Here is a 54579-nt window from a genome sequence, read left to right on the forward strand (position 1 = left end):
CTCCTGCGGTCAAGGAACGAGAAAAAGCGCCAGCACGCACCGACCGCCGCAAGAAATAACCGGACCGGCCTGCGTCAATCGCCTTGCGGCATTGGCGCAGGCCGGTTGTTTATCTGTACCGCAATGACCATTCGCTATAACCTCGCGCTGTCCCTTCCCTTTCGATGACCACTCCATGAGAACGTTTCTGGCGCTGTTTGCGGTCCTGGCCCTGGCGGGTTGTGCCTCGACGGAAAATACCTATCTGGCCAACGGTGAGCAGGGCCTGACCATCGACTGCTCAGGCGAAGCCAATTCCTGGGCCGCCTGCTATGAAAAGGCAGATACCTCCTGTGCCGGCACCGGCTACCGCATCGTCGGCACCGATGGCACGCCCCAGGCCAATGAAAGCGACAAGACCCTGGGCGTGGATGTCGGCAACTTCACCAGCCGCAGTGTCGTGGTGGTGTGCAAGTAAGGTCCAGGCGAACCTGACCCCCTTTCTCAGCCGGAAATGCAGGCGTTGGCCGCATCCTGCACATCACCCGGGCGCACCGGTACGTTGGACATGCTTTCATGCAGCTTGATGCTGCTGCCACCGGAGCGTTCGTCAATGTCGAATACCGCTGCCGGCAGGCTCGAGAGTTTGCCGGGAACGATCAGCCGGACGCCGTTCTTGTGGGGCTCCATCTGCAACGAGCCACGGCTGTCGGCCAGCTTGTCGGCGACGCACTTGGCATATTCGTGAGGTTTCTTGCCGGAGATAACACTCATGGTGGGCGGCGTCTGGTTGATGTCCGATACCGATGCACATCCACTCACTGCCAATGCCAACACCCACGCACTACGCTTCATATGATTCCTCCGACAAAGACCCTCCGACAGCGTAGAAGCTGTTTTGCTCCAGAGCCCTGCATTTTTTTATCCGGTACTGCTGCGCCAAACCAGCAAAGCCGGGTCGAGGGCTAATGCCAGTCAATTAAGCCACAAACCTGTGGGAGCAAGCTTTGCTCCCACAGGTTTTGCGCCGTATCAGGATCGAGGGCCGGATATTTCACCCTCGGTGCTGATAAACTGCGTCCCATTATTGCAGCCCCCTACCGTATCGAGCGTGTAGAAAAAGCCCTTCTGGAGGCGCCCATGAAATTCATCCACCAACGCGAGCACCTCAACGAAGACGATATAGTCGTCATCGAATGTTCCCAAACGTGCAACATCCGCCTGATGAACGACGCGAACTTCCGCAGCTTCAAGAATGGCGGCCGGCACACTTACCATGGCGGCGCGTTCGATACGTTCCCGGCGCGGATCACCGCACCGAGCACCGGTTTCTGGAACATCACCATCGACACCGTCAGCCGTCGGGCCATCAGCGTCACGCGTAAGCCGTCCCTGACCCACAAGATCAAAATCATCCGGCGCTCCAGCTCGAAACTGAGCTGAGCCCCCTGCTCACATAGGCAAAACCGTGGCCCAGACAACCAAATACGTCATCAAGTACAAACTCAACGACGAACGCCGCTTCGAGTTCGCGCAGCTGGAAACCGGCACAGAGGAAGAAGCCCGGGCGGCGCTGGAAGCGATGCATGGAAAATCCGACGATGTGATCAGCGAGGTCAAGGTCAGTAAGGCGTTGTAAACCCGCTGTTTGTGGCGAGGAAGTTTGCTCCCTCGCCACAAGGTGCTGTTGCATAGCAAGATTCGGGGTGTCGGACAGCCCAACACTCGCCAGACTGACCAATCCTATTCCCCAGGATTGCCGCCATGCCCCCTACCCCGCCTTCGCTGATCCAATCCATCGATGCAATCGACCGGCCAGCCCTGGAACAGAGCCTTGAGCAGGATGGCAGCGGCGTGCTTCGCCACCTGTTGTCGGCGACTCAATGCCGACAGCTCAGCAGCCTGTACGCGCAATCCGGGCTGTTCCGTTCCCGGGTGATCATGGCTCGCCACGGCTTCGGACGCGGCGAATATCAGTATTTCCGCTACCCGTTGCCCGCTATCGCTCAGCAACTGCGAGAAGCGTTGTATCCGCTGTTGGTGCCCCTGGCCAATCGCTGGAACGAACGCATGGGCCTTGAGGTGAGATACCCCGACGCGCACGACGATTTCATCCGACACTGCCATGGCGCCGGACAGCAGCGTCCGACGCCTTTGCTGCTGCAATACGGCCCCCAGGATTACAACTGCCTGCACCAGGATCTGTACGGCGAGCAGGTGTTTCCATTGCAGGTGGCGATCCTGCTGTCGGAACCGGGCCAGGACTTTACCGGCGGCGAGTTCGTCCTCACCGAACAACGCCCGCGCATGCAGTCGCGCCCACAGGTCATCGGTCTGAAACAGGGCGACGCCGTGGTGTTTGCCGTGCATCAACGGCCGGTCAGAGGCGTTCGCGGTTATTATCGGGTGAACATGCGCCATGGCGTCAGCCGCGTGCACAGCGGCCAACGGCACACCCTCGGAATCATTTTTCATGATGCGCAATAACGACAGCCCGATCACCCTGGACCTGTTCGCCGACGAACCACCGGCGACGCCCGGCCAGATCGAACGGATCGGCCAGCAGGCTTTCGTGCTGCGCGGGTTCGCCCTGCCCTGGCTGGAGCGATTGCTGCCGGCCCTGGAAACGGTCTTGCAGGTCGCGCCGTTCCGGCAGATGGTCACGCCCGGCGGCTTTACCATGTCGGTCGCCTTGAGCAGTTGCGGCGCGTTGGGCTGGACCACCGACCGCAGCGGCTATCGCTACACTGCCCATGACCCGCAGACCGGCCGCCCCTGGCCGGACATGCCGGCGCTGTTCCGCGAACTGGCCCAGGCCGCCGCCCGAGCAGCGCACTTCGAGCATTTCGAGCCCGACGCCTGCCTGATCAACCGCTACGTGCCGGGAGCACGGATGTCGTTGCATCAGGACAAGAACGAACGCAGTCTCACCGCCCCCATCGTCTCGATGTCCCTGGGCCTGCCGGCGGTGTTCCAGTTCGGCGGGTTCGAGCGCAGCGACAAGTCCTTGCGCGTTCCGCTCTTCCATGGCGACATCGTGGTCTGGGGTGGTGTCGACCGGCTGCGTTACCACGGCGTGTTGCCCCTCAAGGAAGGCCGGCATCCACAGCTCGGCGCGCAGCGGATCAACATGACGTTCCGCACCGCCGGATAACCGTGCAGAATTCAACCGCAAGACCCGGAGTGTCGACCTCCCGCAGGCTGGTTACTGTAGCCAAAACGGGCCAATGGACAGAACGACCATGAACACCACTTCGAACAGCCTCGCCCCTGAACTCGACCCTCGCTGGGCCGCCGTGCTCGCCCGGGACCCACGCGCCGACGGGCAATTCGTCTACGGCGTGAAAACCACAGGTATCTACTGTCATCCCAGCAGCCTGTCGCGCCTGCCCAATCCGCGTAACGTCGAATTCTTCGACACACCGGAACAGGCCCAGGCAGCCGGTTATCGGCCCAGCAAACGGGCCGCCAGGGACCAGAGTCAGGTGGCCGCCCAACAAGCCGCCCGGGTTGCGGCGGCCTGCCGGCAGATCGAGGCAGCCGAGGAACTGCCGGGGCTCAACGAACTGGCGCAAAGCGCAGGGTTGAGTCCCTTCCACTTTCATCGGGTCTTCAAGACCGTCACCGGCCTGACCCCCAAGGGCTATGCCGCTGCCCACCGCTCGCGCAAGATGCGCGAACGCCTGGCCGACGCGGAGACCGTCACCGAAGCGTTGTACGACGCCGGCTTCAACTCCAACAGTCGCTTTTACGAAGCGGCCGATAAGGTACTGGGCATGAAACCCGCCGACTACCGCGCCGCCGGGAAGAACACCGACATCCGCTTCGCCGTCGGACAATGCTCCCTGGGAGCGATCCTGGTAGCGCAGAGCGAACGAGGCGTGTGTGCCATCCTGCTGGGGGACGACCCTGACGCGCTGGTCCGCGACCTGCAGGACAAATTCCGCCGCGCCAACCTCATCGGCGCCGACCGGGCATTCGAGCAACTGGTCGCCCAGGTGGTCGGCTTCATCGAAGCGCCCGCCCTGGGCCTGGACCTGCCCCTGGATCTGCAGGGCACGGCGTTTCAGGAGCGGGTCTGGCAGGCCCTGCGGGAGATTCCACCGGGCAGTACCGCCAGCTACGCCGAGGTCGCCCAGCGCATCGGCCTGCCCAAGGCCGTGCGTGCGGTGGCTCAGGCCTGTGGCGCCAACAGCCTGGCCGTGGCCATCCCCTGTCACCGGGTGGTGCGCAGCGACGGCAATCTCTCGGGTTATCGCTGGGGCGTGGAGCGCAAGCGTCAGTTGCTGGCGCTGGAACGCTCGTCCGGGGACTGAACGCCGATGTAGATCGCCACCGAATCGGGGCCGCTGTAGACCTCGAAGTCGGTGGCGAAGCGACGCTGGGTCTGCGGGTTGTCGGCGAAATACGCCCAGATCAGGCCCCAGGTCCGGATCACGCAGTCGGGCATCGCTCCCTTGGCCGAGAACACCAGGTAATCCCCGCCCTCGATGTCCACGGCGGGGTAGCCTGGGCTTGTTGCGTCGACCTCTACGCCGGCCGTTACATCGAAGTGCCCGGTCGCATCGGACTCATAGTTGGAATAAACCCCATAGACGAACGACTCCGAGCGTCTGGCCGGAATCCGGTCGAACAGGCCCTCGGTGAAGAACTGCTCCCACATCGGGCCGATCCTTGCCGTGTCGGGTTGCTGCTCATCGGTGTTGCGGGTGCGGACCTGCAAACCCGCCACGCTGAAGGGTTCGACTGCCTTGAGTTTTACATCCATGGCTAAGGCTCCTGGGTAAGTGAAGCACGCATGGTAATCCTCTTACCCGAGGGATCAAGCGCGGGCCTTCGATTGAAAAACTCGACTGGCCCTGGCTGGGCCACTCCTGCTACAAATGGGGTTTATTGCGCTGCCGGAGCACCCTGCACATGAGCCAATGGCCAGACACCCGCATCCTCGACCTGCTCGGTATCGAGCTGCCCATCATCCAGGCGCCGATGGCCGGGGTGACCGGGCCTGCCATGGTGGTCGCTGCCTGCAACGCCGGCGGGCTTGGCTCGATGCCGGCGGCGATGCTGGACGTCGAGCAACTGCGCCAGACGCTGACGACGATCAGCGAGCAGACCGACAAGCCGTTCAACGTGAACTTTTTCTCCCATCAGCCACCGGCCTTCGACGAGCAACGGGCCGAGACCTGGAAACAGCGGCTCAAGCCCTACTATGACGAGCTTGGCGCCGATTTCGATGCGCCGACGCCAGTGTCCAACCGCACGCCGTTCGACGATGCAGCCTGCCGGGTGCTGGAGCAGATGCGGCCGAAAGTGGTCAGCTTCCATTTCGGCCTGCCGGAGAAGTCCCTGCTGGATCGGGTAAAGGCCACCGGGGCGAAGATCCTTTCTTCGGCGACCACCGTCGAGGAAGCCATCTGGCTGGAGCAGCACGGTTGCGACGCGATCATCGCCATGGGCTACGAAGCCGGCGGCCATCGCGGGATGTTCCTCAGCGACGACCTCAACACCCAGGTGGGACTGTTCGCCTTGCTGCCCCAAGTGGTGGATGCGGTAAAAGTACCGGTGATTGCCACCGGCGGCATCGGCGATGCGCGGGGGATCGTTGCAGCGTTCGCCCTTGGCGCATCGGCGGTGCAGTTGGGCAGCGCGTATCTGTTCACTCCCGAGGCCAAGATCAGCGCGTCCCATCACCGGGCGCTGCGCATCGCCAGGGAAAGCCAGACCGCCGTGACCAACCTGTTCACCGGACGGGCGGCCCGGGGCATCGTCAACCGAGTGATGCGTGAAGTCGGCCCGATGAGCCCGCTGGCACCGGCATTTCCTCTGGCAGGTGGTGCCTTGATGCCGCTACGGGCCAAGGATGAAGCCGACTTCAGCAACCTCTGGGCGGGCCAGGCGTTTCCCATGGGCCGGGAGTCGCCGACCGGCGAACTGACCCGGCGCCTGGCCGATGAAACACTGGCGCGGTTTGGCAAGGGTTCAAGTTCCTGAGAGCCTCAGCGCCGGCCAGGACGCCATCGTGAGCAGGCTCGCCCACAGGGATCTGGGGTAAACACGAGCCTCTGTTCATACCGCTCCCACATGGGCCGAGGGTAAGCACAAGCCTTGCTGTCACAACGGAACCCTTGTGGGAGCGAGCCTGCTCGCGATGAGGCCGGCACATTCACCCCACTGCCGACAGCAACAGCACAAAACTCACATTCCGTTTATCGGGTTTTCGCTATATATTTCCGTATATAGCGAAACCACCCCCCTACGGAGTCTTCAATGCGCCCCACCCGCTTCGCGCCATTGCTGCTGACCACCGCCCTGATCGTTGGCGCCGCCCAGGCCGATGAAGTACAGGTGGCCGTGGCCGCCAACTTCACCGCACCGATCCAGGCCATCGCCGCCGACTTTGAAAAAGACACCGGTCACAAACTGGTGGCGGCTTACGGCGCAACGGGGCAGTTCTATACCCAGATCAAGAATGGCGCCCCCTTCGAGGTGTTTCTCGCCGCCGACGACACCACCCCGGCCAGACTGGAAAGTGAAGGTGACACCGTCAAGGGTTCGCGCTTCACCTATGCCATCGGCACGCTGGCGCTGTGGTCGGCCAAAGACGGCTATGTCGATGAGCAGGGCCAGGTACTCAAGAACAACGGCTTCCAACACCTGTCCATTGCCAATCCCAAGGCCGCGCCCTACGGCCTCGCCGCGACCCAGGTGCTGGACAAGTTGGGGTTGGCCGGGCAAGTCAGGGGCAAAATCGTCGAAGGCCAGAACATCACCCAGGCCTATCAATTCGTCTCCACCGGCAACGCCGAACTTGGTTTCGTGGCGCTGTCCCAGGTGTACAAGGACGGCAAGCTCACCGGCGGTTCGGCATGGATCGTCCCGGCCGAACTGCACGACCCGATCAAACAGGACGCGGTGATCCTCGATAAAGGCCGCGCCAACCCGGCCGCCAAGGCCCTGATGGCCTACCTCCAGGGCCCGAAAGCTGCCGCCATCATCCAAGCCTATGGTTATCAACGTTAAATGCCGCTGACCAGTGCCGATTATTCAGCGATCTGGCTGACCCTGAAGCTCGCCTCGCTGACCACGGTGATCCTGCTGCTCATCGGCACGCCCATCGCCCTTTGGCTGTCGCGCACCCGATCCTGGTTGCGCGGACCAGTGGGTGCAGTGGTAGCCCTGCCGCTGGTGCTGCCGCCCACGGTGATCGGTTTCTATCTGCTCCTGGCGTTGGGCCCCAATGGCTGGATCGGCCAGCTTACCCAGGCCCTCGGGCTGGGTACCCTCACGTTCAGTTTCACCGGACTGGTGATCGGCTCGGTGATTTACTCCATGCCGTTTGTGGTGCAGCCGCTGCAAAACGCCTTCTCGGCTATCGGCAACCGTCCCCTGGAGGTCGCCGCCACCCTGCGCGCCGGTCCATGGGACACCTTCTTCAGCGTCATCCTGCCCCTGGCTCGCCCCGGCTTCATCACCGCCGCCATCCTCGGCTTCGCCCACACCGTCGGCGAGTTCGGCGTGGTGCTGATGATCGGCGGCAATATCCCGGAAAGGACTCGGGTGGTGTCGGTGCAGATCTACGACCATGTCGAAGCCCTGGAGTACGCCCAGGCCCACTGGCTGGCGGCGGCGATGCTGGGGTTTTCTTTCGTTGTGCTGCTGGCGCTGTACACCAGCCGCAGAACCCGGGCCGGTTGGAGCTGATCGATGATTCAGGCGCGCTTGCAACTCGACCATGGCCGTTTCTCCCTGGACCTGGATGTGCAACTGCCGGGCCGGGGCGTGACGGCGTTGTACGGCCAGTCCGGCTCCGGCAAGACCACTTGCCTGCGCTGCATCGCAGGCCTGGAACGAGCACCGCGGGGCTTCGTGCGTATCAATGGCGACGTATGGCAGGACAGCGAGCGCGGCGTGTTCGTACCGCCTCATCAACGGGCGGTGGGGTATGTGTTTCAGGAGGCGAGCCTGTTCAGTCATCTGTCGGTGCGAGCCAATCTGGCATTCGGTCTCAAGCGCATCGCCCCAGGGCTACGGCGCGTGGACATGGGTCAGGCCACTGAACTGCTGGGCATCGGCCACTTGCTCGAGCGCCAGCCCCACAACCTGTCCGGCGGTGAGCGCCAGCGGGTGGGCATCGCCCGCGCCCTGCTGACCAGCCCGCGGCTGTTGTTGATGGATGAGCCGCTGGCCGCGCTCGATACCCGGCGCAAGAACGAGATCCTGCCCTACCTGCAACGGCTCCACGATGAGCTGGACATCCCGGTGCTGTATGTCAGTCATTCCCAGGACGAAGTGGCGCGCCTGGCCGACCATATTGTATTGCTCGACGGTGGCCGTGCCTTGGCCAGTGGACCGATTGGCGAAACCCTGGCGCGGCTCGACCTGCCGCTGGCCCTTGGGGATGATGCAGGCGTAGTGATCCAGGGCACGGTCAACGATTACGATCCCGCCTATCAGTTGCTCACCCTGACACTGCCCGGCAGCCTGTTGAACGTGCGGGTAGCCCATACACCGCTAGCCATCGGACAACCGCTGCGCTTCAAGGTCCAGGCCCGGGACGTCAGCCTCAGCCTGACGAACGATGCCCAGACCAGCATCCTCAATCGCTTGCCGGTCACGGTGACCGGCGAACTGGCTGCCGACAACGCCGCCCACGTGCTGATCCGACTGGAAGCCGCTGGCACGCCGCTGCTGGCACGCATCACCCGCTATTCCCGCGATCAGTTGGCACTGCATCCGGGGCAGGTGCTGTGGGCGCAGATCAAGGCGGTGGCGGTGTTGGCCTGAGCTGTAGACGCGGCCTGATAGCCGACCGGTCTTTTGAAGCGTTCGCTATTCCCTGTGGGAGCGAGCCTGCTCGCGATAGCGGTGGTTCAGTTGCATTGATGCTGAACGTACCGCCGTCATCGCGAGCAGGCTCGCTCCCACAGGGGGCTGGGTGTTCTCAGAATTTCGGCACGACCGCAACGGGCCGCGGTCAATGAATCCATAGGCCACCGGATTCGCTGCCAAGGACTTTTTCATGCCCGACACCTCGCCGCCTGAAGCATTGCCGGCCGATCTGCATTATGTCGATGACACCAGCCCCGGCATCACCCGCAAGAAGCTGCGGGGCAAGTTCTGTTATTTCGACCCTCAGGGCCAACGCATCACCGACGCGGCGCAGATCCAGCGCATCAATGCCTTGGCGGTGCCGCCGGCCTATACCGATGTGTGGATATGCACCGACCCGCTGGGACATCTCCAGGCCACCGGCCGGGATGCCCGTGGACGCAAGCAATACCGTTACCACGCGCGCTGGCGCGAGGTGCGCGATGCCGACAAGTATTCGCGAATGCTCGAATTCGGTCGCACCCTGCCCCGCTTGCGCAAACGCCTGGAGACGATCCTCGCGACACCCGGTTTCAGTCGCGACAAAGTCATGGCCACCGTCATCACCCTGCTGGACGTGACCCTGATCCGCGTCGGCAACAGCCAATATGCCCGGGAGAATCGCTCTTACGGCTTGACCACCCTGCGCAGCAAGCATGTCGAGATCAACGGCAGCGCCATCGCCTTCCAGTTCCGTGGCAAGAGCGGCGTCGAGCACCAGATCACCGTGAAGGACCGGCGCCTGGCGCGGATCATCAAGCGCTGCCAGGAAATGCCGGGGCAGAATCTGTTCCAGTACCTGGACGAAAACGGTGAACGCCACGCCATCAGTTCCTCGGACATCAATGCCTACCTCAAGACCCTGACCGGCGCCGAGTTCACCGCCAAGGATTACCGCACCTGGGCCGGCAGCGCGGCGGCCCTGGCAGGTCTGCGGACGCTGCGCTGGGAAACCGAGACGGAGGCGAAAAAACACGTCGCCGAGATGGTCAGGCAGGTCGCCCGGCAGTTGGGCAACACGCCAACCGTCTGTCGCAAGTGCTACATTCATCCGGCGGTGCTGGAAGGCTTCCTGCTCGGAACGCTGAAACAGCTACCCAAGCCCAGGGCCCGCAAAGGCCTCAGCGAAGAGGAAGTCGGGCTGGCGATGTTCTTGCAGCGGGTGACACAAGCCACGCAAGCGTGCGAGTCAAAGTCAGGCGCCTGATACGACCACAACAACGACTCATCCATCAGGAACATCCAGCCAGCGGTGAACTCCCAACTGTACGATCCCGCAACACGTCACGCGTGAAATCGACAGGAGTCCTCGATGTCCGAACACATTGTCCATTTTCATTGCCAGATCGATCAGGGAACCACCGAACGCTTCCGCGACAACTGCCTGGAGGCGATCGAGAACGGCGCGGATTCGCTGATGCTCAATCTCTCCACGGTCGGCGGCAGCACCAACTTCGGCTTCACCCTCTACACCTTTATCAAGTCCCTCCCGGTGCCGGTGCGTGCAGTGAATGCCGGCAATATCGAGTCCATGGGCATCGTCATGTACCTGGCCGCCAGCGACCGCACCACGACCCCCCATTCGCGCTTCCTGATCCATCCCATGAACTGGTATTTCGGCCAGAAATCGGTGGATCACTCGCGTCTGCGCGAGTACCTGTCCAGCCTGGACAACGACGTCGCGCGATATGTGGAGATCTACGTCAAGGAAACCGCCGGGGCCGCCACGCAGTTGGATATCTTCAAATGCCTGTGCAATGAGGAACGGGTCATCCCGGCGGAGAACTCCCTGGCCTTCGGCATCGCCCACCGGGTTGAACAGGTGGTTTTCCCCTCCGACGCCAAGCATTGGAAAGTCAGCGGTGGCGAAGATTAGGCGTTCAGGTAGCCCAACGCCCGTCAGTCGAGCCTTACCCGACGGAAGTCACCCTCCTTTGTTTGCGATTAATAAAACCGGATACTTGCTGTTTCACTCATAAACTCATGCAACCCTTACAACAACGAAACGAAGCGGCGATATATTCTTTTATTTATGGGAAATGACCACTCGTCGACAGCGCAACGCTTTTATTAAACTTCCCTCGCCGCTGACCTTTCACATTTAATGCGAGGCACGTTGCTCGCTTAAACCACATGAGGATTCTCGAAATGGCTAACAGCGGAAACAAAAACCCAGACAACTTCGCAAATGATCGTGAAAAAGCATCTGAAGCCGGTAAGAAAGGCGGACAGGCGTCGGGCGGCAACAATACCAACGACCGGCAAAAAGGCTCTGGTGCCGGCAGCAAAGGCAGCGAACGCGGCCAAAGCGGCGGTGGCCGGAAGTCATAACCCCTGAGACCCGCTGGGGCGCAGCCCTGCTGCGCCCTGGTGCCGGATGAGTCGAGGTGAAGCATGAGCAACCAGGAGCGGTTCATCGTCAGCTTTATCGCCGACGGTCAACCTGACAGCCGCGTGATGGAGGCCGACAGCGAGACATTGAGTGTCAGCGAAGCCGAAGCGCTGTTGAGAGTTTCTTTCAGCGAACTCAAAAGCGCTCGTTTGAGTGATGTGCAAGTTCAGAAAAGAACACGACCCACTGAACAGGAACATGGTGTGCCGGGACACTTTAAACAGCCATAGTCGACAATGTTTAACTGTTTATAACCTTATCTGAGGCTATGACAGTCTCTTGGTCGTTCAACGTTGGGTATCAGTACTTTTCAGCGCATCGATCCACGCCGGATCCAGGTACGACTGCCCGATATCCAGGCCCTGCTCCTGCATTCTCTCCACATGTTCATCGGCTTCTCGCGCCAACGTCCCTTGGTCACTGGAGTTGGCGTCCAACTGATGCATCTGGTCCAGGCCCAAATGATAGAACCGCAGCAGCCTCATGGCGACCGGGTCCCGGGCCTGCACACCCGCCTTGACCTGATGCATGACGTTGGTGACGCGCATCAGGCTGCGCTTGAGCTGCCAGCCGTACACCGCTGCGGCCATCCAGGGTTGCGTCCAGAGATACAGGCGCATCAGCGCGACCATCACCAGCACCGCTACAATCACCCCGCCCAGGTTAAAGCGAAAGTTATCGGCTCCGGGCGTGCCGAACAGCATCACAGCCAGGCTGGACAGCAACATGGCCAAGGCCAGGAACACCACGGCGATGATCAGCGTGCTGCGGCGGGTCTGCTGTCGATAGAGGTCGGCGTCCCAGGGTTTTAACTCGAACATCGCGGTGCAATTTCCTTGTACGGCACGAAAAGAGACGAGCATTATCGCCTGCCCGGCCGATTTAGCTATGCTGGGGCTCATTTTGTATGGCAACCGACCCGAAGGATCCGGATCAAAGTCCATGGCGATACCGCAAGGATCGTGCGATCTTTCTGTGTGGACGTATTTTTCAAGATGCCGTCGTTGTGTGTACGGCGTCGTTTTCAAGGAAAGCTGAATGACTCAAAGACATGTAATAAACGCTTCGGTGAGCCCGAAAGGCAGCCTGGAAACCCTGTCCCAGCGCGAAGTCCAGCAACTGAGCGAAGCCGGTTCCGGCAGCATCTATACCCTTTTCCGCCAGTGCGCCCTGGCTATCCTCAATACCGGCGCCCATGTCGATAACGCCAAGACCATCCTGGAAGCCTACAAGGATTTCGAGATCCGCATTCATCAACAGGACCGCGGCGTGCGCCTGGAACTGTTGAACGCGCCGGCCGACGCCTTCGTCGACGGCGAGATGATCGCCAGCACCCGGGAGATGCTGTTCAGCGCCCTGCGCGACATCGTCTACACCGAGAACGAACTGGACAGCCAGCGCATCGACCTGAGCTCGTCCCAGGGCATCAGCGACTACGTGTTCCACCTGCTGCGCAACGCCCGCACCTTGCGCCCCGGCGTGGAGCCGAAGATCGTCGTGTGCTGGGGCGGTCACTCGATCAATACCGAAGAATACAAGTACACCAAGAAAGTCGGCCACGAACTGGGCCTGCGCAGCCTGGACATCTGCACCGGCTGTGGTCCGGGCGTGATGAAAGGCCCGATGAAGGGCGCCACCATTGCCCACGCCAAGCAACGCATCCATGGCGGCCGTTACCTGGGCCTGACCGAGCCGGGCATCATCGCCGCCGAAGCGCCGAACCCGATCGTCAATGAGCTGGTGATCCTGCCGGATATCGAGAAACGCCTGGAAGCCTTCGTGCGTGTCGGTCACGGCATCATCATCTTCCCGGGCGGTGCCGGTACCGCCGAGGAGTTCCTGTACCTGCTGGGCATCTTGATGCACCCGGCCAACCAGGACCTGCCCTTCCCGGTCGTCCTCACCGGGCCGAAAAGCGCCGCGCCATACTTCGATCAGTTGCATGCCTTTGTCGGTGCGACCCTCGGCGAAGCGGCCCAGAAGCATTACCAGATCATCATCGACGATCCGGCCGAAGTGGCGCGGCAGATGACCCAGGGGCTCAAGGAAGTGAAGCAGTTCCGCCGCGAGCGCAACGACGCCTTCCACTTCAACTGGCTGCTGAAAATCGACGAAGGCTTCCAGCGTCCGTTCGATCCGACCCACGCCAACATGGCCAGCCTGGGCTTGAGCCTCGACCTGCCATCCCATGAACTGGCCGCCAACCTGCGCCGTGCGTTCTCAGGAATCGTGGCCGGTAACGTCAAGGACAAGGGTATCCGCCTGATCGAAGAACACGGCCCTTACGAAATCCACGGCGATCCCGCCATCATGGAACCCCTCGACCGCCTGCTCCAGGCCTTCGTCGCCCAGCACCGCATGAAACTGCCGGGCGGCGCGGCTTATGTGCCGTGCTATCGCGTGGTGACCTGACCCTCCGGAACACCTTGCCCTTGTGGGAGCGAGCCTGCTCGCGATAGCGGTGGTTCAGTTGCATTGATGCTGAATGTACCGCCGTCATCGCGAGCAGGCTCGCTCCCACACAGGGGTCTGCTGCGGCTACAGAATTGTGTTCAGCTGCATCAATCCTGATGCATCCAATCCAACGCCAAGCCCAAGGTAATCCTTGATCGACGGATGGACAGTGTCCACCGGATGCACGTGCGTCGCCGTCACCACCATCACATCCGCTCCCGCCGCCTCGCCAGCCCGAATACCGGCGTCAGCATCCTCAAACACCAGACAATCCTCCGATGCCACTCGCAACCGCTCGGCAACCAGGCGATAGCAGGCTGGGTTGGGTTTGCCGTCGCTGACATCTTCGGCGGTGACCATCACGGCGGGACGTGGAATGCCGGCGGCCTCCATCCGACGCAAAGCCAGTGCCATAGGGGCCGAGGTGACGATCGCCCAGCGCTCGGATGGCAGGTCATTCAAGAACGCCACGGCACCAGGCACGGGCACCACGCCTTCGACATCTTCGATTTCCTCCTGGGTAATCTGCTCGGCCTCGGCCTGGGCATCCACACCCGGCAGACGCTGGCGAGCGATGGTGTCGATGGCTCGTACACCATGGATGGTGGGCAGGAATGTCGCCACGTCCACGCCGTGGCGTAGCGCCCAACGGGTCCAGATCCGCTCGGCGGCGGCGATGGAGTTCAACAGGGTGCCATCCATGTCGAAGAGGAAGGCGTGGTAGGCCTTGGATGAGTGTTTTACGGACATCGGATTCTCACAGTCAAAACATTGGTCCCTTGTGGGAGCGAGCCTGCTCGCGAAGGCGTCGGCACCGTCGATTGGAGGTCGCCTGACACACCGCTATCGCGAGCAAGCTCGCACACAGGGGGCTATGGTGTCTGGGGTATTTATATCAACCGCTCGATCGACTGATGTTGCCAGACCCGTTTGTAATACAGCACCTGCAGCAACAGCATGCTCAGGTACGCCACGGGAAACGCCATCCATACCCCTTCCAGGCCGAAGTGGGCGTCGAGCAGGTAAGCCGCCGGCACCTGCACGCCAATGATGCAGAAAATCGAAATCGCCACCGTCGGCAGCACCGTGCCGCTGGCGCGCATGATGCCGCTGACGATGGCCTGGAAACCGAACACCAGCAGGCTCCAGAGCATGATGTGCAGCAGGTGTTCAGCCTGGACCCGTGCCGCCGGGTCGGTGATGAACAACCCCAGCAGCCAATGGGACAACAGGTACCCCAGCAGCACCAGTCCCCCCGTCAGGTAGACGTTGATCTGCAGCCCCGTGCGCAGGATCGGCCCCAGGCGCTCCAGACGTCCGGCACCAATGGCCTGGGCGCCGAGGATCGAGGCGCTGATGGCAATCGACAACGCCGGAAACTGCACGTAGTTGACGATCTGCGTCACCGCGCCGTAGGCCGCCGTGGCCTGGGAGCCGTGGCGATTGACCAGCGCCAGGATCACCAGCTCCGACAGCGAGATCACCACCATCTGCAACCCCGTCGGCAGGCCGATGCGCAGCACCTTCACGAGGATCTCCCGGTCCAGGCGCATCGCCGCGAACAACGCCCGGTCCGGTGCCAAGGCATGCACGAGACGGTTCAATCGCCAAGCCAGCAACATCATCGCCGCCGCCGTGCCCACCAGCCCCGCCAGTGCCGCGCTCTGGATGCCCATCTGCGGCAGTCCCAGCCAGCCACGAATCAGCGCCGGCGTGAGCAGCATCCCGACCCCGGTGGACACCAGCAATGCCAACATAGGCGTCAGCGTATCGCTGACCCCGCGCAACAGTTGAGTGAACAGGACGAACACCAGCAATATCGGCAGAATCCACATCATGACCCGGGCATAGGCAACGGCGTCTTCCAGCACATCGGCAGGCGTGCCCAGGCCTTGCAGGGCCTGACGCGTAAAGACACTGCCAAGCACCGCCGCCACCAGTCCGATGATCACCCCCAGCAGCAGCGTCGAACCGGCAATCGCCTTCACCGTGCCGGATTCCCGCGCACCGTAGGCCTGCCCGATCAACACCCCCGCTCCTGCGCCCAAGCCGATTACCAGCGCGATGAAGAAGAACAGGATCGGAAACATGCCCGATACCGCCGCCAGCGCCTGGGTGCCGAGCATCTGGCCGATGTAGATGCTGTTGAGGGTACCGGACATGGACTGCAGGAAATTGGACAGGACCATGGGGATGAGGAACAGGAGATAGGTTTTCCAGAGCGGCGGGGTCGGCATGGGGGCTCTTGATGGCAGGTTCGACAATTCAGGTGTCGGTAATTTAGCGCAATCCTGAGCAAACTGTGGGAGCAAAGCTTGCCCTAATGCCAGTCAGTCAAGGATCAAACGGCGCAAAAACTGTGGGAGCTAAGCTTGCTCGCGATAGCGGCAGACCAGCCAAAATGGTTGCTGGCAGACTTACGGCAATCGCGAGCAAGCTTTGCTCCCACAGGTTCGTGGCTTGACTGGGATCAGGGCAAGCCTTGCTCCCACAGGTTTCATCCTGTCAGCCCGATTCGACATTTCAAAGACTGTGGCTAATCTGAAGTAGCACAGTGCCACGCCCTGAGTAGGTCTTTGCCTACAGAAGTCGGAAATCGGACGACTGGTCTTCAAGTCAAATCCGAGCTCGCAGATAACCAGTTATTCGCCAATAACCAGTTAGCAACACTGTTCAAGGACCGAACCATGACGTCGTACCCACACGGTCACTCCTTCTCTGCAACACAGCCTCGCCTACTCTGGAGCCCCGTGCTCGTGGCCGTTGCCGCCGCTGTCGGCGTGCTGGTCCTCAACGAGACGAATGCCCAGAACATCGGTTTTAGCGCGGCGCTTGTGGTCCTTGGCCTTGGTGCAGGCTCATGGGGCGCGCGGGCGCGCCGTCGGCAGTTCGACGAAGCGCTCGCCGCCGGCGCCCGGCACGACCTGCAAGCCGCCGAGCACGCCACCCACAAAGCCAGTGAGCAACTCAACGAAGTCATCCTCGGTGCCATGCCGATCTGGGCCAAGCAGGTGGAAAGCTCCCGGCAGCAGACCGAAACTGCGATCGTCTCGCTGACGAGCCGCTTCACCGGCATTTCGTCCCGCCTGGAAGAAACCGTGCAAGCCTCGCAACTGGCCGCTGGTGAGCTGGCCGGGAAAAGCAGTGGCGGCGCCGTGCAGGTGCTGGCCCAGAGCGAGAATGAACTGGTGCGGGTGATCGACTCCCTCAAAGCCACCCAAGCCAGCCGCGACGAAACCCTGGCCCAGGTGCGTAACCTCACGGCTTACACTGGCGAGCTGCGGACCATGGCCGCCGACGTCGCTGCGATTGCCGCGCAAACCAACCTGCTGGCCCTCAACGCCGCCATCGAAGCCGCCCGGGCCGGTGAAGCCGGGCGCGGTTTTGCAGTGGTAGCCGACGCCGTGCGCAGCCTGTCGAGCAAATCCAGCGAGACCGGCCAGCAAATGTCAGCCAAGGTCGACATCATCAATACCGCCATCACTCAACTGGTCCAGGCTGCCTCCAGCGGCGCGGATCAGGACAGCCACTCGGTGTCCAGCTCCGAGGACAGTATCCAGCGTGTACTGGAGCGTTTCAAAAGTGTAACCGGGCAACTCGCCGAGTCGGCGGACCTGCTGCAACAAGAAAGCTTCGGCATCCGCGACGAACTCACCGAGGTGCTGGTCAGCCTGCAATTCCAGGATCGGGTCAGCCAGATCCTCAGCCACGTGCGCGACAACATCGAGGACCTGCATGTGCACATGCAGCAGGCTCACCAGTCGCCCGATCAGGCCGTGTCCATCGATGCCCGCCAATGGCTGGCCCGCATGGAAACCACCTATGCCACCGACGAGCAACGCCGCAACCACCACGGCGACTCGGGCGTGCAACAAGCTTCACAGGAAATAACCTTCTTCTAGGAGAGCCGTTCATGGCTAAAAGTGTATTGGTTGTCGACGACTCTGCGAGCGTTCGGCAAGTCGTCGGCATTGCGTTGAAAAGTGCCGGCTACGACGTGATCGAGGCCAGCGATGGCAAGGATGCGCTGGGCAAGCTCAATGGGCAGAAAGTGCACCTGATCATCAGTGACGTGAACATGCCGAACATGGACGGCATCACCTTCGTCAAGGAGGTCAAGAAGCTGGCCAGCTACAAGTTCACGCCGATCATCATGCTCACCACCGAATCCCAGGAATCGAAAAAACAGGAAGGCCAGGCGGCAGGCGCCAAGGCCTGGGTGGTCAAGCCGTTCCAGCCGGCGCAGATGCTGGCGGCGGTGTCCAAATTGATTCTGCCTTAGCTGGCCGGAGGCCGTGATGCCGCTGCTGTACGAAACACAAGGTGACACCGCGCATGCGCAGATCGACGGCGAGCTGACGATCTACACCGCCGCCGACCTCGCTGCGCAACTGCTGCCATGTCTGGGCAATACGCGGCGCATGGAGCTGGACCTGTCACAGGTAACCGAAATGGACGGTGCCGGGCTGCAATTGCTGCTGATAGCCCTGCGCGAAGCGCCGAAGGCCGGTACCCAGCTGGCCTTGACCGCGCGCAGCAAGACCGTCAGCGAAACACTCGAGCTGTGCAACTTGCTGGCCTGAGCGCAGCCGTCACCGCCCGACACGACAAAGGATATGAGCGTGAGCATCAATCTCGACCAGGCACAACAAACGTTCATCGTCGAGGCACGGGAGCAGTTGCAGGCGATGGAAGAATCCCTGCTGCAACTGGAAAACGACCCGGGCGACGATGACGCCATCGGCGCGATCTTCCGCGCGGCCCACACCATCAAGGGCTCGGCCGGGCTGTTCGGCCTGGAGCCGATCGTCAGCTTCACCCACATCGTCGAAGATGTGCTCGATCGCCTGCGCAATGGCAGCGTCGAGGTAGACACCGGCCTGATCGCGGTGCTGCTCAAGTCCAGCGACCACATGCTGGAACTGATCAACGTGGTTGCCAACCAGGGTGGGACGTTGACGCCGCCGGCCCTGAAGCGGGAAATGGAACTGTGCCAGGTGCTGCAGGAGTACCAGGCCCCGCCGCCTGGCGACGCCCCGGCACCGGCGACTGAAACCACAGCACAAGAGCCGTCCGGAACGCGCCTCTGGCACATTTCCCTGCGTTTCGGCCAAGACGTATTTCGCAACGGCATGGACCCACTGTCATTCCTGCGCTATCTGCAGACCCTGGGTGAAATCGTCCACCTCGACACGCTGACAGAGGCGTTGCCCGGCGTCGAAGCCTTTGATGCCGAATCCTGCTACCTGGGGTTCGATATCGATTTCAGCTCGGCCGCCAGCCACGGGGCAATCAACGAAGTCTTCGATTTCGTCCGGGAAGATTGCCTGATCGAGATCGTGGCCGTGGATGGGCGTGTGAACACCGGGCTGGTTGCCACCGCTCAGGAACCGAACGACGAAAGCACAGCGTTGGTCACCACCGGCGACCTGCTGCCGGACCAGCGCAAGGCTGCGCGAACGTCTGGCCAACTCCCGGCCGACAGACCATCGGCCAGCAGTGAAAACAAGGCCAAGGACGGCGCTTATGTGCGGGTCAACGCCGACAAACTCGATGAGCTGATCAACCTGGTGGGTGAACTGGTCATCGCCAGTGCCGGCACCAGCCTGCTGGCCCGCAACTGCCACGACGACTCGTTGCAGGAGGCCACCTCGACGGTGTCCGGGCTGGTGGAAGAGATCCTCGACGGCGCCCTGCGCCTGCGCATGATCCCCATCGGTGAAACCTTCAACCGGTTCCGCCGGGTGGTGCGCGATGTCAGCCAGGAACTGGGCAAGGACATCGACCTGATCATCAGCGGCGCGGAAACCGAGCTGGACAAGACCGTGGTGGAGAAAATCGGCGACCCGCTCATGCACCTGCTGCGCAACGCCATGGACCACGGCATCGAGACCGCTCAAGCGCGACTGGCCGCCGGCAAGCCGGCCAAAGGGCATCTGCACCTCAATGCTTACCACGACTCGGGCAGCATCGTGCTGGAAATCGCTGACGACGGCGCCGGCCTGAACCGTGACCGGATCCTGGAAAAGGCCCAGGAACGCGGCCTGGTCGCCCCTGGTGCCAGCCCGACTGACCAGGAGATCTACAACCTGATTTTCGAACCCGGTTTTTCCACCGCCCAGGCCGTCACCAGCCTGTCGGGCCGGGGCGTAGGCATGGATGTGGTCAAGCGCAACATCACCCTGCTGCGCGGCACCGTGGACCTGGACAGCCAACCGGGCCGGGGCACCGTGGTGCGCATCCGTTTGCCGCTGACCCTGGCGATCATCAATGGCTTCCTGGTGGGCATCGACCAGTCTACCTATGTCATTCCGCTGGACATGGTCCAGGAATGCATCGAGCTGAGCGAAGACGATGGCACCGCCAGCCGCGAACTGGGTTACCTGGACCTGCGCGGCGAAGTGCTGCCCCTGGTGTACCTGCGCGATCACTTCAATCACGAAGGCCGGGCTTCGCGCCGGCAGAACGTGGTGGTGGTGCGCTATGCCGAACTCAAGGCCGGACTGGTGGTGGATGACCTGCTGGGTGAATTCCAGACCGTCATCAAGCCCTTGGGCAAGTTGTTCGGTGCACTGCGCGGCATCAGCGGTTCGACCATCCTGGGCAGCGGCGCCGTGGCCTTGATTCTCGACGTGCCGGCACTGCTCACCCAGATCGCCCAGATAGAAAACCGCTACACACCCACCCAATTCTCACAAGCCAACGCTCGCTGACGCTTTAGCAACTCCATGGAGAGGTATTTCCCAATGAAATGGTTCTACGATCTTAGAATCGCCACCAAACTGATCACCTCATTTCTTGTGGTGCTGGCCCTGACCGCCGTCATGGGGGGGTTCTCGATCATCCAACTGGGCGAAGTGAACGGCACCACCACCGAGATTCGTGAAAACTGGATGCCGTCCATGCGCGCGGCCTCCGGCATGCGTTTCTACGGCGCGAACTATCGCCTCAAGGAAAACCGTCACATCACCGCTGATTCCGAGCAGGAGCGCACCACGGTCGAACAGGAAGCGGAAGAATCCAGGAATGGTTTCGAGTCCCGTCTGGCGACCTATGAAAAACTGCTTTCCACCGCCGAGGACCGCCAGCTGTTCGAGACAACCCGCAATGACTGGACCGCCTATCTCGCGGTCAGTAAAGACCTGTTGGCACTGTCCCGGCAGAACCTGACCGACCAGGCCCACGCGTTGCTCAAGGGCGAGTCCAGGCGCCGATTCGAACTGGTAACCGCCGACCTGCAGAAACTGGTGGAGCTCAATGACGCCGGTGCCAACGCGGCCAGTGAACGCGGCACGGCGCTGTTTGAAAAATCGCGCCTGTCGATCATTGCCGTGCTGGTTGCCGCGCTGCTGATCGGCCTGGGCCTGGCGCTGTTCATCTCCCGGGTCATTTCCCGCCCCTTGAAACAAGCCGCATCGGTGGCCGAACAGCTCGCCGAAGGCAATCTGAATGCGAAAATCGAGGGCGGCTCCAAGGACGAAACCGGCATGGTCCTCAACGCCATGCAGAACATGGTGGGCAAGCTGTCCCATATCATCGGTGAAGTGCGCAACGCGGCGGACAACCTGGCCAGCGCCTCCGAGCAAGTCAGCGCCACCGCACAGTCCATGAGCCAGGCCACCAGCGAACAGGCGGCCAGCGTCGAGGAAACCAGCGCCTCCATCGAACAGATGAGCGCCAGCATCAACCAGAATACCGAGAACGCCAAGGTCACCGACGGCATGGCCAGCAAGGCCGCCAAGGAAGCCACCGACGGTGGCGACTCGGTGCAGCAGACCGTGGTGGCGATGAAGAAAATCGCCCAGCGTATCAGCATCATCGACGACATCGCCTACCAGACCAACCTGCTGGCGCTCAACGCCGCCATCGAAGCCGCCCGCGCCGGCGAGCATGGCAAAGGCTTCGCCGTCGTCGCCGCCGAAGTGCGCAAACTGGCCGAACGCAGCCAGGTTGCCGCCCAGGAAATCGGCGAACTGTCCTCCAGCAGCGTCGACATGGCCGAGAAAGCCGGCAACCTGCTCGATGAGATGGTGCCATCGATCAACAAGACCTCGGACCTGGTGCAGGAAATCAGCGCTGCCTCCGAAGAGCAGGCCGCCGGCGTGGCACAGATCAACACCGCCATGACCCAGCTCAACCAGGTGACCCAGCAGAACGCCTCCAGCAGCGAAGAGCTCGCCGCCACCGCCGAGGAAATGAGCAGCCAGGCCGAACAACTGCAACAGGCCATGAGTTTCTTCACCCTCGACACGCCGCCCAAGTCGGTCAGCCTGCCGGTGAAGGTCGACCACACACCCGGGCCATCCAGCCGCAAGCCGGCCCGGGCCTCGGTGACCGCGTTACCCAAGGCGTTTGCCTACAACATGGCCAGCGCGCCGGACGAATCCGAATTTACCCGATTCTGACGGTCCGCTTCCACAGGCTCGCTTAAAGGAGAAAAGCCATGGGCGCCATCGCTACCACCCGTCAAACCGCCATCGCGGTCGAGGAAGAAGCGCAATACCTGACATTCATGCTGGGTACAGAGATGTTTGCCATCGGCATCCTCTGCATCAAGGAAATCATCGAATACGGCAACCTGACCGTGGTGCCGATGATGCCGGCCTTCGTTCGTGGGGTCATCAACCTGCGCGGTGCAGTGGTGCCGGTGGTGGACCTGTCGGCCCGTTTCGGTCGGCAGAACTCCTCGATCACCCGGCGTTCCTGCGTGGTGATCATCGAGGCCAACACCGAAGACGGCCACGCCCAGGACATCGGCCTGCTGGTGGACACGGTATCGGCGGTACTGGAAATCCCGGCCTCGCAGATCGAACCGCCTCCGAGTTTCGGGGCGAAGATCCGTGCCGACTTCATCAGCGGCATGGCCAAGGTCGACGGCAAGTTCGTGATTGTGCTGGAGGTGGGCCGTGTACTGTCTATCGACGAAATGTCCCAACTGGCCGAAGCCAGCCCGACTGCGCTGGAGTTTGAAAGCCAGTGAACACCGACACCTGCAAGGAACGCACTGTGAACTCACTGACCCTCAGTGATCGTGAGTTCAGCCAGTTTCAATCCTGGCTGTACAAGGCGGCCGGGATCAACTTGTCCGACGCCAAGAAAGCCCTGGTGGCCGGGCGTTTGTCCAAGCGCCTCAAGCACTATGAGCTGGGCAGCTATGGCGATTACTTCAAACTGATCATGAACGGCCAGCGCAGCGATGAGTTGCAGGTGGCGCTGGACCTGCTCACCACCAACGAAACCTACTTCTTCCGCGAACCCAAGCACTTCGATTTCCTGCGCCAGCACGTGCTGCCCCAGGCTGTACCGGGCAAGACCTTTCGCCTCTGGAGCGCAGCCAGCTCATCTGGAGAGGAACCCTACAGCCTGGCGATGACCCTGGCCGAAGGGCTGGGTACCACACCTTGGGAAGTCATCGGTTCGGACATCAGCACCCAGGTGCTGGCCAAGGCGCGCGCCGGGCATTACCCGATGGAGCGTGCCCGCACCCTGCCCCAGCCACTGCTGGTGAAGTACTGCCTCAAGGGCACCGGCAGCCAGCAAGGCACGTTCCTGATCGACCGAGCGTTGCGCAACCGCGTCAACTTCGTCCAGGTCAACCTCAACGACACCCTGCCGGAGCTGGGAGAGTTCGATGTGATTTTCCTGCGCAACGTCATGATCTATTTCGACCAACCCACCAAAAGCAAAGTGGTTGCCCGATTGATCCCCCGGCTCAAGTCCGGCGGGTATTTCATCGTGAGCCATTCGGAAAGCCTCAACGGGGTTTCCGATGCATTGAAAATGGTGATGCCATCGATTTACCGCAAGCCATGAGCGCCGTCATGCAACCCGCAACGAGGAACGTCGCCGAGGTCTACCTGGCACCGGGTGAATTTCGCTTTGCCACGTGCCCGACTCGGCTGCGCACCATCCTCGGCTCCTGCGTGGCGATTACCTTGTGGCATCCCGAACACAGGATCGGCGGCATGTGCCACTTCATGCTGCCCAGCCGCATACGCTGCTCCACGGCCCTCAACGGCATGTACGCCGACGAAGCGATCGAACTGTTCATCCGCGAGGCGCGGGCCCATCACACCGAACCCGAGGAATACCAGCTCAAGCTGTTCGGCGGCGGCGAGATGTTCCCCGAGCTGCAACGGCAAGTCCCCTTCGGTGACGTCGCGCGGCTGAACGTCAATGCGGCGCTGGAAATGGCCGCCCTCTATCGCCTGGACCTGATTGCCCAGGACATGGGCAGCACCGGCTATCGCAACATCATTTTCGACCTGTGCAGCGGCGACGTGTGGGTCAGGCACCAACCGATAAGGACCCGGCATTAACCATGTCAAAAAAGATCAATGTATTGCTGGTGGATGACTCTGCCGTGGTTCGCCAGGTACTGCTGGCGATTCTCAGTGACACCCCGGACATTCACGTCATGGGCGCGGCCTCCGATCCGATCTTTGCCATGGACAAGCTGGCCCGGGAGTGGCCGGACGTGATCGTGCTGGACGTGGAAATGCCACGCATGGACGGCATCACCTTCCTGAAGAAAATCATGAGCGAGCGCCCGACGCCGGTGGTGATCTGCTCATCACTGACCCCCAGGGGCGCGGAAACCACCTTGCAGGCGATGGCCGCCGGGGCGGTGGAAATCATCACCAAGCCCACCAGCGGCTTGAAGAACTTCCTGCTGGAGTCGGCGCCGGAACTGGTGGCGGCGATCCGGGGGGCCGCCCAGGTCAACGTCCGCAACCTGGGCAAGCGTCCCGCGCCACTGGTACCGGCCGTCAAACTCAACGCCGATGCCATGCTGCCCGCCGCGAACGGCCACGCCATGGCGCAGACCACTGAACGCATCGTCGCCCTCGGTACCTCCACCGGCGGCACGCAAGCCCTGGAGGCGGTGTTGACTGCCCTGCCGCGGGTGTGTCCGGGGATCGTCATCGTCCAGCATATGCCGGAAAAATTTACCGCCTCGTTCGCCGCCCGGCTCAACAGCCTGTGTCAGATCGAAGTCCGCGAAGCCCGCAACAACGACCGCATCCACCCGGGCCTGGCCCTCATCGCCCCCGGCGGCAAACACATGATGGTGACTCGCAGCGGCGCGTTCTACCACGTGCAGGTGGTGGACGGACCGCTGGTCAATCGCCATCGCCCGTCGGTGGACGTACTGTTTCGCTCAGTGGCCAAGTTTGCCGGCCGCAACGCCACCGGCGTGATCATGACCGGCATGGGCGACGACGGTGCCCGCGGCCTGAAGGAAATGCTCGACGCCGGCAGCGCCACCGTGGCCCAGGACGAAGCCAGCTGCGTGGTCTTCGGCATGCCCAAGGAAGCCATCAAGCTCAACGCCGCCCAGCGGGTGATGGGGTTGCAGGAGATTGCACAGGTGATTTTGCATCGATAGCAATAGGAGCCTCTGTGGCGAGGGGATAAATCCCCTTGCCACAGTCGGTCTACACCGGCGAGATGGTCGCAAGCACACCAATCAGCAGGGTCAGCGCCAGGAAGCCACCCAGAAAAATCGCCATCTTCGTCATAAGCACTCCTGAAAGAAAATCGCAGCAAGCAGCCACCTCGCCCCCACAGGGTTCTGAGGTGAACCGGTTTCGATGAACACGGCCGTATTCTGGCCCGGGCATCAGGTAGCATTACAGCCGCACCTGCCAGCAAAAAAACCGGATCAGATCGAACCGCCTCACCATGATCATCGATATACCAACGTACATTTTCACGCCCTTAATCTCATTGGTCATCGCCTGGGGCATAACTCAATCTCGCCGCGCTCAAGCACCGGCGATACAAAGAGCTGCTCTATGCTGGACGCGATCAGCCTGGGCCTGAGCCGGAACAGGGAAGGTGCAAGGCGGCCTCGGTGATGGATGATGTAAACCAACACCATGACAGCCTCACCGCCATCGAGAGCTCGCTCCCACAGGGGGCTGGTGTCGGACGCAGAATGTGTGTCCACACGGGATCTGGGCAAACAGGGCCTGCAGCCATAGCCCAAACTCGTGTCACAGCACCCGTTCGACAGCCATACCGGAATCCAATTATCTTCATCTCTCCGCGCTCAAGGATCGACCGCCATGTCCTCCCTCCCGACCTTCCAAACCCAACGCCTGATCCTCACGCCATTGCAACTGTCAGATGCCCCCGCCATCCAGGCGCTGTTCCCCCATTGGGAAGTGGTTCGCTATCTCGATAGCCGAGTGCCCTGGCCCTACCCCGCCGACGGCGCACTGGGCTACGTGCGCGACCACGCCCTGCCCGCCATCGAGCGCGGCGAAGAGTGGCATTGGATGATTCGGCTGGCATCAAACCCGGCCCAGATCATCGGCAGCATTTCCCTCTTCGACCAACCAGACAACCACCGCGGCTTCTGGCTGTCACCGCAGTGGCAAGGCCACGGCTACATGCGCGAGGCCTGTGAAGTCATCAACGAGTACTGGTTCGTCACACTTGATCGCCCGATGATGGTGGTGCCCAAGGCCGTTGGAAACCAGGCCTCTCGGCGCATTTCGGAACGTGAGCGAATGCGATTGCTCAGGACAGAACGGGGGCGATTTGTCAGCGGCGAATTGGACAAGGAAGTATGGGCGTTGGACCGTGAGCAGTGGCTGGGGCGTACTGCGCAGATACGGTAATTGACTACTGCATCGGCCATATCGAACCAAAGACAAAATCGGCAGGCTCGAAGCGCTCGCTCGTGTCCATCCGGATACTCCGTAAGTGCGCAGTCTCCAGGTGCGACGCATAAAGTTGCTCCGAAAAATAGCCCATCAGGATCGAGCGACGACGTGCCCCACTCGCGTTCAGACCAGCCCCGTGGACCAGCTCGGCATCGAACACCAGGATATCGCCGGCACATCCCGAAAGCTGCACGGAGCGGGACTCGTCAGTGAAGTCGAAGGGTGGCGTTTCCCGCGCCGGGCGATGGCTGCCAGGCACGATCCGCGTCGCGCCGTTCTCGGGACCGTAGTCGTCAAAAAAAGCCAGGGCGACTGCCGTGTCGCCTGGCCGTTGGGCCGACAGGTCACGGTGCAACTGCTGGTGACCACCGCCCTTCAGGGGCTCGCGTCCTTCCACCTGCGCGAGAAAAAACCGCTCGCCGATCAACTCGCCCACTGCCGCCAGCAACGGCGGCAGACGACACACCGCCTGGATCTTCGGATCGCAGTCCAGTCGCGAATGACGCCAATCCCAGCCACGGGGGGTTGGCCATTGATCCGACGGTATTACGCCCGCATCGAATAGGCTACGGAGCTCTGCGAGCCACTCGGTTGGGATCGCTCGATGCAGGAGGAAGTAGCCATCCAGGTGGAGTTGACTGCGGTTAGTCATGGCGCTGGCAATGTCCTTGTGTCCATGCGTCGAGTAATAGTAGCAATCAGAGGCGATGTGGGTCCGTTCAGCCAGTGGACGACGAAGTTCGAGGTATCTGGCGGCATCAATTCTGAATACCGCTCGCGGTGTCCAAACACGTTGCGGTCATGAGCGACAGAAAACGAACCACAACTGCCGTTGGTGGAAGGGAACTGTCGGTGATTCCCATGCACGGGTAAAGCTGATGAATTAAAAAGAGCCACGTATCGCGTGACTCTTTTCTGTTAGCAGGCTAGCAACTTAGAGCGATTGTAAAGAAATGCTGGCGTTCGTTGAGTCTTGTTGGCTGTCCGCATCCATCCAGACCCACTGCGTACCGTCTCCTTGCAAGTTATTACTAACGTTTTGAATCTGAGTCGCAACAATGGTCACTGCTCCTTTTTCCGACGCGGTAGGTCCAATATTAGTGACTTGTCCAGCCAGCAGACCATTGGACGTTTCATTGACGACAAATACAGTTGCAGCCGCTTCGCGGAACTGGCACGAAATGAACTGAGTGATCTTGCTGACAATTGTCAGATTCATCCATTTCGAAGCAGGTACCGCATAATAGCGACTATATTTATTGAACGGGTACTGTTCTCCGTTGGCCTGCAACGAGTTGTTGCTTAGTCCGCTCGTGTTTATCGGCATGCTGGTACTGCCCAACCACACCTCGATCTGTGCGTTGCCACTGTTGCTGGGTAGCGAAACTGAAATGGTTTGAGTGTCACTACCGGAAACAAAGCCCAGCGAGGCCAAGCCGGCATTCGCGGTGGTGCCAGGGACAGTAATGGTTGCAGGGGGCTGGCTATTGCTCCATACAACATTCACGGCGGCATTGTTATCATTGCCAGCAGAATTATATATGAAGATCCCGTAAATCTGACCGGGGCGCAAAGTCGTGCAGGTGGCGGTATCACCGGCACTTAAAGTAATTCGTTGGCCACCGTTCCAGTTAATTTGCGATGCCGCAATAGCAAAACTTTCCATGGGATAATCCTTTAATAGATTCATCGTAGTGGGTTCATGCGCAAAATATCCTTACATCCGTTGCGCAGATACGAGAATAGATGCACTTAAAGAAAGCGCTATCAAACCTTTAGAGTGATTGGCGATTAAGGAGTGATAGCTAAAAGCCATTTCTCTTTTTTCGACTTGTTTTCCGCAAAAAACTCCCAGAATGTATTTCCAGTCGGTAAACAATGCCCCTATTGGCCGGTAGCCGCTCAAGGAGATGCAGAACAATTAACCCTTTCGCACCGGACTCCATTTCCAGGCCGCTTTTTTCAACCCTTCGACCTGATTTGCGTTTATGGAACCGATTTCTGCCCTCACATTGCTGATTTATGGGCCAGCATCCGATTTTTTGCCCCAAACAGACCGAATAACTTGACCGAGGGCTGCACGGTGATCGGTGATCAGGGTGGCGTCGACAATGGTGTCTTCCTTGAACAGCAGCAGACCCTGGCTGGCCAGATGCTGGTTAATCGTTTCAAAACAGCAATCGCGTCAGCCGCCGGGTTCCGAGCAAGCGGTGAAATCGAGATAGGCTTATGCATAGATGACCTGCTGCACAATAAACCACGAGCCGTGTCGCCTGGCCGGGGCTGGCCATTGATCCGAGGGCACTACGCCCGCATCGAACAGGCTACGGAGCCCTGCTAGCCATTCGGTTGGGATAGCTCGGTGCAGCAGGACGTGGCCATCTTGTTGGAAGTAGCGCGATCAGTCATGGCGCTTTCAATTTCCGTATGTCACTCGTCTCGAAGCCGGGTTGCACAGCGCATCGATGGACAGCGTCAAAATGCAAGTATTGCAGGTCCGCGGCGCTTGCAAGTCATCCGAGCAGCAGGCTAATCTCGCATGCGCTCTGAAAAATCAGAGGCCGGGCGTTTCAAGCCCCTATGTCTGGCCTTCGGGCCTCCCGGGCAGGACTCTCATCCAGTTGAGATTCTGCGTCTGGAAGACACCTGGCTATTCAATAGAAAGCTGGGAATCGCAGTGACCTCGGCACTTTGATGCCCACGAGTCGCTTATCAGCCTGTACGTTTCCAGGGACTGGAACGCGTGCAAGCATGCTCAGAGCTCATGAGGCTCGCTGCATCGTCGCCCAGAGGGGGGCTTGCAGAGCAAAAACATCGCCCCGTCGCTCATGATCGCGAGGGCACCTGGCAGATCCAGGCCAGGTTTTTCTGGAATGAGCTCTACCTCGAGAGAGCCTCGTTACCAGCGCCTGTTACGTCTCACGGCGGACAGCCAATACGGTGCTTGCAAGACGCTTTCAACGTCGGGCAGGTGGCAGCCCCAATATCCGCACCGATAATCAAGGTGCCCAATCCGCTCAGAACGCACATAGGATTTGTGCGACTGATGCCGCTTCATGAAGCTCGACCTGAAAGCACTGGAGCTTGGGTCTCAGCGAAGCACATGACGGCAGACAGGTGCCTGGCTCATCCCATGAGTCACGCTACCGATAATGCCAAATCACATAGGCAGAAAACGCCCGCAAACATGCACTCAACTACAGAGGACCTGTAATGAGCGGATTGCGGAAGCCACCTGATTGGCTGAAAAAGATTGTCCTCGTCCTTCTCTGGAAAGCTTTGCGTGAGGTCTTTCGCAGGCTTGCCGAATGGGCCTGGGACAAAGTTCGCGAGATGGATATTTAACCTTTGGAAACGGCGGCCCACCAGATGGGCCGCCTCTGCCGAACCGGCACCCTCAGGGAAAGGAACCCATCCGCCCCCGAAACGCCATGCGCAGGCAACCCCAGGCGATGGCTCCAATGATCAACACCTCGGCCACACCCATCAGCAAGTTGAAGGAAAAGGTCAGCGGTTGCTCGGCCCAGTAGAAAATCGTCGAGCCGGTTCGAAAACCACTGGCGTGCAGCCGTCCGGTAAACACAGACGGCACCAATGCGACCAGGTTAATCAGCTCCCGCACCGCGAGGAAGGTACCCAACAGCATGAGCAAGGCACGTGCAGGCATACCGAGCTCCGCGCTCGATTCGGACGCAGTCGCGCGCCCTCCCCCTCTGCGCCGCCTGGCTCCCCTCACCGCCTTGCCGCTGGTAGTCGCTGGAGCCGGCCTGTAGGCGGCCTTCGCAGCCACCGCCGAAGCACCGACCACCTCGGTAGGCACCGCCACGTTCAGGTAGTCGGCCAGCTCACGCAGCCACATGTCGGTGCGTTGACTGCCCGGCACTATCGGAACGTTATCGGTGGTCAAGCGATGCTCGGTGCCGTCGCGCATCACCAGCCACAGCTGGGCTCCGGCTTGCTCAGCCTGCGGAAGACGACGAAGCGCAAGGTACTTGACGGCATCGATTCTGAATACCGACTGCACACGCTCGCGACGTCCAAAAAAGTTCCGGGTCAGGCGCTTGCCTTTACCGTCCACGCGCGACAACACCAAGCTCTCGCGGATACCGGTGTAAACCATCAGCATCAGGCCAAGTGCCGGAATCAGCAGCAGCCCGAGAACGATGAGCAATGAAGACAGCGGATCCAGGCCAGCCGACGGCGATACTCTGCACCCGATTGTGCGAGTGGATGCGCAGGTCATCCTGGGCGGTGCGCTCGAAGCGGTGGCCGATCAACATGCAGAACTCCCTCCCACTGTTCTACGAAATCCTGAAACGTTGGTCCGTTTCCGCGCAGAACTCTCACGATTCCTACGATGCTCTCGGAATCTCTCACCTTGTCCGGTTTGAGCGCGCAAATCTATAGTCTTTCCCGTCGCCCAAGAGGGCGATCAGGTTTGGCGACCTGCGTATCGGATAGCCCTTTAAAAATTGGAGCAATCCCATGCAGAGATACATCCCCATCACCGGCATCGACTGTACCCCCGCCTCTCTACTCATCGATACCCAAGCACCGCTTGACGTTCTGCACGCAACCGCTGATTACCGCATTCGAGTGGTGACTCAGGTATTGGAGAACATAGCGTTCCGATCCGAGATTGCCAGCGATACGGTGGTGCTTTCGGATTTTGCGCAATTATTGGTCATTCCGTTGCGCGATGGGTGTGATTTGTTGGAGGTGATTGGTCGAGGACTTCAGGCGCAGCTTGAAAGTTGATAGAACGACGGGCGCTTGAGAGTGCCCGTTTTTTCCTCCCGGAGGATTGCACAGACAGGCTCACCCGTTCGCATCCTCAAGCCTTACTACGGCATCGGTTTTATCAAACATGTCAGTGATCAGGCGTGACCGAAGACTGCCATCAACAGTCACAACCCGGAAGGCTGCTTTCGGCCGATTCTGTTGAAAAAGTCGCTTTGCCGAAACGGTCTCATCGCTGATCAGTGAAAACGCCTTTTTTGCACGAACCTACGTGAAATCGGAGTCCGGATGCCTCCGCTCAAAGTAAAGATTTCAATCTCACGCGCGTACTTTTCTACCGAGGAAACCATGGCCGACTTTTTCAACAGAATCGGCCAGAAGCAGACATTCGGTCGTATCTACGAATCAGGGTCGACTCACTATCAAGGCATGCAAAAACCTGAAGGCTTGGTACTAGCTTTAAATAGATCGACAGAAATCTGATTTGATGGCCAGGCTTCAAAATGAAAACGATGTTTGGAATGAGATTTACTGGTTCTCGAAGGTGCTGCCAGCGCCTTAAGGAGATCACCGACAATGCCCACGGGAGCACTGTCGGCGTCCGGATTTTCAGGTGTGTCCGCCGCTATATAATTAGCGGTCAGATCTACCTTCATGCTTTGAGGGGAATATTTCGCATAGTCACCAGAGCGGTGGCGCAAAGGGTTTCCTTGCCTTGTTTCACGGCAAACAAATCGGCAGCGGCAACCGTAGTGTTGTTCGATGCATTGATGACACGTCCCCTGGCTAGTAGCTTTTCACCCTCTGCCGGGGCAATTAGTTTGACAGTGAAATCTGTAGTCATATTTATCCAGCCAGGTGGCAGCAAGGTTCCGGCGGCCGAACCTCCGGCAAAATCAGCCAACGCTCCGATGATACCACCTTGAAAGTAGCCGTTATGCTGAGTGAGTTCTTTGCGCGTTGGCTGTTCTATTTCACGATGACCTGGCTTCAGGTAATTGTAATGAAATCCCAGTAATTTTGCCGCTGGCATACTGAGTACCGCTCCTTGGACGTGCTTATCAAAGTCGGGATTGCTTGCAGCGAAATCTTCCATGGCATTCATCCTTATAGTCTGCATGTGTGAACGACACTAACCAAGCCATCGCTCGAGTTTTTTATCAATGTATTGAGTGCGTATTGCATTGCGCATAACCTTACCTGCGTGCTTTTCGGGTTAGCGGATCAACAATTTCTATACGTGTTCCCGGCAACGCTTTACCCGACCCCACCAATGTTTGGCAGGGTGCGGTATCCGTTGGCAGAATCTTTCCATCACGCAGCGCCTGCCTGTCAACTTTCAGTGTAATCGGGCCTTTTCCCTTGACGCCTCCTGACGCTTGTAACGTGCATTCGGCCAAGCCATAACAGGGATAAACAGCCTCTCTGCTGAAACCGAATCGCTGGAAAGCAGCCTGAAACTCACTCATGGTATCGTTACGAATTGGCTCGGCACCATTGTATGCGACTTGCCAAGTGCTCAGATCCAGTTCTATATCAGGTTCTCGCTCAAGTGCCTTAGGCTCTGTACGAAAAGAGATGTCGCAAACACCGCATGGAGCATGCGAGTGAGACCATGGCGGCATAACTTTTTGCGAGTTTGTCGAAGCGTGTCACGATCCGACGGTTCTCTTTCAGCCAGCCAAACATGCGCTCGATGATGTTGCGCTGTCGGTACTTGGGCCGATCAAACAGTCTGGGTAAACCAGGCTTGGGCTTGCGCTTCATTGAGCGCAGCGGGATGACGGGCTGCATTCGCCCCCGGCCATGAGTTTCGATGAAGAGATCGGAGACCACATCCCAGGCCTCAAACGCTTTGCCATCACAGAATTCCTTTCCGCTGATGGCGGGTGACTCTACAAAATCTCAGCGTGCAAGGAGCGCCAATTGGGTTTCTCGGGATTTCGTACAGAGCCTAGTTATCCAAACAGCAAAACCGCCAAACTCGACATTTAAAAATAGGGGCCGCAACCTAATTCAGGGCTGCGGCCCTTTTGCTTACTAATTTTATTTTTTTGCTCGCACCCGGCTCCATCCACAACCTATTCCACTACGCCACTGACTGCCCTAGTCCTCAGAGAAGACTGAACCGATTTGGCGCCCGTGATGCGCCTGGCGTAACTCAAAAGGAACTCCCTCCGATGTCAGCCCTGTCAGCCCTGCTCAATACTCGCCATGGCGTAGGTTCAATGTCCTCGCTGATCGGTTCGAACGCTTAGTGCAAACTTATCTCGATAACCCTGCAAAAAGCTCAGACAGGTTGTCATTCTTTAAGACCTTTTGCTGAGTTTGAGCGCCTGAGTAAATCAGGCAGCGCTCTGGCTTAGGCTTTCCGTGCGGGCGACCTGACTTGGCTGGCCGAAAAAACGCATCAACAGCAGTATGCTGCAGATGGTTATAACGTAAGCCAGCACCTGAATCCCGGCGGGTTGAGCGGTGTAGCCCACCAAGGTGTGGAGCATCTTGCCGAGGATACTGTTGTCAGTCAGCAACCAGGAGCTGTCCCATACGGTATCGCCAAACGTGGGCAACCAGTCCGCCGCCACCAGAAAGCCCACACCCTGGCTGGCCATACCTGCAGCAAGCAGAATAATTAAACTATTGGTCACCTTGAACAAGTGACGCATCGCGATTCGCAACAGGCCAAAGTAGATGGTCGCCCCTGCAATGACACCGCCAGCAATCCCGATTAAGCCACCTGCGAGCATCTGCCCTGTTTGCCCTGGGTCACCCGCTGCAATGCCGTAGAGAAACAACACTGTTTCCGAACCTTCTCGCAAGACAGCTACACCGACCACGATGGCGAGGCCGGTCAGTGGTTTCTGACCGCGTGCTACGGCTTGTCCAAGGTCATTCAATTGCAGTGATAATTCACGCCCATGCCTGCCCATCCAGATGCTGTGCCAGGCCAGCATAAGGACGGCAATCAGCATTACCGAAGCATTGAATAGCTCTTGGCCCATACCTGACGCCCACTCGCTGATCTCATCGGCAAATACCGCGATCAGGCAAGCGCCGAGCACACCCGCGAAAAGCCCAGCGGAAATCCAGAACCCCCGGCGAGGTACACCTTTGGTCGCCGCCATAACAATGGAAACCACCAGTGCTGCTTCAAGGATTTCGCGAAAAACGATCAGTGCCGTCGATAACATGGGGGCTCCGTCTTGGCTACTTGACGATCAACTGGGTTTTCGAAGCCGCTTCATGGTACTCGTCGTGAAACTCGTAAGTACCTGACTTCAACGGGCCGATGAAGAAGCTGGCAGTCTTCCCGCCAGCTACCAATTTGCCGCCTTTGAAGTCATCGCTGATGAATTCAGCAGTGGTGCTGTCCAGGTTGTGCAGGGTGATCTTGACCTTGGTGTCTGCCGGGATCGTGAGCGGCGCCGGAGTGAATTTGTGCTCTCGGACTGACAGTTCAATAGCCGTGTCGTTTGCCGATTGAGCCATCGCGACAGTGGAGACGAGCATCAGCACAGCCACCGATGGGGTAATGAGAAAATTCATACGAGTAATTCCTATTTGCTTGCGATGAGTGAAATATGAACGCTTAGGTGTAAAAATTTTGTTGTGATCGCTGAGTTTCTTATCAGGCACTGGTGCCGCTACTGAGAAATTTCGCGCGCCTCAGTTCCAGCTAAGTTTCACCGCATAACCTCCACTCTGCGCCCATCGAAGCGCTGTTCTGGAGGAACAATCAACATGCAAGCGCTATCAAAAGCCAACTGGCTAAACAAAGTCCCCGAGGTCACGCTGGCCTTCTGGGTGATCAAAATCATGTCCACCACCGTGGGCGAAACCGGTGCCGATTTTCTTGCCGTCGATGTAGGTTTCGGCATCGGCTGGACCAGTGCCTGCATGGCACTCCTGCTGGGGATAGCCCTGCTCTGGCAAATGCGAGGCAAAGCCTACACCCCTTGGATTTACTGGCTGACCGTAGTGCTGGTGAGCATCGTCGGGACCCTGATCACGGACATTCTCACCGACGTACTGGACGTCAGCCTCTACACCAGTACGGCGGTGTTTTCAGTGTTTCTCGCGATCAACTTCTTTGTCTGGTATCGGGTCGAGCGAAACCTGTCCATCCGTGAAGTCGACACTCCCCGGCGAGAGTTGTTCTATTGGACAACTGTGCTCTGCACCTTTGCTCTCGGCACGGCTGCCGGTGACCTGGCCACTGAAGCACTGGGCTTAGGCTTTGCCTGGGGCACGGTTATTTTCGGCGCACTGATCGCCATCACCTTCGCAGCCTGGCGGGTGAGCGGCAATGTGGTGCTGACCTTCTGGATCGCCTACATCCTGACCCGCCCCTTCGGCGCCTCGCTCGGCGACTTGCTGACCCAGGCCAAAACCTATGGTGGCCTTGGCATGGGTGCCACGTGGACCAGCGCCATTTTCCTCTGCGTCATCGTCATGCTCGTCGCCGTCGCGCAACTCAGTGTCGGTAATCAGAAGCCAGTAACTAACTAACACGCTCAATAACCTTTCAAGGAGTCGTCATGCGTTATTTGCACAACATCATTCGGCACACGACCATCATCGCGTCGATTTTTCTACTCAGCCTCGCGGCAGGCTGCTCTAACCCCGGCGACGATCGTGTCCCGGGAGAGGCCTCAAAACTGGGTGACTTGACGGAGTTTCACAGTATCGCGGTAGACGTCGCCGGACTCGTCGAGAAAAACGATCTACCCACTGCCAAAGCCCGAATCAAGGATCTTGAATCGGCATGGGACTCCGCCGAAGCCGGCATCAAACCTCGCGCCGCCAGTGACTGGCATGTCCTGGACAAGGATATCGATCACGCGCTCTCCGCCTTGCGCGCCAAGAGCCCTGACCAAGCCAAATGCAAGACCACCATGGATGATCTGTTGAAAGCCTTTGATTCAATGAAAGCCAAGACTTGAACCGAGGACGCAAAGCCGCACTGATGCTGAACAGGGATAAATGGCTTCGCGAACATTGGAACAAGTGATTCACTGCAGGCGCGACGCTCATTGCCGATAAGACTCTCGGCAAGGTGCCGCGCCTCATGCATTCTGGTAGCGGAGAATGATGCCGGAGCAGGAAATGCGGATATTGCTGGTCGAAGACGACCCGATGATTGGCGATGCGATTCAAGGCGTACTGCAGGATGCGAGCTACGCCGTTGACTGGGTACAGAACGGCCTAACGGCTTTGGCCGCACTGGACACCCAACACTATGACCTAGTACTGCTCGACCTTGGTCTGCCCGGCAAGGACGGCCTGACAGTGCTGAGCGGCGTCCGTGGCAAGAATAATCCTGTGCCCTTGCTCATTATTACCGCACGCGACAGTCTCGACGATCGGTTGCGCGGCCTCGATGGCGGTGCAGACGACTACCTGCTCAAACCCTTCGAAATGGCCGAATTGTTGGCCCGCATGCGCGCCGTGCTGCGCCGCAAGGGTGGCAGTGCGCTATCCATACTCGGCAACGGCGTGGTCTCGCTGGATCTGCTCACAAAAGAAGCCAGCACCGAGGAAAATTCGGGAATTTTGCTCTCCAGCCGCGAATTCGCGTTGCTGCAGGCGTTGTTGATCCGACCTGGAGCGATTCTTTCGCGCGGCGATCTCGAAGACCGCATCTATGGCTGGGGCAATGAAGTGGAAAGCAACGCCGTGGAGTTTCTGATTCATGCGTTGCGGCGCAAGCTGGGTAGCCATGTCATTAAGAACGTTAGAGGTGTGGGATGGATGGTTTCAAAAAGCGCCTGAGTGAGTCGATACAACTCAGGCTGTCCATATCCCTGTCGCTAGCCATTCTGCTTGTTGCCGTCGTGGCAGGCATTTTCGCCTTCGTTTCGGCATTCGCCGAAGCCCACAAAATGCAGGACGATACCCTGCGTCAGGTGGCCGTTCTGCTTGATCGGCAACAGATGGAATTCAAGTATCCCGAACAGCTAAGTGCCGATGAGCGCGATGAGGACTCCCGAGTCATCGTTCAGTACTTGGCCGATGGTAGCAAGGCGCAGGGTACTGATGATGCCGTGACACCGCTGCCGTTTCCGACCACGCTTGCCGACGGCCTGTCGACTGTAACTATTCACGGCGAGGTGTTTCGCGTGCTGGTCCGGACAACCACGCGGGGCGAGCGCATCGTCGTCGCCCAAGAAAATGACATTCGCGATAAGGATGCCCGCGCGAGTGCCTTGCGCAGTGTGTTGCCGTTCTTGATTCTGCTTCCCGTCCTGCTCCTGGTGGTTAGCGATCTGGTACACAAGCTGTTCCGCCCGATCGCTGAGATCAGCGGTGAAATTGATGAGCGCGCCGAGCAGGCGCTGCACCCGATTGACGAGCGCCATCTGCCGACCGAGGTCCGGCCTTTTGTCGTAGCGATCAATCGACTGCTCAAGCGCGTGGCGCTGGCCATGGAAACACAGCGCCGCTTCATCGCCGATGCAGCCCACGAACTTCGATCCCCCATGACAGCGCTTTCCTTGCAAGCCGAACGACTGGTCACCACCGAGATGCCAGATATAGCGCGAGAACGTCTGCTGCCATTACGTCAGGGCATCGAGCGCGGCAGAAAGCTGATCGATCAACTGCTCACCCTGGCCTCAGCGCAATCTCTCACAAGTTTGCCGACGTCAACGGTGTCAGTGCATGAAGTCTACCGGCGGGTGCTTGAGGATTTGCTGCCGTTGGCTGAACTCAAACACATCGACATCGGCGTTGAAGGTGCACAGGACGTACAGGTGCTCATCAATGAAATGGACCTGATCACCCTAGTCAAGAATCTGGTGGAGAACTCGATTCGTTACACACCACCAGGAGGGCGAATAGACCTGTCGGTGACCACTGAAGAGGGCGCAACACTATTGCAAGTCAAGGACTCTGGACCTGGCATTTCGGTCGAGGAGCAAGAGCGGGTGTTTGATCCGTTCTATCGCTGCCTGGGGAGCCGGGAAGTCGGCTCTGGATTGGGACTTTCCATCGTCAAGGCGATTGCGGAGCGTATTGGGGCGAGGGTTCACCTCGGGTTCACGGATAAGCTGCAGGGCCGAGGATTATGCGTCTCGGTGTGGTTGTGTGTGGAGCAGCCGTCATGGACGCAAGAGCCCAGCTAAATTTTTCAACGGATAGTTCGCAATGAATGGCCCCAGACTGGTCATCAGGCTGAGGCCTTCGTATGTCCGACCGACGTGACATTCAGTATCGGGCACCTGTAAGAAACTATGCATTGCACCTACTCCACCTGCGGAGATTCATAACCTCTGCAGGTGGCGAATTTTTTAACGCTTACTCGATGGGCATCAGCCTCTACCAGGACGCATGCCATACCAAAAACTCAACCGACTCAGAACGCATGAAACACGCCAGTCAGTGAGCACTGGTAACCCCGGAGACGAGGCTGCCAGGCAACAGCATTGACTAGGCATCCGTCAGAGCTCCCCCCTAACACGTGTACCGACAGCACTGGCGCGTCCAGTACGAAAGGCGCGGGCTCGCTCAGGTTTGATACGCAGTGGCTGACTGCCCTTGACCAGGTAGTGCGCCACGGCGGTGATGGCAATCAATCCGCCAAACAGCCAGGCCGCGTTGGTGGAGCCGATCTCCATGTTTCCTGCCACCCAGTCACCGGCGGCGGTGCCAAGGGCGAAAGTAAACAGAATCACCACCCAGTAATAGCGTTCGCGCCTCGGCGTGTTCAGGCATGGCGTTGATGGGGCGCGCCTGTGACAGAGCCACAGGCTGCAGCACAAAAGGGATGGCGGCTTAACCGTAGACTTCTTCGACGCGGCGGGCCTTGGCAGCGAAGGCCACCAGTACGACCAGCACCGCAGCCAGCACCAGCGAGGAACCGATGGTGCCAAAGTCCAGGCCACCTTTTTCATGCGACTTGGTCAGGAAATCGCCGAGGGTCGCACCGAACGGCCGGGTCAGGACAAACGCCACCCAGAACAGCAGTACGCCGGAAATCCGGGTGTAGAACTTGGCCAGCACCACGGCGGCAATCGCCGAACCGATCAGCAGCGCGCCACCGGCAAAGCCCAGGCCGGAGTCATCCGCCAGATAGTCGCCCAGCGCCGTGCCGAGGGTGTTGGATATCAGGATGGCAGTCCAGTAGAACAGCTCGCCCTTGGTGGTGTGGATGCTGTCCACCGACAGGCTTTTTTCGCTCAGGCGCCAGACGGCAAAAATCGCAATCAGCAAGCTGATCAGAATCAGCGAGCCCGAGGCATAGCCCAGGCCCAGGGTGCGATCCATAAAGTCCGACATGGTGGTGCCGGCGGTACTGGTGGAGAGAATCACGATCCAGTACAGCACCGGGTTATGGCTCTTGGAAAACAGCTGCAGACCAAGCGTGACCAGGAAGGCGCTGATCAGGATCAGCGAGCTCATGGCGTAGCCCACATTCAGGGTCATCGACAGCAGATCGCCGGCCGTTTCGCCGAGGGTGGTGGCACAGATTTTCATGACCCAGAAGGCGAGAGTGATTTCCGGCAGTTTGTTCAGACTGATATTGCTGCTCATGGGGGTGGAGATTCCTAAAGGCACAAGGAGTGTGGGCACGGCGTCTAGCCAGCCTGTCGTCAACTTTCAATCCGTACTGCCGCGCTGATTCAGGTAACGGCCGGGAGGGCAACGGGCAAGCTGTAACGCGATGTGAGTGGCGGGCGCAGGATGCGCTGGCAAAGGTCAAAAAACCGTCAAAGCCGAATAGAAATCATATTCATTTATCGGCTGCTGCGGCTGAAGAAACGTCGTCAAGGGCTTGCTGTTAATCCAGCAAGTTCTAGAGCTGTGTGGATTTCAGGATTATTTACGTATTCAAACGTGCAGCCAGCACGAGCGTAATTGGGCGGACTTGAGTACCCGGCTGCACAATTACTGACCAATTGTTTGCATTCGACTTGACCGGCGAACGCTTTAGTCTGACCGGCAGAAAATGGGCGGTTAGCGACGGTCTGACTTCGACCGTCGCTATACATGGTCAAACCTCGGTCTGTTCCGCCATTTCCAGGGCATCATCGACGTCAATCCCCAGACATCGAACGGTGCTCTCCAACTTCGTATGGCCGAGCAGCAGTTGAACCGCCCGCAGGTTCTTCGTCCTACGATAGATCAGTGATGCCTTCGTACGTCTCATTGTGTGCGTGCCATACATGGCTGGATCAAAGCCAATGGCTTTCACCCAGCCTTTGACGATACGAGCGTATTGACGAGTCGATAGAAGAGCTAGCCAGAGCAGTGGTCGCTAACCGACCAAGAGCGGACGTTTAGAGCAGAGAAATAAATCTGTTCTCTTTTCCCAATGGACATCACCGCGGCGTACGCAGGGCTATCGCGTGGTGCGCGCAAGCGCTCTCTACAAAGGCACCTGAGCACTTGGCGCCGCGCAATGAGGCGAAGCATGGACTTCGCGTACGCTAACGATATGCCTGAACCAATGCATGAGCGAACCACTCGTAGATTGCTTGTGGGTGGTATTGGGGAAAATACGCAATTAGCACGGTTGTAGTTACAAGCGCCAGCACCACCAACAGCGCGGTAAGTAGCTTTACCAACGTCGAGAGAGGTGGATTGGGCGGGCCGTATTTATTAATCGCTTTACGCCCCGGAAGCATGATGAGCGGAAGCGTTATCACAAAGCCGATAACAGGGAACACGTGGAGAATTGCCCATACCGGACTCCAGCCTAGATCTCGTGCCCTGCGTACCAGTAGAGACACGTCGAGCAGGATGGCAGGAACGACAACGGTGACACCGACTATCAGCAAAACCTCCAGTTGATGGCGCAACCCCACCATAAAGAACGCCAGCAAAATGCACGGAAGAACCAGCACCAAGGGCACACGAATCAGCCAGAAGCGCGCCAGAGAAATACGCCCGGAAAAATCAAGAATCCTGGGTTTTGAAAACGTGACAACGTCGTCGTCAATCAGTTGGGCGTCGCCCGGTTGGTATGGGTTTTCGATTTCGCTGCTGATGCCGCCGAAAACGGGTTCTATCCTTGCCATTTAGTGCTATTCCCTTGTGTTTGATTGTGCTATTCACGTCACAACGTTTACGCCTCGTATCTAATCGAAGGCCGGCATCAAACTCAAGAGAAAACGCTATCGTGTAAGGGGGGCTGTGCACCACAGCATGTGTGGGTCTGTCGCATGGTGCGCGCAGCACACCTTATGAAGTGTTTTGCCGCTAGTAACAAGGTGGGTCATGTCCCTACTCTGAACGACGGCTTCTGGCCGATTCTGTTGAAAAAGTCGGCCATGGTTTCCTCGGTAGAAAAGTACGCGCGTGAGATTGAAATCTTTACTTTGAGCGGAGGCATCCGGACTCCGATTTCACGTAGGTTCGTGCAAAAAAGGCGTTTTCACTGATCAGCGATGAGACCGTTTCGGCAAAGCAACTTTTTCAACACAATCGGCCAGAAGCAGCCTGTCCCGCTGACCGATTGTTGTTGACGAAGACGCTTACTGACGTAGTATCGCCGCCCCCAAAAACATCCGAAAAGGGTCCTACACCCAGAGGTCCGCCACTCCGATCAGTTGAAAGACCTCATCCCCCGAGGGCTCGGCGAAGATGATGTCCAGGTTCCGGTAACCGGAGTGGTCCCCTACCAAGCTCAATTCGAATCGAGCCCCATGGGCGTCGGTTTCGTAGTTCTTCAAGTACGTCAGGTTCTTGGCTTCATTGAACACCACGTCCAACGTGCCGTTGTAACCATTTCCCAGCTGCGTAAAGCCCAAGGCGGACAAATCGATCCTGTCTTCACCCGCGGTATAGTCAATCAGCCGATCGGTGTGGTTTTCGGTGGCGGTACGGTAGCTGTCGCTCAGTGCGTCGAAGCGGAACACATCGTTGTTGCCGCCGCCCACCAACAGGTCCCAGCCCTCCCCGCCAACCAAGATGTCGTTCCCTAGCGCTCCATGAAGACGATCATCGCCCGCCAATCCCTCGATGATTTCACCTCGAGCGTTGCCTTGTAGACGATCGGCCTCTTCGGTGCCCATCAAGCTGGCCTGCTGAAACAGAAGGTTGGTTTCATTCAGCGTTTGGCCCAAGTCACCGTCGAAGACCAGTTCGAAGCGCTCCCCATTCGCGCTGGCATCGAAGCTTTTGAGGTAGGTCCGCGTCCCGCTTTCATTGACTCGTATCGCCAGCGTTCCGTCATGTCCATTGCCCAGCCCGAGGAAGCCCAGGGAGGAGAGCTCGATGGTATCGGTGCTGGGGTCGAAGTCGGTGATTCGGTCGCTATGGGCCGCCGTTGCGGTTCGGTAACTGTCTGTAATTGACTGGTAACGGAACGTATCGGTCCCGGCACCGCCCGTCAGCAGGTCACGACCTTGCTGGCCATCGAGCAGATCGTTACCGGCCCCGCCAAGGATCGCATCGTCGAACGAGGCGGTACCCAGCAAGAAGTCATCATCGTTGCCACCGTCAAGGTGGTGATAGCCGTCGTCGGGATTGCCAAAGCTGTGGTCCAGGCTGCCGTCGGCGTTCAACTGAACCAAGGCAGCCAGATAGCCGTCCGCGCCCGTACCCTGGCTTCCGCCAATCAACAGCTTGCCGTCGGCCAGCACGATCATGTCGGCGACTGAGAAAGGAGCGCTTTCCGAGCCCCAACTGACCTGCCCCTGATGACCGAAATCGGTGTCGAGCGAGCCGTCGGCGTTGAGCCGGATCACGGTCGCCACGCCACCCGAGGCGCCCGCCAGGAGGATTTTGCCGTCGTCCTGGATGACGAGGGCGTTTGCATGAACCTCCAGGGCCAAGCTGCCCCCGTTCGCAAAGCTGCTATCCAGAGTACCGTCCTGGTTGAGGCGGGTCAGGGTATCTCGCCCCGTGACCAATACCTTTCCGTCTTGCTGCAGCGAAACGTCGATCATGCTGGCGGGGTGAATGCCGACGGACGCCGGCAGGTCCAGGATCCCGCCCTCTGCGAAAGACGAGACCAAGGTCCCCGTCGCGTCGAAGCGGGCGATATGGATCTCCCCGGAGGGATACCCAGCGCTTGCGAAAAAGCTGCCGTCGGTTTGTACAGAGAACGACGCTTGTTGGCTTAGAAAGTCATTCCAGTAGAAAGGCACTGTCGCGGTGCCTCCGTTCCCGAAACTCGTATCGAGGCTGCCGTCAGCCAAGGTACGACTTATGCCCGACACCCAGGCATCGCCAACTTTCACGTAATGCGTCACCAGGTACCCGCCTCCCGGCTGCACCGCGGCATTACCGCCGTCCTCGATATCGAGCGACACAGGCAGCAGAGATTTACCGTCTCCACTGAAGCTGCGGTCCAGGCTTCCGTTAGCGTTGAACCGGACCAGGCTGCCGGTGAAGCCTGAGTCCTCTTCGCCTCCTAGTCCGAGCCGACTATAAGCACCAAGCCAGATAGCACCGTCCGGATCGACCGTGATACCTCCGATTTTGTCCAAACCCCATAAGGGCGTGACCACCATGCCTGTGTTCCGCACAGCTGAAGCGGCGGGCGAAATGCTCTGGCCCATGTCCATGCCTCCGTTAGCTATCAGTCGCCCGAAACAATAGACACGGATCAGTCTGGTTGCCACTTTACGAGACAAAGGGTCCTTTCCCGATCTGAGTGGACAGCGCATGAGAAGAAGGTCATGGCGGATCATCGCTGGTGGTCGGTCCATGAGCTGAGAACCAGCAGTGATACGGTATGGCCGGAAAACCTGGTTGAAATGCTATTGAGCGCGAATATATTCAAATCGCCTGCTTGAGCTCTTCCCTCACATTCAAATGTTGATTCATTGGGATGATGGCAACCATCACCTGATATGGAAAATCCGCTTCGAACCCTACCCGACAGAGATAATGGCGCTTGGTCGACCTTCGTCTGTCACCGTTACATTTGTCTGCCATTATGCGCAGCAATAGCAACAGTGGTAGGCGAATCAGCAAGTGGAATGAACTGGCGTGTCGCGCCATCAAGCGCATCGATGCACCCTGCCTCGATGTCGTAGACCCACCCGTGCAGATTCATCCGCCCTTGCTCGAGCGCGAGGGCCACAGATGGATGTGTACGCAGGTTCGCCAGTTGCGCTATCACGTTTTCGCGCACGAGGCCATCGAGCTTCGCTCGGGGTGTGTCGAACTCATGGGCAGAGTTGATAGCTTTCGCGGCGTCCGAGTGACGCAGCCAGCTGGCGACTGCAGGAAGATGATCCAGACACGTACAACGCGAGATCGCGCCCATCGCTCCGCAGTCCGAGTGGCCGCAGATCACAATGTCCTGTACGCCAAGCACTGCCACCGCATATTCGACCGTTGCCGAAACGCCGCCGGGTTCTGGGCCATACGACGGCACAATGTTGCCGGCGTTGCGAATCACGAACAGCTCACCCGGCTCGCGTTGCGTAAGAAGTTCGGGCACTACACGACTGTCCGAGCAGGTGACGAATAACGCCTTCGGATTCTGTGTCGTCGCGAGCTGCTTGAAAAGCTCGACGCGTTGCGGATAAACCTCGCGCTGAAAGCGCAGAAAGCCGTCAATAATGTCGCGCATAAAGTCCTCCAAACCCTGATGCCGGATACTGGCACAAGCACTCAATATGCCATTGTGCTGTTATGATCGCCATTATCGCAGACGATGCTAACGAATGGTCGCGTCCTGCCAAAAGAGACAGTGGACACTATCCACGCCAGAGCGCTAGCGTCAGCTCCTTCAATTCGAGGGCCACACCATGGATGCTATCGCCGACAACTCAAATGAACACCATCGCCGAAGCGTCGTGGAACTCTGGGAAACCGTATTCGGTTATGAAACCGCGCATAACACCCCCAGCCTTGCTATCGACAAAAAACTGACCGCAGCGGATGGCTTTTTCTTTGTGGCCCTGTCAGGAAATGAAGTTTGAATATCACAGGCTCCGAGTCATCTCAGAGGCAAGCACCAGTCGCTCAAGCCCGATACCGAACCCGGCACCTTCGCGATAAGCTCCGCCGCCGACAACTTGCTGCTGCGCCCCCAGCACAGGGCAACGCACCTCAAAACCATTCCCCTCAAGGTAATAACTCAAGCCACGCTTCACTGCGAGATTGAGTTCATATTCAAGTCCCAGCAAGTCAAGAAAGCCAGAGCAAATTGCTTGGCTACGCTGCAATGCCTGCGCGGGTGTGGAGCTGAGAATTTCGAGTCCCAGTTGAGTGAATTCGCGATACCGACCGGCTTGAGGTCGCTCATACCGGTAACATCGCGCCACGTAGAAAAACATCGCTTCATCTCGTGACCCGAGAAGTACGTTGTTGCGCTCCTGAAAAAGCGCGGTTGCTTCTGGGATGAGACAACAAGGACGTCCGGCCTTGTCGTCAAAGGCCCACATTTGTCCAATTATTTCACTTCCACCGGCTTTCTCAATAAACGTGTCTTGGCCCCACAATGCAGGAACTATGGCCTCCTCAGCCCCGGCATCGATGAAGGTAGCTCCGAAATCTGCCTTCTATCTCCCGCATGGCTGCAGCTTCTTTTCCTGTCACTATTCGAGTTCCGCGAAGCATGGTCATTTAGATCTCCATTTTACAGGCAATAAAAAAGGCGCCATTGGCGCCTTGGTTTGGTTCATTGATTGGTCAGAATGGATGTTTAAAATTCTGAGCATTCGATGAGCATGAGCAACCGCGGCACCCTGAGTGAGGTCCGTGATGATGACGGCGATTGCATGGAATGAATTGAGTCATAACTGATCCTCGCACAATTCTGGAAGCGTTCACAAGCTGCTTTATATTTTTATCCATCGCAGACCAATAACGCGTGCCGCTGATCACGTTTTCACACAGCCTGGAGCCATAGCAGCCGTCCGAGGCATCTACGAAACCAAGGGCGATTTAGCCATTTCACCTAACAGGGCACCGTGATCGGCCTTGCCAGGCAATTGGAGGGCTCGCATTTGAATTCAGCTTGAGCCACCGCCTGGCTTGACGCTCATGTGTATGACATGTCGTGCCAATTCAGGGGCCAGCCTCTCCAGCTCGTTATGAATGTCATCGATGTACGTACCGCCTTCAGGAGAAAACCATGCGCTTCGAATTCCACTCGGATCAATTTTTTCGCCGTGCAATGCCATGTAGTTCGCTTCACATTCCCTTGCCCATTCACCAACCGTTATTTTGGCAGAGTCCATATCTAGATCTAGAGCCTCTACCAAAGCCAGGGAGTAAATGAACATCAGGTAAAGCATCCTGATAGGAGGGTGAGGATGAGAGCTGCCGTTCTGCAAATCCCGCTCCCAGTGCAGATGCTCGAACATCCGTAACGGCAAATACATGCCCATAAACGAATACTTCGCTGCGGACGGACCATCGGCATAAAGGATTTCAAGGGCCCGGAGCGCAGCGGGGTCGGCGTTCTTGAAATGCCCGATGGAGAAGGCGTGCTGAACACTAAATAAATAATTAAAGCTTTCTTCGATAGCTCCGCCATCCGCATCGAACTCTAGCGCTTGCTTGGTTAGGGCAGCCAAGTGCCCTGGCATATCGTCACCTTCCGACCAGTTGAGTCCCCCCAGGCTTTGAATCAGGCCAAGGTGACCACGGACTAAATGGCTGACCTCGTGCATGAAGACACTCTCGACAAAGCGAACAGTCAGAAAGGCGGCGAATGCTTTTCGAATTGGGCAGGCAGGCTGGGCTGGATGAAATGGAGAATCTGCCATGCTGCTTGGCATGTGGGAGATCGGATTGGGCTGGGGCTCTTTTTCAGGTGAGCCCACCTCTTTCAACATGTCACTGCGCGATAGCATCATGGTCGCGAAACAAGCTGCGTTGAACACAAATCCGTAGCTGATTCCGATAAAAGCCACCTTGTCCGGCTGAACCTGAGAAGAAAGTGCAGCAAATGCTCGGGCCTCGGACTCATTGTAAATGCCACAGTGCAGCTTCACACCAATGCCGTCGAAGTACAGTTGTTCGATTCGCTTTCGATACTGCTCAAGCCCGCTTGCGACCTGAGATATCAGATGTCGGGTCCATGCATCAGGGTGCGATGGCAGCTCTAGGCCGCCCTTCGCATCCAGCGTCGCTTGCAAGTCACTGGGAAGGTGCATTTCAAATTTTACTCATGATTGGGGTGAATGGCCGCTCAAGAATGCTATCAAATGCACTTGTGTTAATGGTGATTCGGGCACGGCCAGTGCGCTGGCCAAGTGTGTTTGCCTGTTCCAGGCCGGCCGATGAATACCACGCCTTGATCGTGTCCCGGGAAGTGGTGTAACTGAACCAGCCAACTCCGATCGACTCTGGCCCATCCCGACCGGCAGTAGTCGACCATCACTGCCACTCACTAAAGGCAACTTTTGGTCCATTACCGTCCGAACGACCAGAGTCCCCATCCCTAGGCACTCAGTCACCCTGAAAACCTGATTTCAATGGCGTGTACCAATCAACTAAAGAGTCGGCATACACGTGTTTCTGCTTCCCAGGCACGAAGGGCGTATCCAGAGAACCCAACGCTATCGATACCCAATCAGCAAACTGACCCTCGGCTCGCGACCAGAACAAGCTCGAACCACACTCCGCGCAGAACTCGCGTACTACCGTCTTCGAGGAAGCAAATGCCTTGATCCTGGCAGCGCCTTCAAGTATCCGTAGCGCGTCACGCGGAACGCTGCCATATGAGGCAAATGCGGCCCCATGGCCTTTGCGGCACTGAGTGCAATGACAATGACTCACTGCCTTTGGCGACGTAAGTAGTTCGTACTTAACTGCTGAGCACAAGCAGCTTCCCTGAAATCTCTCGTCCATGTTGTCAATCACGCATGTGAAGAGGCCCGATCCTATCATCTCGATGTAACGCCAAGTTCACATCCGAGTTGCATTCATGCGGTGAGGACCGACAAGCCCCCTCAGCGGTCACGATGCAGCTCTCTTCCACCGTGTCAGGCGCTCCTGCGACAAATCGTCTTCAGAGACCCAGCAGCACTTCCAACCCTTGATAGCGTAATGCCATCCACCGATAATCCCCCCTTCCAAAAAAGCACATAAGGATTTGCTGTGAAGAAGCTCTACCTGGCTCTACCGTTCTGCGCCCTCCTGCTCCAAGGCTGCGGCGTCACCATGGCTCGCTATGAACCCAATTTCCAGAACGTCCAGCAGCTCAAGCAACATGAGCCGATGCAGCCTCTGCGTGAAGCCCAGGTGAATGCCGATTCCGACCAAGGGTCGCTGATGGTGCGCATGAACCCGATCTCTTCGCCCGCAGGTAGCGTTCCACTGCACATCCAGGCGGCGATCAACGATGAGCTGCGCCAGGCGGGTCTGCTGGACCCACGTGCTGACCGGCAATTGCAGGTTCAACTGATCAAGAACCAGCTCACTGCCGGCATGGGCAGCGGTCATGGCGAGCTGTCTGCGCGCTTCACGCTGCGCAAGGGTGACCAGGTTCTCTACGAAACCACCAAGGACGTGCAGCGTGAGTGGGACAGCAGTTTCTTCGGCCCGATCGCTATTCCGGCGGCGGCGAACAACTACAACCCGATGGTGCAGGACCTGCTCAAGAATTTGTACAGCGATCCACAATTCACTCAAGCATTGAAGTAAGCACAAAAAAAGAGCCGCAATCGCAGCTAATGCCAGTCAGTTAAGCCACACACCTGTGGGAGCAAAGCTTGCTCGCGATTGCGGTAAGTCAGTCAGCAGTAATGTTGACTGGTCTGTCGTTATCGCGAGCAAGCTTTGCTCCCACAGGCTTTGCTGACGGGTATTACGCAATCGCAGCTCTTTTCTTCTCGGCTGTCAGCCCCGCGGAATGCGAGTGTCTACAGCTGAGTATTTCATGCGGTTGTTGTCGACCCAGTTTTTCAACAGCGCATTGACCTGGCGGTTGAAGGTGTCTGTGACGGCCGCCTTGGGCGTGTTGCCTGCCAGTGGCAGGAACCAGATGCCGATCCAGGTGTTGATCGCGTCGTGGTTGCTGCTCTTGGCCAACGATTGACCACGCTCGTCCACGGTTTCCAGGCTCATGGTGTACTGGTCTGTTCCCAGTGCAGGAATAACCCCGAGCGAAAAACCACTGATGAACGCCAGGACCATCTGACCGCCGCCCGGGGCGTGGTTATAGACCTTCAAGCGCAAGCTGTAGTCGCCGGGTTGCTTCTGGAATTCGTCGAAAACCACGCGGCCAAACAGACCTGATTCATCGAAGGTCCGTTTCAACTCGGGCTTGAGCATGTCCCGGGCTTGCGGCATCTCGGTGGCCTTGGCGCTGTCGGGTTCGCCCTGGTAGAAATCGAAGTCGACATAGACGTTCGGCTTGTTCGAGTAGCTGGCCATCGAAGGCAGGTTCACGGGGGCGACTTCATCTTTGGTGAAGCTGGCGCAGCCAGTGAGGCTCAAGGCCAGGGCGAGGCCCATGGCTTTTCCAAATTGCATATCATCTTCCTTGCGTAATTTTCTATATGCCGCTCACGGAGAGGGGGGCGGATTTTAGCGGGATTCCGCTGAAATCAAAAGGCCATCACTTGGATGGCCTGAGTACTCGCCCACTGCGCCGTGCAAACGCTGCTCACAGATCCAGGCTGCCCCTGATCAAGGCGTTGAGCACGCCTTCGACATCGGCGTCCTGTTCGTTCAACAGGCACAGCGGAATGCCTTGCAAGGCGGCTTGCGAGCGGCCCAGCCCCGCGCCTATCAGGGCCAATGGAGATGCGATGTCCATCTGCAACGAACGAAGACGCTTGGCGAGGATCGGGTTCACCGGCGCCTGTAGCGCAATCACCAGCGCTGCCGGCTGGATAGCCGCGCACACAAGGGGAAGCTCTTCCAATGGCTGCCCGCAGCCGAGCACCTCGATGCGCTGTTGCTGGCCGCCCAGCAGCACCCCGGCGCTTAGCAATTGCAGCTCGGCGTGCCCTTCGGTGCCCGCCAACAGCACCCGCGGCGCATCCGCCTGGTCCATCTGCAGGCGCAACAGCAGACGGCCGCGCAGGAACGTATCGAGGAACAGCCATTGGCTGCACTCACCCGGCGCAATGCCCGAAGCCAGGTCATGCCAGACTGGCATCAGGACCTTGCGCAGCACCACAGCCTTGGGCAAAAGCATGAACAGCTGGCGATAGAGTGCTTCCAGCGCCTGAGCATCGAAGGCTCTCGTGGCGTCCACAACGGCCGCGCGCCAATCTTCAAGCTCGCTGTCCTGGGGCGGGACCGCCTCGCGCTGGCCTTCAAGCATCTCGCCGACCTTGCTGATGGATAGACCTCCGGCCGTCCAGCGCAGGATGTCGCGTATGCGCTGCACGTCATTGGCCGTATACAACCGATGGCCACCCTCGGTGCGCTGCGGGCGGATCAGCCCATGGCGCCGCTCCCAGGCACGCAGTGTTACCGGATTGATGCCGGTCAGGCTGACCACATCACGCATGGGCAGCAAATCGGGTGAAGTGGCTTCAGTCATACGAGGGATTTATCCGAGAGGTGGCACATTCTAAACCCATACAGTCTTTCTGCGGCGAGCATCCGTAGGTCATCATGTGGCAAACCGCGCCGGTGCTTCGCACAGGTGCGCTACACAGAACGCTGCATAATTTCGTGGGTGGGCCAAATGATCGACGCAAAACTGCTGCAATTGATGGTCGAGAACTCCAACGATGGCATCGTCGTCGCCGAGCGGGAGGGCGATGACAGTATCCTCATCTACACCAATCCCGCCTTCGAGCGCCTCACCGGCTATAGCGGCGACGACATCCTCTACCAGGACTGCCGCTTTCTCCAGCGCCAGGATCATGACCAGGCGGGCATCGCCGCCATCCGCGAGGCAATCAGCCAAGGGCGACCCTGCCGCCAGGTCCTGCGTAACTACCGCAAGGACGGCAGCCTGTTCTGGAACGAATTGTCCATCACACCCGTGTACAACGAAGCGGACCAACTGACGTACTACATCGGCATCCAGCGCGACGTCACGGCGCAAATAGCCGCCGAGGAGCAAGTTCGCGCTCTGGAAGCAGAGGTTGCGCAACTGCGCCAGCAACTTGCCGAGACCAACAGCTAAACAAAAAACTGTACAAGGGATTGACTTGTACAAATTTAGCCGTACGCTTCAGACATATCTGTACAACATTTCATTTTTGTACAGGATTATCTGGAGTGCCGCATGTCAGCCTACCTACAGAAATTCGCCGAGGACTTCGCCACCCTGACAGGCGACAACCTCGACGCACTGGAAAAGCTGTACAGCGAAGACATCATCTTCCGCGATCCCCTGCATCAGATTCGGGGCCTGACGGACCTGCGTGCCTACTTCTTCGAGCTATATGCCAACGCCGACGATATCCGCTATGCCTTCGCCAGCGCCGACGAAGTCCGGCCTGGAGAGGGTTACCTGCGCTGGACCCTGCAATTCCGCCATCCACGCCTGGCCCGCGGCCAGCACATCACTTTGCAAGGCTGCAGCCACTTGCAGTGGCGCGACCGGGTTCATTTTCATCAGGATTATTTCGACGCAGGCGCCCTGCTGTATGAACACATTCCGGTCATGGGCGGCGCGATCCGCTGGCTCAAGGGCAGGTTGGCATGAGCCGCTGCTGGTTGACCGGTGCCAGCAGCGGTATCGGTACCGCGCTCGCGCAGAGCCTGCTGGAGCAAGGCCACCAAGTGGCTTTGGGCGGTCGCCGCGCGGATAGCCTTGCGCCTCTGGCGGAACGTTTTCCCGGCCAGGTACTTTTGGCCATTGGTGATCTCGACGACCCGGAGCAGGTGGCCGCGATCGCAGCCCGGATCCAGCAGGCCTGGGGAGCGCTGGACATGGCGATCCTCAACGCCGGCACCTGCGAATACCTGGAGCCGGGCCATTTCGACCCGGCCGTGATCGAGCGAGTGATCCGTACCAATCTCATGGGGGTCAGCCATTGCCTGGCGGGCGCCCTGCCCTTGCTGCGTGCTGGCCAACGTCCCCACCTGGTGGTGATGGGCAGTTCGGTGACCTGGCTGGCTTTGCCCCGCGCCGGTGCCTACGGTGCATCCAAGGCGGCCGTGCGCTACCTGGTGGAGTCGCTGCGTATCGACCTGGTCCGCGAGGGCATCGACGTCACCCTGGTCAGCCCAGGCTTCGTCGACACGCCACTGACGCGCCGCAACGATTTCCCCATGCCGCAACTGTGGTCCGCGCAACGCGCCGCCCGGCACCTCGCCAAGCGTCTGCCCCGGCGCCCGTTGGAGATCAATTTCCCCGGCATTTTCACCCTGGCGTTGCGCCTGCTCGGGGCCATGCCCCCGCGCCTGCGCCTGATACTGGGCCAACGTCTGGCCCGTCATGAACAGGACTGATGAGCGATGCGTATAGCAATCATTGGCAGCGGCATCGCAGGCCTGACCTGCGCCCACCTGCTGTCACGCAAACACGAAGTGACGGTTTTCGAGGCGGACGAATGGATCGGTGGCCATACCCATACCGTCGATGTGGACTGGCGCGGCGAACAGCATGCGATCGACACCGGCTTCATCGTCTTCAACGACTGGACCTATCCGAACTTCATCCGCTTGCTCGATCAGCTCAAGGTCGCCTCACGGCCGACCGAGATGAGTTTCTCCGTGCATGACCCTCTCACTGGCCTGGAATACAACGGTCACGACCTGAACACACTGTTCGCCCAGCGCAGCAATCTGGTGTCGCCGGGGTTCTGGGGAATGTTGCGCGACATCCTGCGCTTCAACCGCCAGTCACTCGCAGACCTGAACGAGCGGCGTATCGACGCCAACACCACGCTGGGCAGTTACCTCCGGGCGCAGGGCTACGGTCATCGCTTCATCAAGCACTACATCGTGCCCATGGGGTCGGCGATCTGGTCGATGTCTCCCGCGGACATGCTCGATTTTCCCCTGCAGTTCTTCGTGCGCTTCTGTCGCAATCACGGCTTGCTGTCGGTGAATCAGCGTCCGCAATGGCGGGTCATCGAAGGCGGCTCGCGCAGTTATGTCGCGCCGCTGTGCCAACCGTTCGCTGAACGTATTCGCCTCAATTGCAAGGTCCGCCGGGTCAGCCGCGACGAAGGCGGTGTAACGCTTACCAGTACCGCCGGCCCCGAACGTTTCGACAATGTGGTGTTCGCCTGCCACAGCGATCAGGCCCTGGCGCTGCTGGAGGCGCCCAGCCTGAAAGAGCGCGCCGTGCTGGGCGCTATTCACTACGCCAACAATGACGTCGTGTTGCACACCGACAGCCGCGTGCTGCCGCGCCGCAGGAGGGCCTGGGCCAGCTGGAACTATCGCCTCGGCGGCAGCGGCCAGGCCCCAGCGGCAGTGACCTACAACATGAACATCCTGCAAGGTATCCAGGCGTCGCAGACCTTCTGTGTGAGCCTCAACCAGACGGCGCTGGTGGACCCGGCGAAGATCATCGCCCGCTTCCAATACGCCCATCCGCAATACAGCCTCGCCGCATCCGCCGCGCAAGCGGACCAGGCGCAACTGCAGGGCCAGCAATTCAGCTACTACTGCGGCGCCTACTGGGGCAACGGCTTTCACGAGGACGGGGTGGTCAGCGCGCTGAAGGTGGCTGAGCATTTCGGAGAGACATTGTGAACAGCAGCCTTTGCCTGGGCTGGATCAGCCACCGTCGCTTGTCGCCGCGACGCCATGTCTTCCGCTACCGGATCGGCCTGTTCTACCTGGACCTGGACGAGCAAACCTGGCTACTCGGCCTGTCGCGCTGGCTGGGTCGCTGGCGTCTGGCGCCGTTGAGCTGGCGCGAGACCGACTATCTTCCCGCGCTGACCCGCCAAGGCGAGTCATTGGCCCAGGCCGCCCGTTTTCTGGTCGGACAGGCCACGGGGCAAACGCCCGAAGGCCCGGTCCGCCTGCTCGCGCAACTGCGTTGCTGGGGCCTGTCGTTCAACCCGGTGAGCTTCTATTTCTGCCACGACCGCGACGGGCACCTGGCGGCGATCCTGCTTGAGGTGCGCAACACCCCGTGGCGTGAACGTTTCCATTATGTGCTGCCGGTGCAAGGCAACCTCGCGAAACCGTTCGCCGTGGCCAAAGCCTTCCATGTGTCGCCGTTCATGCCAATGGATATGGACTATCACCTGCGATTCTTCCTGGACGAGCAACAGGTGCGCATCCACATGGAGAACTGGCGAGGCGCCGACAAGGTTTTCGAGGCTGACCTGGCATTGCGCCGCCAGCCGCTGGATCGAAAGGCGCTGCACCGATACATCCTGGCTTTCCCATGGATGAGCCTGCGCACTGTCTCGGCCATTTATTGGCAAGCCCTGCGCCTGTTGTTCAAGCGCACTCCTATCCATGACCACACGACCCGCCAGGGCGACCTGGCGCTCGGCCAACCTTGCGAGAACCCCGATCATGTCCAATTCCACTCTGAGCGTTAGCAAGTCCACGGGCCTGGCGCCTTTGCTCGGCGGGCTGGCGCGCACCGCCGTGCTCGCTCAACTGGGCAAACTGCGCCACGGGCATCTGCGGCTGCTCTGTCATGGGCGCCAGTGGAGCTTCGGTGATGCCGCCAGC

General features: G+C 59.1%; 60 protein-coding genes and 4 pseudogenes (2 of these 64 running past the window's edge). 39 read left to right on the plus strand and 25 right to left on the minus strand.

The window, feature by feature from the left end; all coding sequences use genetic code 11:
• Both QZH45_RS18660 and QZH45_RS18665 read left to right on the plus strand, forming a co-directional pair.
• Positions 1-59 carry the 3' end of a hypothetical protein gene (locus QZH45_RS18660; protein WP_024777348.1) on the plus strand. 157 nt of this gene lie to the left of the window's left edge, so only the last 59 of its 216 coding nucleotides appear in the window; the start codon falls outside the window, past its left edge; its stop codon occupies positions 57-59.
• Positions 60-175: 116 nt separating this feature from the next.
• A complete protein-coding gene (locus QZH45_RS18665; RefSeq protein ID WP_024777347.1) occupies positions 176-457 on the plus strand; it encodes a hypothetical protein in 282 nt (93 codons plus the stop codon).
• 26 nt (positions 458-483) lie between these two features.
• On the opposite strand, the gene QZH45_RS18670 is transcribed toward QZH45_RS18665, so the two are convergent.
• Entirely contained in the window at positions 484-834 is a 351-nt protein-coding gene (locus tag QZH45_RS18670; protein WP_024777346.1) for a hypothetical protein, read from the minus strand.
• Positions 835-1119: 285 nt separating this feature from the next.
• Between QZH45_RS18670 and QZH45_RS18675 the strand changes: the two genes are divergently transcribed.
• The 5 genes from QZH45_RS18675 (at position 1120) to ada (ending at position 4295) form a co-directional block, all read left to right on the plus strand.
• The gene (locus QZH45_RS18675; protein WP_024777345.1) at positions 1120-1422 is read left to right on the plus strand and encodes a DUF1883 domain-containing protein; all 303 of its coding nucleotides are present in this window, start codon (positions 1120-1122) and stop codon (positions 1420-1422) included.
• A 25-nt stretch (positions 1423-1447) separates the two neighbouring features.
• The gene (locus QZH45_RS18680; protein ID WP_167355716.1) at positions 1448-1618 is read left to right on the plus strand and encodes a hypothetical protein; all 171 of its coding nucleotides are present in this window, start codon (positions 1448-1450) and stop codon (positions 1616-1618) included.
• A gap of 125 nt (positions 1619-1743) precedes the next feature.
• Complete coding sequence (locus QZH45_RS18685) at positions 1744-2466, plus strand: 2OG-Fe(II) oxygenase (RefSeq protein ID WP_024777344.1); 723 nt, start codon at positions 1744-1746, stop codon at positions 2464-2466.
• Positions 2453-3133 carry a DNA oxidative demethylase AlkB gene (gene alkB / locus QZH45_RS18690; RefSeq protein ID WP_024777343.1) on the plus strand — a complete coding sequence of 227 codons (681 nt, stop codon included), beginning with the start codon at positions 2453-2455 and terminating at the stop codon, positions 3131-3133. Before QZH45_RS18685 ends, alkB begins: the two co-directional genes overlap by 14 nt.
• An 88-nt stretch (positions 3134-3221) precedes the next feature.
• Positions 3222-4295 (plus strand): bifunctional DNA-binding transcriptional regulator/O6-methylguanine-DNA methyltransferase Ada, encoded by a 1074-nt coding sequence (gene ada / locus QZH45_RS18695; protein ID WP_024777342.1) that lies wholly within the window; start codon positions 3222-3224, stop codon positions 4293-4295.
• Here the strand turns inward: ada and QZH45_RS18700 are convergent.
• Positions 4259-4747, minus strand: coding sequence for a GyrI-like domain-containing protein (locus QZH45_RS18700; RefSeq protein ID WP_024777341.1), 489 nt, complete (start codon positions 4745-4747; stop codon positions 4259-4261). The two genes, ada and QZH45_RS18700, sit on opposite strands and share 37 nt — an antisense overlap.
• 149 nt (positions 4748-4896) lie before the next feature.
• Between QZH45_RS18700 and QZH45_RS18705 the strand changes: the two genes are divergently transcribed.
• The 8 genes from QZH45_RS18705 (at position 4897) to QZH45_RS18740 (ending at position 11469) form a co-directional block, all read left to right on the plus strand.
• Positions 4897-5970: an NAD(P)H-dependent flavin oxidoreductase gene (locus QZH45_RS18705; RefSeq protein ID WP_024777340.1), complete on the plus strand. Its 1074-nt coding sequence runs from the start codon at positions 4897-4899 to the stop codon at positions 5968-5970.
• A gap of 276 nt (positions 5971-6246) precedes the next feature.
• The gene (gene modA / locus QZH45_RS18710; protein ID WP_024777339.1) at positions 6247-6999 is read left to right on the plus strand and encodes a molybdate ABC transporter substrate-binding protein; all 753 of its coding nucleotides are present in this window, start codon (positions 6247-6249) and stop codon (positions 6997-6999) included.
• Positions 7000-7680 (plus strand): molybdate ABC transporter permease subunit, encoded by a 681-nt coding sequence (modB, locus tag QZH45_RS18715; protein ID WP_024777338.1) that lies wholly within the window; start codon positions 7000-7002, stop codon positions 7678-7680. It abuts the gene before it with no gap.
• Positions 7681-7683: 3 nt separating this feature from the next.
• The gene (gene modC, locus QZH45_RS18720) at positions 7684-8763 is read left to right on the plus strand and encodes a molybdenum ABC transporter ATP-binding protein (protein ID WP_024777337.1); all 1080 of its coding nucleotides are present in this window, start codon (positions 7684-7686) and stop codon (positions 8761-8763) included.
• 235 nt (positions 8764-8998) lie between these two features.
• Positions 8999-10054 (plus strand): DNA topoisomerase IB, encoded by a 1056-nt coding sequence (locus QZH45_RS18725; protein ID WP_024777336.1) that lies wholly within the window; start codon positions 8999-9001, stop codon positions 10052-10054.
• A gap of 105 nt (positions 10055-10159) precedes the next feature.
• Positions 10160-10723 carry an ATP-dependent Clp protease proteolytic subunit gene (locus QZH45_RS18730; RefSeq protein ID WP_024777335.1) on the plus strand — a complete coding sequence of 188 codons (564 nt, stop codon included), beginning with the start codon at positions 10160-10162 and terminating at the stop codon, positions 10721-10723.
• A 272-nt stretch (positions 10724-10995) separates the two neighbouring features.
• Entirely contained in the window at positions 10996-11178 is a 183-nt protein-coding gene (locus QZH45_RS18735; protein ID WP_432783474.1) for a general stress protein, read from the plus strand.
• Between the two features lie 63 nt (positions 11179-11241).
• Positions 11242-11469 (plus strand): hypothetical protein, encoded by a 228-nt coding sequence (locus QZH45_RS18740; RefSeq protein WP_024777333.1) that lies wholly within the window; start codon positions 11242-11244, stop codon positions 11467-11469.
• Between the two features lie 57 nt (positions 11470-11526).
• On the opposite strand, the gene QZH45_RS18745 is transcribed toward QZH45_RS18740, so the two are convergent.
• Entirely contained in the window at positions 11527-12060 is a 534-nt protein-coding gene (locus QZH45_RS18745) for a DUF3087 family protein (RefSeq protein ID WP_024777332.1), read from the minus strand.
• Between the two features lie 217 nt (positions 12061-12277).
• Here QZH45_RS18745 and ppnN point away from each other — a divergent pair, with 217 nt between their 5' ends.
• Positions 12278-13651, plus strand: coding sequence for a nucleotide 5'-monophosphate nucleosidase PpnN (ppnN, locus tag QZH45_RS18750; protein ID WP_024777331.1), 1374 nt, complete (start codon positions 12278-12280; stop codon positions 13649-13651).
• Positions 13652-13777: 126 nt separating this feature from the next.
• Here ppnN and QZH45_RS18755 read toward each other — a convergent pair whose 3' ends face one another.
• Together QZH45_RS18755 and QZH45_RS18760 are read right to left on the minus strand one after the other, a co-directional pair.
• Positions 13778-14443 (minus strand): HAD family hydrolase, encoded by a 666-nt coding sequence (locus tag QZH45_RS18755; protein WP_024778559.1) that lies wholly within the window; start codon positions 14441-14443, stop codon positions 13778-13780.
• 140 nt (positions 14444-14583) lie between these two features.
• Positions 14584-15930: an MATE family efflux transporter gene (locus QZH45_RS18760; protein WP_024778560.1), complete on the minus strand. Its 1347-nt coding sequence runs from the start codon at positions 15928-15930 to the stop codon at positions 14584-14586.
• Between the two features lie 753 nt (positions 15931-16683).
• Between QZH45_RS18760 and QZH45_RS18765 the strand changes: the two genes are divergently transcribed.
• From QZH45_RS18765 to QZH45_RS18810, 10 genes are all read left to right on the plus strand, one after another.
• Positions 16684-17595 carry a methyl-accepting chemotaxis protein gene (locus QZH45_RS18765; protein ID WP_392396973.1) on the plus strand — a complete coding sequence of 304 codons (912 nt, stop codon included), beginning with the start codon at positions 16684-16686 and terminating at the stop codon, positions 17593-17595.
• 11 nt (positions 17596-17606) lie between these two features.
• Positions 17607-17975, plus strand: coding sequence for a response regulator (locus tag QZH45_RS18770; protein WP_003203044.1), 369 nt, complete (start codon positions 17607-17609; stop codon positions 17973-17975).
• A 16-nt stretch (positions 17976-17991) separates the two neighbouring features.
• Complete coding sequence (locus QZH45_RS18775) at positions 17992-18276, plus strand: STAS domain-containing protein (protein WP_024778562.1); 285 nt, start codon at positions 17992-17994, stop codon at positions 18274-18276.
• Between the two features lie 39 nt (positions 18277-18315).
• On the plus strand, positions 18316-20406 hold the full coding sequence (locus QZH45_RS18780; protein WP_024778563.1) for a chemotaxis protein CheA: 2091 nt from the start codon (positions 18316-18318) through the stop codon (positions 20404-20406).
• A 33-nt stretch (positions 20407-20439) separates the two neighbouring features.
• The gene (locus QZH45_RS18785; protein WP_024778564.1) at positions 20440-22098 is read left to right on the plus strand and encodes a methyl-accepting chemotaxis protein; all 1659 of its coding nucleotides are present in this window, start codon (positions 20440-20442) and stop codon (positions 22096-22098) included.
• A 38-nt stretch (positions 22099-22136) separates the two neighbouring features.
• Positions 22137-22673 (plus strand): chemotaxis protein CheW, encoded by a 537-nt coding sequence (locus QZH45_RS18790; RefSeq protein ID WP_024778565.1) that lies wholly within the window; start codon positions 22137-22139, stop codon positions 22671-22673.
• Positions 22670-23506 carry a CheR family methyltransferase gene (locus tag QZH45_RS18795; RefSeq protein WP_033034481.1) on the plus strand — a complete coding sequence of 279 codons (837 nt, stop codon included), beginning with the start codon at positions 22670-22672 and terminating at the stop codon, positions 23504-23506. The genes QZH45_RS18790 and QZH45_RS18795 overlap by 4 nt, the downstream gene beginning before the upstream one ends.
• Positions 23507-23514: 8 nt before the next feature.
• Positions 23515-24012 carry a chemoreceptor glutamine deamidase CheD gene (cheD, locus tag QZH45_RS18800; RefSeq protein ID WP_024778567.1) on the plus strand — a complete coding sequence of 166 codons (498 nt, stop codon included), beginning with the start codon at positions 23515-23517 and terminating at the stop codon, positions 24010-24012.
• Positions 24013-24014: 2 nt separating this feature from the next.
• Positions 24015-25082 carry a protein-glutamate methylesterase/protein-glutamine glutaminase gene (locus QZH45_RS18805; RefSeq protein ID WP_024778568.1) on the plus strand — a complete coding sequence of 356 codons (1068 nt, stop codon included), beginning with the start codon at positions 24015-24017 and terminating at the stop codon, positions 25080-25082.
• A gap of 682 nt (positions 25083-25764) precedes the next feature.
• Positions 25765-26322, plus strand: coding sequence for a GNAT family N-acetyltransferase (locus tag QZH45_RS18810; protein ID WP_024778569.1), 558 nt, complete (start codon positions 25765-25767; stop codon positions 26320-26322).
• A 4-nt stretch (positions 26323-26326) separates the two neighbouring features.
• Here QZH45_RS18810 and QZH45_RS18815 read toward each other — a convergent pair whose 3' ends face one another.
• The 4 genes and pseudogenes from QZH45_RS18815 to QZH45_RS18830 form a co-directional block, all read right to left on the minus strand.
• Positions 26327-27019, minus strand: coding sequence for a phytanoyl-CoA dioxygenase family protein (locus tag QZH45_RS18815; protein WP_024778570.1), 693 nt, complete (start codon positions 27017-27019; stop codon positions 26327-26329).
• Positions 27020-27301: 282 nt separating this feature from the next.
• Positions 27302-28033, minus strand: a complete 732-nt coding sequence (locus QZH45_RS18820) for a hypothetical protein (RefSeq protein ID WP_024778571.1) — start codon at positions 28031-28033, stop codon at positions 27302-27304.
• 426 nt (positions 28034-28459) lie between these two features.
• Positions 28460-28595: pseudogene (locus QZH45_RS18825) on the minus strand (IS5/IS1182 family transposase); the annotation flags it as partial.
• 1169 nt (positions 28596-29764) lie between these two features.
• Positions 29765-30647, minus strand: a pseudogene (locus tag QZH45_RS18830) (hypothetical protein).
• 205 nt (positions 30648-30852) lie between these two features.
• Between QZH45_RS18830 and QZH45_RS18835 the strand changes: the two are divergent.
• A complete protein-coding gene (locus QZH45_RS18835) occupies positions 30853-31125 on the plus strand; it encodes a hypothetical protein (RefSeq protein ID WP_024778573.1) in 273 nt (90 codons plus the stop codon).
• 634 nt (positions 31126-31759) lie between these two features.
• Here QZH45_RS18835 and QZH45_RS18840 read toward each other — a convergent pair.
• The 5 genes and pseudogenes from QZH45_RS18840 to QZH45_RS18860 form a co-directional block, all read right to left on the minus strand.
• Entirely contained in the window at positions 31760-32203 is a 444-nt protein-coding gene (locus tag QZH45_RS18840) for a PaaI family thioesterase (protein ID WP_024778574.1), read from the minus strand.
• 100 nt (positions 32204-32303) lie between these two features.
• Positions 32304-32732, minus strand: a complete 429-nt coding sequence (locus QZH45_RS18845; RefSeq protein ID WP_152979006.1) for an AMP-binding protein — start codon at positions 32730-32732, stop codon at positions 32304-32306.
• Positions 32665-32910, minus strand: a pseudogene (locus tag QZH45_RS18850) (IS5/IS1182 family transposase); the annotation flags it as partial. The gene QZH45_RS18845 and the pseudogene QZH45_RS18850, both read right to left, overlap by 68 nt.
• 542 nt (positions 32911-33452) lie before the next feature.
• Positions 33453-34298: an FTR1 family iron permease gene (locus QZH45_RS18855; RefSeq protein ID WP_024778576.1), complete on the minus strand. Its 846-nt coding sequence runs from the start codon at positions 34296-34298 to the stop codon at positions 33453-33455.
• 16 nt (positions 34299-34314) lie between these two features.
• Positions 34315-34653 carry a cupredoxin domain-containing protein gene (locus QZH45_RS18860; RefSeq protein ID WP_024778577.1) on the minus strand — a complete coding sequence of 113 codons (339 nt, stop codon included), beginning with the start codon at positions 34651-34653 and terminating at the stop codon, positions 34315-34317.
• A gap of 195 nt (positions 34654-34848) precedes the next feature.
• Here QZH45_RS18860 and QZH45_RS18865 point away from each other — a divergent pair, with 195 nt between their 5' ends.
• The 4 genes from QZH45_RS18865 (at position 34849) to QZH45_RS18880 (ending at position 38231) form a co-directional block, all read left to right on the plus strand.
• Positions 34849-35616 carry a COG4705 family protein gene (locus QZH45_RS18865; protein ID WP_024778578.1) on the plus strand — a complete coding sequence of 256 codons (768 nt, stop codon included), beginning with the start codon at positions 34849-34851 and terminating at the stop codon, positions 35614-35616.
• 29 nt (positions 35617-35645) lie between these two features.
• A complete protein-coding gene (locus tag QZH45_RS18870) occupies positions 35646-36050 on the plus strand; it encodes a hypothetical protein (RefSeq protein ID WP_024778579.1) in 405 nt (134 codons plus the stop codon).
• A gap of 163 nt (positions 36051-36213) precedes the next feature.
• Positions 36214-36879, plus strand: a complete 666-nt coding sequence (locus QZH45_RS18875) for a response regulator (protein ID WP_024778580.1) — start codon at positions 36214-36216, stop codon at positions 36877-36879.
• Complete coding sequence (locus QZH45_RS18880) at positions 36855-38231, plus strand: ATP-binding protein (RefSeq protein ID WP_053190987.1); 1377 nt, start codon at positions 36855-36857, stop codon at positions 38229-38231. Before QZH45_RS18875 ends, QZH45_RS18880 begins: the two co-directional genes overlap by 25 nt.
• A gap of 315 nt (positions 38232-38546) precedes the next feature.
• On the opposite strand, the gene QZH45_RS18885 is transcribed toward QZH45_RS18880, so the two are convergent.
• The 6 genes and pseudogenes from QZH45_RS18885 to QZH45_RS18910 form a co-directional block, all read right to left on the minus strand.
• Positions 38547-38780: a hypothetical protein gene (locus QZH45_RS18885; protein WP_197677813.1), complete on the minus strand. Its 234-nt coding sequence runs from the start codon at positions 38778-38780 to the stop codon at positions 38547-38549.
• A 100-nt stretch (positions 38781-38880) separates the two neighbouring features.
• A complete protein-coding gene (locus QZH45_RS18890) occupies positions 38881-39621 on the minus strand; it encodes a COG4705 family protein (RefSeq protein WP_024778583.1) in 741 nt (246 codons plus the stop codon).
• Between the two features lie 478 nt (positions 39622-40099).
• Positions 40100-40339: pseudogene (locus QZH45_RS18895) on the minus strand (tyrosine-type recombinase/integrase); the annotation flags it as partial.
• Positions 40340-40535: 196 nt separating this feature from the next.
• On the minus strand, positions 40536-41126 hold the full coding sequence (locus QZH45_RS18900) for a DUF805 domain-containing protein (RefSeq protein ID WP_053190984.1): 591 nt from the start codon (positions 41124-41126) through the stop codon (positions 40536-40538).
• A gap of 501 nt (positions 41127-41627) precedes the next feature.
• Positions 41628-43613, minus strand: coding sequence for a M10 family metallopeptidase C-terminal domain-containing protein (locus QZH45_RS18905; protein ID WP_053190981.1), 1986 nt, complete (start codon positions 43611-43613; stop codon positions 41628-41630).
• A gap of 362 nt (positions 43614-43975) precedes the next feature.
• Positions 43976-44635: a carbonic anhydrase gene (locus QZH45_RS18910; protein WP_024778586.1), complete on the minus strand. Its 660-nt coding sequence runs from the start codon at positions 44633-44635 to the stop codon at positions 43976-43978.
• Positions 44636-44813: 178 nt separating this feature from the next.
• On the opposite strand from QZH45_RS18910, the gene QZH45_RS18915 reads away from it, so the two are divergent.
• A complete protein-coding gene (locus tag QZH45_RS18915; protein ID WP_231995023.1) occupies positions 44814-44987 on the plus strand; it encodes a hypothetical protein in 174 nt (57 codons plus the stop codon).
• Between the two features lie 3 nt (positions 44988-44990).
• Here QZH45_RS18915 and QZH45_RS18920 read toward each other — a convergent pair whose 3' ends face one another.
• From QZH45_RS18920 to QZH45_RS18930, 3 genes are all read right to left on the minus strand, one after another.
• Positions 44991-45545: an ATP phosphoribosyltransferase regulatory subunit gene (locus tag QZH45_RS18920; RefSeq protein WP_053190979.1), complete on the minus strand. Its 555-nt coding sequence runs from the start codon at positions 45543-45545 to the stop codon at positions 44991-44993.
• A 477-nt stretch (positions 45546-46022) separates the two neighbouring features.
• Complete coding sequence (locus tag QZH45_RS18925; RefSeq protein ID WP_053190977.1) at positions 46023-47171, minus strand: hypothetical protein; 1149 nt, start codon at positions 47169-47171, stop codon at positions 46023-46025.
• A 295-nt stretch (positions 47172-47466) separates the two neighbouring features.
• Positions 47467-47868 carry a GFA family protein gene (locus QZH45_RS18930; RefSeq protein ID WP_080996561.1) on the minus strand — a complete coding sequence of 134 codons (402 nt, stop codon included), beginning with the start codon at positions 47866-47868 and terminating at the stop codon, positions 47467-47469.
• 249 nt (positions 47869-48117) lie between these two features.
• On the opposite strand from QZH45_RS18930, the gene QZH45_RS18935 reads away from it, so the two are divergent.
• A complete protein-coding gene (locus tag QZH45_RS18935; RefSeq protein WP_053190975.1) occupies positions 48118-48663 on the plus strand; it encodes a hypothetical protein in 546 nt (181 codons plus the stop codon).
• A gap of 195 nt (positions 48664-48858) precedes the next feature.
• On the opposite strand, the gene QZH45_RS18940 is transcribed toward QZH45_RS18935, so the two are convergent.
• Both QZH45_RS18940 and QZH45_RS18945 read right to left on the minus strand, forming a co-directional pair.
• Entirely contained in the window at positions 48859-49494 is a 636-nt protein-coding gene (locus tag QZH45_RS18940) for a hypothetical protein (RefSeq protein ID WP_053190972.1), read from the minus strand.
• Between the two features lie 133 nt (positions 49495-49627).
• The gene (locus QZH45_RS18945; protein ID WP_053190970.1) at positions 49628-50515 is read right to left on the minus strand and encodes a MerR family transcriptional regulator; all 888 of its coding nucleotides are present in this window, start codon (positions 50513-50515) and stop codon (positions 49628-49630) included.
• 147 nt (positions 50516-50662) lie between these two features.
• Here QZH45_RS18945 and QZH45_RS18950 point away from each other — a divergent pair, with 147 nt between their 5' ends.
• From QZH45_RS18950 to QZH45_RS18975, 6 genes are all read left to right on the plus strand, one after another.
• Entirely contained in the window at positions 50663-51109 is a 447-nt protein-coding gene (locus QZH45_RS18950) for a PAS domain-containing protein (RefSeq protein WP_053190968.1), read from the plus strand.
• Positions 51110-51211: 102 nt separating this feature from the next.
• Positions 51212-51634, plus strand: a complete 423-nt coding sequence (locus QZH45_RS18955; RefSeq protein ID WP_024778591.1) for a nuclear transport factor 2 family protein — start codon at positions 51212-51214, stop codon at positions 51632-51634.
• Positions 51631-52383 carry an SDR family NAD(P)-dependent oxidoreductase gene (locus QZH45_RS18960; protein ID WP_024778592.1) on the plus strand — a complete coding sequence of 251 codons (753 nt, stop codon included), beginning with the start codon at positions 51631-51633 and terminating at the stop codon, positions 52381-52383. Before QZH45_RS18955 ends, QZH45_RS18960 begins: the two co-directional genes overlap by 4 nt.
• Before the next feature lie 6 nt (positions 52384-52389).
• Positions 52390-53637, plus strand: coding sequence for an NAD(P)/FAD-dependent oxidoreductase (locus QZH45_RS18965; protein ID WP_053190966.1), 1248 nt, complete (start codon positions 52390-52392; stop codon positions 53635-53637).
• The gene (locus QZH45_RS18970) at positions 53634-54443 is read left to right on the plus strand and encodes a DUF1365 domain-containing protein (RefSeq protein ID WP_053190964.1); all 810 of its coding nucleotides are present in this window, start codon (positions 53634-53636) and stop codon (positions 54441-54443) included. Before QZH45_RS18965 ends, QZH45_RS18970 begins: the two co-directional genes overlap by 4 nt.
• Positions 54418-54579, plus strand: the beginning of a protein-coding gene (locus QZH45_RS18975) for an SAM-dependent methyltransferase (protein WP_024778595.1). 1101 nt of this gene lie beyond the right edge of the window; only the first 162 of its 1263 coding nucleotides appear in the window; the start codon lies at positions 54418-54420; its stop codon lies off the right edge, out of view. Before QZH45_RS18970 ends, QZH45_RS18975 begins: the two co-directional genes overlap by 26 nt.

The organism is Pseudomonas corrugata, from assembly GCF_050920615.1.
GTDB lineage: Bacteria > Pseudomonadota > Gammaproteobacteria > Pseudomonadales > Pseudomonadaceae > Aquipseudomonas > Aquipseudomonas corrugata.

Excerpts from the sequence above, each read along its gene's own strand:
- QZH45_RS18965 (WP_053190966.1), top strand. The coding sequence starts at position 52,390 with ATGCGTATAGCAATCATTGGCAGCGGCATCGCAGGCCTGACCTGCGCC.
- QZH45_RS18880 (WP_053190987.1), top strand. The coding sequence starts at position 36,855 with ATGGATGGTTTCAAAAAGCGCCTGAGTGAGTCGATACAACTCAGGCTG.
- QZH45_RS18785 (WP_024778564.1), top strand. The coding sequence starts at position 20,440 with ATGAAATGGTTCTACGATCTTAGAATCGCCACCAAACTGATCACCTCA.
- QZH45_RS18930 (WP_080996561.1), bottom strand. The coding sequence starts at position 47,868 with ATGGACGAGAGATTTCAGGGAAGCTGCTTGTGCTCAGCAGTTAAGTAC.
- modC (WP_024777337.1), top strand. The coding sequence starts at position 7,684 with ATGATTCAGGCGCGCTTGCAACTCGACCATGGCCGTTTCTCCCTGGAC.
- QZH45_RS18810 (WP_024778569.1), top strand. The coding sequence starts at position 25,765 with ATGTCCTCCCTCCCGACCTTCCAAACCCAACGCCTGATCCTCACGCCA.
- ppnN (WP_024777331.1), top strand. The coding sequence starts at position 12,278 with ATGACTCAAAGACATGTAATAAACGCTTCGGTGAGCCCGAAAGGCAGC.
- QZH45_RS18855 (WP_024778576.1), bottom strand. The coding sequence starts at position 34,298 with ATGTTATCGACGGCACTGATCGTTTTTCGCGAAATCCTTGAAGCAGCA.
- QZH45_RS18705 (WP_024777340.1), top strand. The coding sequence starts at position 4,897 with ATGAGCCAATGGCCAGACACCCGCATCCTCGACCTGCTCGGTATCGAG.
- QZH45_RS18805 (WP_024778568.1), top strand. The coding sequence starts at position 24,015 with ATGTCAAAAAAGATCAATGTATTGCTGGTGGATGACTCTGCCGTGGTT.
- QZH45_RS18915 (WP_231995023.1), top strand. The coding sequence starts at position 44,814 with ATGGATGCTATCGCCGACAACTCAAATGAACACCATCGCCGAAGCGTC.
- QZH45_RS18665 (WP_024777347.1), top strand. The coding sequence starts at position 176 with ATGAGAACGTTTCTGGCGCTGTTTGCGGTCCTGGCCCTGGCGGGTTGT.
- QZH45_RS18865 (WP_024778578.1), top strand. The coding sequence starts at position 34,849 with ATGCAAGCGCTATCAAAAGCCAACTGGCTAAACAAAGTCCCCGAGGTC.
- QZH45_RS18735 (WP_432783474.1), top strand. The coding sequence starts at position 10,996 with ATGGCTAACAGCGGAAACAAAAACCCAGACAACTTCGCAAATGATCGT.
- QZH45_RS18845 (WP_152979006.1), bottom strand. The coding sequence starts at position 32,732 with ATGCCGCCATGGTCTCACTCGCATGCTCCATGCGGTGTTTGCGACATC.
- modA (WP_024777339.1), top strand. The coding sequence starts at position 6,247 with ATGCGCCCCACCCGCTTCGCGCCATTGCTGCTGACCACCGCCCTGATC.
- cheD (WP_024778567.1), top strand. The coding sequence starts at position 23,515 with ATGCAACCCGCAACGAGGAACGTCGCCGAGGTCTACCTGGCACCGGGT.
- QZH45_RS18925 (WP_053190977.1), bottom strand. The coding sequence starts at position 47,171 with ATGCACCTTCCCAGTGACTTGCAAGCGACGCTGGATGCGAAGGGCGGC.
- QZH45_RS18700 (WP_024777341.1), bottom strand. The coding sequence starts at position 4,747 with ATGGATGTAAAACTCAAGGCAGTCGAACCCTTCAGCGTGGCGGGTTTG.
- QZH45_RS18955 (WP_024778591.1), top strand. The coding sequence starts at position 51,212 with ATGTCAGCCTACCTACAGAAATTCGCCGAGGACTTCGCCACCCTGACA.
- QZH45_RS18745 (WP_024777332.1), bottom strand. The coding sequence starts at position 12,060 with ATGTTCGAGTTAAAACCCTGGGACGCCGACCTCTATCGACAGCAGACC.
- QZH45_RS18950 (WP_053190968.1), top strand. The coding sequence starts at position 50,663 with ATGATCGACGCAAAACTGCTGCAATTGATGGTCGAGAACTCCAACGAT.
- QZH45_RS18910 (WP_024778586.1), bottom strand. The coding sequence starts at position 44,635 with ATGCGCGACATTATTGACGGCTTTCTGCGCTTTCAGCGCGAGGTTTAT.
- QZH45_RS18940 (WP_053190972.1), bottom strand. The coding sequence starts at position 49,494 with ATGCAATTTGGAAAAGCCATGGGCCTCGCCCTGGCCTTGAGCCTCACT.
- QZH45_RS18945 (WP_053190970.1), bottom strand. The coding sequence starts at position 50,515 with ATGACTGAAGCCACTTCACCCGATTTGCTGCCCATGCGTGATGTGGTC.
- QZH45_RS18770 (WP_003203044.1), top strand. The coding sequence starts at position 17,607 with ATGGCTAAAAGTGTATTGGTTGTCGACGACTCTGCGAGCGTTCGGCAA.
- QZH45_RS18740 (WP_024777333.1), top strand. The coding sequence starts at position 11,242 with ATGAGCAACCAGGAGCGGTTCATCGTCAGCTTTATCGCCGACGGTCAA.
- QZH45_RS18685 (WP_024777344.1), top strand. The coding sequence starts at position 1,744 with ATGCCCCCTACCCCGCCTTCGCTGATCCAATCCATCGATGCAATCGAC.
- modB (WP_024777338.1), top strand. The coding sequence starts at position 7,000 with ATGCCGCTGACCAGTGCCGATTATTCAGCGATCTGGCTGACCCTGAAG.
- QZH45_RS18860 (WP_024778577.1), bottom strand. The coding sequence starts at position 34,653 with ATGAATTTTCTCATTACCCCATCGGTGGCTGTGCTGATGCTCGTCTCC.
- alkB (WP_024777343.1), top strand. The coding sequence starts at position 2,453 with ATGATGCGCAATAACGACAGCCCGATCACCCTGGACCTGTTCGCCGAC.
- QZH45_RS18790 (WP_024778565.1), top strand. The coding sequence starts at position 22,137 with ATGGGCGCCATCGCTACCACCCGTCAAACCGCCATCGCGGTCGAGGAA.
- QZH45_RS18870 (WP_024778579.1), top strand. The coding sequence starts at position 35,646 with ATGCGTTATTTGCACAACATCATTCGGCACACGACCATCATCGCGTCG.
- QZH45_RS18760 (WP_024778560.1), bottom strand. The coding sequence starts at position 15,930 with ATGCCGACCCCGCCGCTCTGGAAAACCTATCTCCTGTTCCTCATCCCC.
- QZH45_RS18840 (WP_024778574.1), bottom strand. The coding sequence starts at position 32,203 with ATGGAAGATTTCGCTGCAAGCAATCCCGACTTTGATAAGCACGTCCAA.
- QZH45_RS18775 (WP_024778562.1), top strand. The coding sequence starts at position 17,992 with ATGCCGCTGCTGTACGAAACACAAGGTGACACCGCGCATGCGCAGATC.
- QZH45_RS18905 (WP_053190981.1), bottom strand. The coding sequence starts at position 43,613 with ATGGGCCAGAGCATTTCGCCCGCCGCTTCAGCTGTGCGGAACACAGGC.
- QZH45_RS18725 (WP_024777336.1), top strand. The coding sequence starts at position 8,999 with ATGCCCGACACCTCGCCGCCTGAAGCATTGCCGGCCGATCTGCATTAT.
- QZH45_RS18730 (WP_024777335.1), top strand. The coding sequence starts at position 10,160 with ATGTCCGAACACATTGTCCATTTTCATTGCCAGATCGATCAGGGAACC.
- QZH45_RS18755 (WP_024778559.1), bottom strand. The coding sequence starts at position 14,443 with ATGTCCGTAAAACACTCATCCAAGGCCTACCACGCCTTCCTCTTCGAC.
- QZH45_RS18900 (WP_053190984.1), bottom strand. The coding sequence starts at position 41,126 with ATGGCAAGGATAGAACCCGTTTTCGGCGGCATCAGCAGCGAAATCGAA.
- QZH45_RS18875 (WP_024778580.1), top strand. The coding sequence starts at position 36,214 with ATGCGGATATTGCTGGTCGAAGACGACCCGATGATTGGCGATGCGATT.
- QZH45_RS18815 (WP_024778570.1), bottom strand. The coding sequence starts at position 27,019 with ATGACTAACCGCAGTCAACTCCACCTGGATGGCTACTTCCTCCTGCAT.
- QZH45_RS18960 (WP_024778592.1), top strand. The coding sequence starts at position 51,631 with ATGAGCCGCTGCTGGTTGACCGGTGCCAGCAGCGGTATCGGTACCGCG.
- QZH45_RS18675 (WP_024777345.1), top strand. The coding sequence starts at position 1,120 with ATGAAATTCATCCACCAACGCGAGCACCTCAACGAAGACGATATAGTC.
- ada (WP_024777342.1), top strand. The coding sequence starts at position 3,222 with ATGAACACCACTTCGAACAGCCTCGCCCCTGAACTCGACCCTCGCTGG.
- QZH45_RS18670 (WP_024777346.1), bottom strand. The coding sequence starts at position 834 with ATGAAGCGTAGTGCGTGGGTGTTGGCATTGGCAGTGAGTGGATGTGCA.
- QZH45_RS18820 (WP_024778571.1), bottom strand. The coding sequence starts at position 28,033 with ATGGAAAGTTTTGCTATTGCGGCATCGCAAATTAACTGGAACGGTGGC.
- QZH45_RS18835 (WP_024778573.1), top strand. The coding sequence starts at position 30,853 with ATGCAGAGATACATCCCCATCACCGGCATCGACTGTACCCCCGCCTCT.
- QZH45_RS18765 (WP_392396973.1), top strand. The coding sequence starts at position 16,684 with ATGCCGATCTGGGCCAAGCAGGTGGAAAGCTCCCGGCAGCAGACCGAA.